Source organism: Nesterenkonia sp. F (assembly GCF_000220985.1).
GTDB lineage: Bacteria > Actinomycetota > Actinomycetes > Actinomycetales > Micrococcaceae > Nesterenkonia.
Genome location: NZ_AFRW01000116.1, coordinates 1 through 57671 on the forward strand (window position 1 = coordinate 1; position 57671 = coordinate 57671).

General features: G+C 71.7%; 45 protein-coding genes, 8 tRNA genes, 2 pseudogenes and 1 riboswitch. Of the genes and pseudogenes, 9 read left to right on the forward strand and 46 right to left on the reverse strand.

Translation table 11 applies throughout. The features are described 5' to 3' along the window. Both GU5_RS0109555 and GU5_RS0109560 read right to left on the reverse strand, forming a co-directional pair. The coding region (locus GU5_RS0109555) for a DAK2 domain-containing protein (protein ID WP_010525359.1) at window positions 1-484 on the reverse strand (484 nt) is incomplete at its 3' end. Between the two features lie 76 nt (window positions 485-560). Beyond that, window positions 561-1631: an LCP family protein gene (locus tag GU5_RS0109560; protein ID WP_010525360.1), complete on the reverse strand. Its 1071-nt coding sequence runs from the start codon at window positions 1629-1631 to the stop codon at window positions 561-563. Between the two features lie 216 nt (window positions 1632-1847). Between GU5_RS0109560 and GU5_RS15105 the strand changes: the two genes are divergently transcribed. Then, window positions 1848-2465 carry a DUF3515 family protein gene (locus GU5_RS15105; RefSeq protein ID WP_010525361.1) on the forward strand — a complete coding sequence of 206 codons (618 nt, stop codon included), beginning with the start codon at window positions 1848-1850 and terminating at the stop codon, window positions 2463-2465. A gap of 45 nt (window positions 2466-2510) precedes the next feature. Here the strand turns inward: GU5_RS15105 and GU5_RS0109570 are convergent, their stop codons facing one another. From GU5_RS0109570 to leuC, 6 genes are all read right to left on the reverse strand, one after another. Next, window positions 2511-3629 carry a D-alanine--D-alanine ligase family protein gene (locus tag GU5_RS0109570; RefSeq protein ID WP_050806659.1) on the reverse strand — a complete coding sequence of 373 codons (1119 nt, stop codon included), beginning with the start codon at window positions 3627-3629 and terminating at the stop codon, window positions 2511-2513. Between the two features lie 89 nt (window positions 3630-3718). Continuing rightward, window positions 3719-4786 carry an NAD(P)H-dependent glycerol-3-phosphate dehydrogenase gene (locus GU5_RS0109575; protein ID WP_010525363.1) on the reverse strand — a complete coding sequence of 356 codons (1068 nt, stop codon included), beginning with the start codon at window positions 4784-4786 and terminating at the stop codon, window positions 3719-3721. After that, window positions 4783-5700: a 1-acyl-sn-glycerol-3-phosphate acyltransferase gene (locus tag GU5_RS15110; RefSeq protein WP_010525364.1), complete on the reverse strand. Its 918-nt coding sequence runs from the start codon at window positions 5698-5700 to the stop codon at window positions 4783-4785. The genes GU5_RS0109575 and GU5_RS15110 overlap by 4 nt, the downstream gene beginning before the upstream one ends. Before the next feature lie 17 nt (window positions 5701-5717). After that, window positions 5718-7040, reverse strand: a complete 1323-nt coding sequence (gene murA, locus GU5_RS0109585) for a UDP-N-acetylglucosamine 1-carboxyvinyltransferase (protein WP_010525365.1) — start codon at window positions 7038-7040, stop codon at window positions 5718-5720. 121 nt (window positions 7041-7161) lie between these two features. After that, complete coding sequence (gene leuD, locus GU5_RS0109590; protein WP_010525366.1) at window positions 7162-7761, reverse strand: 3-isopropylmalate dehydratase small subunit; 600 nt, start codon at window positions 7759-7761, stop codon at window positions 7162-7164. A 55-nt stretch (window positions 7762-7816) separates the two neighbouring features. After that, window positions 7817-9253 carry a 3-isopropylmalate dehydratase large subunit gene (gene leuC / locus GU5_RS0109595; RefSeq protein WP_010525367.1) on the reverse strand — a complete coding sequence of 479 codons (1437 nt, stop codon included), beginning with the start codon at window positions 9251-9253 and terminating at the stop codon, window positions 7817-7819. A 333-nt stretch (window positions 9254-9586) separates the two neighbouring features. Here leuC and GU5_RS16000 point away from each other — a divergent pair. Together GU5_RS16000 and GU5_RS0109605 are read left to right on the forward strand one after the other, a co-directional pair. Beyond that, window positions 9587-10302: pseudogene (locus tag GU5_RS16000) on the forward strand (IclR family transcriptional regulator). A gap of 48 nt (window positions 10303-10350) precedes the next feature. After that, window positions 10351-11694, forward strand: coding sequence for a UDP-glucose/GDP-mannose dehydrogenase family protein (locus GU5_RS0109605; protein WP_192807259.1), 1344 nt, complete (start codon window positions 10351-10353; stop codon window positions 11692-11694). A gap of 61 nt (window positions 11695-11755) precedes the next feature. Here GU5_RS0109605 and thiL read toward each other — a convergent pair whose 3' ends face one another. From thiL to GU5_RS0109625, 4 genes are all read right to left on the reverse strand, one after another. Then, the gene (gene thiL / locus GU5_RS0109610) at window positions 11756-12898 is read right to left on the reverse strand and encodes a thiamine-phosphate kinase (protein ID WP_010525369.1); all 1143 of its coding nucleotides are present in this window, start codon (window positions 12896-12898) and stop codon (window positions 11756-11758) included. Window positions 12899-13168: 270 nt separating this feature from the next. After that, window positions 13169-13241, reverse strand: a tRNA-Glu gene (locus tag GU5_RS0109615). A gap of 172 nt (window positions 13242-13413) precedes the next feature. Continuing rightward, window positions 13414-13486, reverse strand: a tRNA-Glu gene (locus GU5_RS0109620). A gap of 56 nt (window positions 13487-13542) precedes the next feature. After that, window positions 13543-13614 (reverse strand) — tRNA-Gln (locus GU5_RS0109625). Window positions 13615-13908: 294 nt separating this feature from the next. Here GU5_RS0109625 and GU5_RS16800 point away from each other — a divergent pair. Together GU5_RS16800 and GU5_RS17785 are read left to right on the forward strand one after the other, a co-directional pair. Then, on the forward strand, window positions 13909-14718 hold the full coding sequence (locus GU5_RS16800) for a 3'-5' exonuclease (protein WP_010525370.1): 810 nt from the start codon (window positions 13909-13911) through the stop codon (window positions 14716-14718). 131 nt (window positions 14719-14849) lie between these two features. After that, window positions 14850-14984, forward strand: a complete 135-nt coding sequence (locus tag GU5_RS17785) for a hypothetical protein (RefSeq protein ID WP_255348844.1) — start codon at window positions 14850-14852, stop codon at window positions 14982-14984. A gap of 69 nt (window positions 14985-15053) precedes the next feature. Here the strand turns inward: GU5_RS17785 and gltX are convergent, their stop codons facing one another. The 10 genes from gltX to ilvD all read right to left on the reverse strand — a co-directional run bounded on the left by gltX (window position 15054) and on the right by ilvD (window position 29128). Then, complete coding sequence (gene gltX, locus GU5_RS0109630; RefSeq protein ID WP_010525371.1) at window positions 15054-16595, reverse strand: glutamate--tRNA ligase; 1542 nt, start codon at window positions 16593-16595, stop codon at window positions 15054-15056. Between the two features lie 125 nt (window positions 16596-16720). After that, window positions 16721-17494 carry a fumarylacetoacetate hydrolase family protein gene (locus tag GU5_RS0109635; RefSeq protein WP_010525372.1) on the reverse strand — a complete coding sequence of 258 codons (774 nt, stop codon included), beginning with the start codon at window positions 17492-17494 and terminating at the stop codon, window positions 16721-16723. Window positions 17495-17574: 80 nt separating this feature from the next. Next, window positions 17575-18657, reverse strand: coding sequence for a branched-chain amino acid aminotransferase (locus tag GU5_RS0109640; RefSeq protein ID WP_010525373.1), 1083 nt, complete (start codon window positions 18655-18657; stop codon window positions 17575-17577). A 72-nt stretch (window positions 18658-18729) separates the two neighbouring features. Continuing rightward, a complete protein-coding gene (locus GU5_RS0109645) occupies window positions 18730-19830 on the reverse strand; it encodes a 3-isopropylmalate dehydrogenase (protein ID WP_029514180.1) in 1101 nt (366 codons plus the stop codon). Between the two features lie 92 nt (window positions 19831-19922). Then, entirely contained in the window at window positions 19923-21527 is a 1605-nt protein-coding gene (gene metG, locus GU5_RS0109650; RefSeq protein WP_029514181.1) for a methionine--tRNA ligase, read from the reverse strand. A gap of 155 nt (window positions 21528-21682) precedes the next feature. Next, a complete protein-coding gene (gene serA / locus GU5_RS0109655; RefSeq protein WP_010525376.1) occupies window positions 21683-23284 on the reverse strand; it encodes a phosphoglycerate dehydrogenase in 1602 nt (533 codons plus the stop codon). A gap of 130 nt (window positions 23285-23414) precedes the next feature. Continuing rightward, window positions 23415-24440 (reverse strand): ketol-acid reductoisomerase, encoded by a 1026-nt coding sequence (gene ilvC / locus GU5_RS0109660; RefSeq protein WP_010525377.1) that lies wholly within the window; start codon window positions 24438-24440, stop codon window positions 23415-23417. Between the two features lie 105 nt (window positions 24441-24545). Then, complete coding sequence (gene ilvN / locus GU5_RS0109665) at window positions 24546-25070, reverse strand: acetolactate synthase small subunit (protein ID WP_010525378.1); 525 nt, start codon at window positions 25068-25070, stop codon at window positions 24546-24548. Between the two features lie 2 nt (window positions 25071-25072). Next, window positions 25073-26959 carry an acetolactate synthase large subunit gene (locus GU5_RS0109670; protein ID WP_029514182.1) on the reverse strand — a complete coding sequence of 629 codons (1887 nt, stop codon included), beginning with the start codon at window positions 26957-26959 and terminating at the stop codon, window positions 25073-25075. Between the two features lie 396 nt (window positions 26960-27355). After that, complete coding sequence (gene ilvD / locus GU5_RS0109675; protein ID WP_010525380.1) at window positions 27356-29128, reverse strand: dihydroxy-acid dehydratase; 1773 nt, start codon at window positions 29126-29128, stop codon at window positions 27356-27358. A gap of 477 nt (window positions 29129-29605) precedes the next feature. On the opposite strand from ilvD, the gene GU5_RS15120 reads away from it, so the two are divergent. Next, window positions 29606-30001 (forward strand): CHY zinc finger protein, encoded by a 396-nt coding sequence (locus GU5_RS15120; RefSeq protein WP_010525381.1) that lies wholly within the window; start codon window positions 29606-29608, stop codon window positions 29999-30001. 24 nt (window positions 30002-30025) lie between these two features. Here GU5_RS15120 and GU5_RS0109685 read toward each other — a convergent pair whose 3' ends face one another. Continuing rightward, window positions 30026-30661 carry an ANTAR domain-containing response regulator gene (locus GU5_RS0109685; protein ID WP_010525382.1) on the reverse strand — a complete coding sequence of 212 codons (636 nt, stop codon included), beginning with the start codon at window positions 30659-30661 and terminating at the stop codon, window positions 30026-30028. Window positions 30662-30864: 203 nt separating this feature from the next. Here GU5_RS0109685 and GU5_RS0109690 point away from each other — a divergent pair. Then, a tRNA-Leu gene (locus GU5_RS0109690) sits at window positions 30865-30945 on the forward strand. A gap of 85 nt (window positions 30946-31030) precedes the next feature. Here the strand turns inward: GU5_RS0109690 and GU5_RS0109695 are convergent. The 23 genes and pseudogenes from GU5_RS0109695 to GU5_RS0109805 form a co-directional block, all read right to left on the reverse strand. Beyond that, window positions 31031-31330, reverse strand: coding sequence for a hypothetical protein (locus GU5_RS0109695; protein WP_010525383.1), 300 nt, complete (start codon window positions 31328-31330; stop codon window positions 31031-31033). A 156-nt stretch (window positions 31331-31486) separates the two neighbouring features. Continuing rightward, a complete protein-coding gene (locus GU5_RS0109700; RefSeq protein ID WP_237704710.1) occupies window positions 31487-32641 on the reverse strand; it encodes an aromatic acid exporter family protein in 1155 nt (384 codons plus the stop codon). Between the two features lie 149 nt (window positions 32642-32790). Next, window positions 32791-34305, reverse strand: coding sequence for a pyruvate kinase (gene pyk, locus GU5_RS0109705; RefSeq protein WP_010525385.1), 1515 nt, complete (start codon window positions 34303-34305; stop codon window positions 32791-32793). A gap of 152 nt (window positions 34306-34457) precedes the next feature. Further along, window positions 34458-35925, reverse strand: a pseudogene (locus GU5_RS16005) (glutamate synthase subunit beta). Then, on the reverse strand, window positions 35918-40531 hold the full coding sequence (gltB, locus tag GU5_RS0109715; protein ID WP_010525388.1) for a glutamate synthase large subunit: 4614 nt from the start codon (window positions 40529-40531) through the stop codon (window positions 35918-35920). The pseudogene GU5_RS16005 and the gene gltB overlap by 8 nt, the downstream one beginning before the upstream one ends. A gap of 497 nt (window positions 40532-41028) precedes the next feature. Next, window positions 41029-42216 carry a prolipoprotein diacylglyceryl transferase gene (lgt, locus tag GU5_RS15130; protein WP_010525389.1) on the reverse strand — a complete coding sequence of 396 codons (1188 nt, stop codon included), beginning with the start codon at window positions 42214-42216 and terminating at the stop codon, window positions 41029-41031. A 227-nt stretch (window positions 42217-42443) separates the two neighbouring features. Further along, window positions 42444-43220 carry a tryptophan synthase subunit alpha gene (gene trpA / locus GU5_RS0109725; protein WP_010525390.1) on the reverse strand — a complete coding sequence of 259 codons (777 nt, stop codon included), beginning with the start codon at window positions 43218-43220 and terminating at the stop codon, window positions 42444-42446. Continuing rightward, window positions 43217-44539, reverse strand: coding sequence for a tryptophan synthase subunit beta (gene trpB / locus GU5_RS0109730; RefSeq protein WP_010525391.1), 1323 nt, complete (start codon window positions 44537-44539; stop codon window positions 43217-43219). The genes trpA and trpB overlap by 4 nt, the downstream gene beginning before the upstream one ends. Before the next feature lie 89 nt (window positions 44540-44628). Continuing rightward, entirely contained in the window at window positions 44629-45486 is an 858-nt protein-coding gene (gene trpC / locus GU5_RS0109735) for an indole-3-glycerol phosphate synthase TrpC (protein ID WP_010525392.1), read from the reverse strand. Between the two features lie 7 nt (window positions 45487-45493). Continuing rightward, window positions 45494-45826: an HGxxPAAW family protein gene (locus tag GU5_RS16405; protein ID WP_010525393.1), complete on the reverse strand. Its 333-nt coding sequence runs from the start codon at window positions 45824-45826 to the stop codon at window positions 45494-45496. 169 nt (window positions 45827-45995) lie between these two features. Further along, the gene (locus GU5_RS15140; protein ID WP_010525394.1) at window positions 45996-46748 is read right to left on the reverse strand and encodes a Trp biosynthesis-associated membrane protein; all 753 of its coding nucleotides are present in this window, start codon (window positions 46746-46748) and stop codon (window positions 45996-45998) included. Next, on the reverse strand, window positions 46745-48343 hold the full coding sequence (locus tag GU5_RS0109750) for an anthranilate synthase component I (protein WP_010525395.1): 1599 nt from the start codon (window positions 48341-48343) through the stop codon (window positions 46745-46747). The genes GU5_RS15140 and GU5_RS0109750 overlap by 4 nt, the downstream gene beginning before the upstream one ends. Further along, window positions 48330-48749, reverse strand: a complete 420-nt coding sequence (gene hisI, locus GU5_RS0109755) for a phosphoribosyl-AMP cyclohydrolase (protein WP_010525396.1) — start codon at window positions 48747-48749, stop codon at window positions 48330-48332. The genes GU5_RS0109750 and hisI overlap by 14 nt, the downstream gene beginning before the upstream one ends. Window positions 48750-48826: 77 nt before the next feature. Beyond that, on the reverse strand, window positions 48827-49597 hold the full coding sequence (gene hisF / locus GU5_RS0109760; protein WP_010525397.1) for an imidazole glycerol phosphate synthase subunit HisF: 771 nt from the start codon (window positions 49595-49597) through the stop codon (window positions 48827-48829). Between the two features lie 62 nt (window positions 49598-49659). Then, window positions 49660-50511, reverse strand: a complete 852-nt coding sequence (gene hisG / locus GU5_RS0109765; RefSeq protein ID WP_010525398.1) for an ATP phosphoribosyltransferase — start codon at window positions 50509-50511, stop codon at window positions 49660-49662. A gap of 78 nt (window positions 50512-50589) precedes the next feature. Further along, the gene (locus tag GU5_RS0109770; RefSeq protein WP_010525399.1) at window positions 50590-50853 is read right to left on the reverse strand and encodes a phosphoribosyl-ATP diphosphatase; all 264 of its coding nucleotides are present in this window, start codon (window positions 50851-50853) and stop codon (window positions 50590-50592) included. Window positions 50854-50953: 100 nt separating this feature from the next. Then, complete coding sequence (gene ribH, locus GU5_RS0109775; RefSeq protein ID WP_010525400.1) at window positions 50954-51448, reverse strand: 6,7-dimethyl-8-ribityllumazine synthase; 495 nt, start codon at window positions 51446-51448, stop codon at window positions 50954-50956. Next, window positions 51445-53553: a 3,4-dihydroxy-2-butanone-4-phosphate synthase gene (gene ribB, locus GU5_RS16805; RefSeq protein WP_010525401.1), complete on the reverse strand. Its 2109-nt coding sequence runs from the start codon at window positions 53551-53553 to the stop codon at window positions 51445-51447. The genes ribH and ribB overlap by 4 nt, the downstream gene beginning before the upstream one ends. 3 nt (window positions 53554-53556) lie before the next feature. Beyond that, a complete protein-coding gene (gene ribD / locus GU5_RS0109785; protein WP_010525402.1) occupies window positions 53557-54648 on the reverse strand; it encodes a bifunctional diaminohydroxyphosphoribosylaminopyrimidine deaminase/5-amino-6-(5-phosphoribosylamino)uracil reductase RibD in 1092 nt (363 codons plus the stop codon). Window positions 54649-54996: 348 nt separating this feature from the next. Further along, window positions 54997-55128, reverse strand: a riboswitch (FMN riboswitch). 81 nt (window positions 55129-55209) lie between these two features. Next, window positions 55210-55283, reverse strand: a tRNA-Gly gene (locus tag GU5_RS0109790). A gap of 26 nt (window positions 55284-55309) precedes the next feature. Further along, window positions 55310-55381 (reverse strand) — tRNA-Val (locus GU5_RS0109795). Window positions 55382-55425: 44 nt separating this feature from the next. Beyond that, window positions 55426-55496 (reverse strand) — tRNA-Cys (locus GU5_RS0109800). Window positions 55497-55688: 192 nt separating this feature from the next. Beyond that, window positions 55689-55762: transfer RNA gene (locus tag GU5_RS0109805), tRNA-Gly, on the reverse strand. 318 nt (window positions 55763-56080) lie between these two features. Between GU5_RS0109805 and GU5_RS15150 the strand changes: the two genes are divergently transcribed. Beyond that, window positions 56081-56986 carry a cytochrome gene (locus GU5_RS15150; protein ID WP_050806661.1) on the forward strand — a complete coding sequence of 302 codons (906 nt, stop codon included), beginning with the start codon at window positions 56081-56083 and terminating at the stop codon, window positions 56984-56986. 83 nt (window positions 56987-57069) lie between these two features. Beyond that, window positions 57070-57669: a peptide deformylase gene (gene def / locus GU5_RS0109815; RefSeq protein WP_010525404.1), complete on the forward strand. Its 600-nt coding sequence runs from the start codon at window positions 57070-57072 to the stop codon at window positions 57667-57669. Window positions 57670-57671: the final 2 nt, after the last annotated feature.

The window sequence follows — 57671 nt, forward strand, 5'->3', positions numbered from 1 at the left end:
GCTCGTCGGCGGCACCCTGCACGGCCGCGCGGCTGTCCGGCTCCTCGGCCTCGGCGGCCAGCCGCCGGGCCCGCGCGGCCAGAGCATCCACCACGGAGAGCATCGTGCCGGACACCGGCTCGGAGAGCGCGGACCAGGCGCGCAGCCCGCCGCGCTCCAGAGCATCGGCCAGACCGGCGGCGGTGAGCCGAGGGACGGCGTGCAGCGGCTCGGCGAATCCGGAGATCAGCACGGCCAGCAGCGTGCCGGAGTTGCCGTGCGCCTCGGACATCGCCCGCGTGCCGGCGACGGCGAGCAGCGCGCCCAGATCCTCCTGATCCTCCCGCTCGGCGGCCTCCTCCTCTACGGCCCGACGGCAGGCGCGCATCGTCGCCAGCATGTTCGTGCCGGTGTCGGAGTCCGGGATCGGAAACACGTTGAGCCCGTCCAGCCGATCACGTGCGGCCTCCAGCGACTCCTCGGAGAGGAGGAGCCAGCGATGCATGGCGGCGGGTCCTCGAACCTTCCCCTTCACAGCTCCCCCTCCCGGACAGGTGCGCGGCGTGCGTCGTCGACGGTGCTCAGAGGTCGTTCTCCTCGACGTACTCCTCGAGCGTGTCGTCGGCCAGCGCGTCGGAGATCTCGGCCATCGCCTGCTCGTCCTGCTGCCAGATCCACTGCCCGTCGGCGGAGCGGCCGTCCGGTCCCGTCGGCAGGGTGAACATCGTGATGTCGTCGGCCGCGCCGCGGATCTCCCAGCCGAGCGAGGCGACCGTCGAGGCGTCGAGGGACTCGTCGACCGTCAGATACGGGGTGAAGGTCTCGACCATGTCGCGCACGCGGCCGGGGTTGGCGAGGGTGCCGGCCTGCAGCGATTCGTCGACCACCGCCCGGATGAACGACTGCTGATTGCGCGCCCGCTGCAGATCCCCGTCGGGGAAGCTCTTGCGCTCCCGGACGAAGGCCAGCGCCTCGTCGGCGTCCATGTGCTGCGTGCCGGGGCGGAAGGTGCGTCCGCCCGTGGTGGTGAACGCCTCCGGGTAGGTGGAGTCGACCTCGACGCCGTCGAGAGTCTCGACCAGGCCGATGAACCCCTCCATGTCCACGGAGGCGACATGGTCGACGCGCACGTCGAAGAGCCCTTCGATGGTCTGGATGGTCAGCGAGACGCCGCCGAGCGCCAGCGGGGCGTTGATCTTGGCCTCGCCGTGCTCCCCGGGCACGTCGACCCACAGGTCGCGGGGGATCGACATCACCTGCACGCCGCTGCGGTCCGAGGGCACGTGGACCAGCATCATCGTGTCCGAGCGGCTCCCGGGGAACTGCCCGGTGCTCTGCTCGAGGTCGGTGCCGGCACGGTCGTCGGAGCCGAGCAGCAGGATGTTGATCGACTCGTCGTCCGAATCCTTCGCCGGTCGGTCGGACTCCTCCGGGAAGGTCTCTCCGGTCTCCGCGCCCTCGCCCTGCTCCCGGGCCTGCTGCTCGAAGGTCTGGACGTTCTCCTCGTAGCTGCTGCTCAACGAGTCCAGGTAGTACCAGGCCGTCGCGAGACCGCCCACCACCAGCACCAGCAGGCTGATCAGCACCACCGCGGTGATCCGACGACGGCGCCTCCGACGCGGTGCGGCGGCGGGCGCTGGGGTCTCGGACATGGATCCTCCTCGGAGACGGCGGCCCCGGGGCGGGTCCGCGGGGTCGCGCGGTCCGACGCCGGCGCCTGCGGACGAGCTCGTCCGGGCGATGCTGGTCAGCGGCGTCGACGGGTCGACAGACTGCACCCAGGATAGGACACGCGCGCGGTCTCGGCGGAAAACGGCACGTCACCTGCGAATGGGCGCACCGTCGGGAGGGTCCGATATCCTGGCCCCATGCTCTCAGCTCCCTCCGACCCGCCGGCCCCGCACCCCGTGTCCCGCACGCCCTCCCGGCGGCCGGATTCCGGTGGTCTCGGAGGAGGCCGCGGAGCCCGGAACGGCCGCGCCTCCGGACGGGCGCGCGGACGGTGGACGACTCTCGCCGCGCTCGGCGCCGCGGGGCTCGCGCTGACCGCCTGCGGGAGCATCGCCGACGTCGAGGCGGCGCCGCATGCCGCCGACCCGGACTGTGCCCCGGTGATGATCGCCCTGCCGGACAGCATCGGTGAGGCCGGACAGCGTGAGACCAATGCCCAGGCCACCGCCGTCTTCGGCGAGCCGAGCCGGGCCGTGGTCCGGTGCGGCGTGGAGCCGCCGGGGCCCAGCAGCGAGCACTGCGTCAGCGCCGACGGCGTCGACTGGCTGGCCGTCGAGGAGGACGGCGCCACCTGGCGGCTGATCAGCTATGGGCGCGAGCCCGCGGTGGAGGTGCTCATCGACACCGAGGAGATCTCCTCCTCCTCGGTGATGCTGGGGATGGCCCGTCCGACGAAGCGCATCGAGGCCGACGAGCGCTGCCCCTCGGTGGAGCAGTCGATCGAGGACGTCGAGGGGTCGGACTCCGCCGGCTGACCCTGTCCGTCGGCCCCGATCCGCCCCCGGGTCGGGCCCCCACGGTCAGCGCAGCCCGACGGGCCGCTGCCTCGCCAGCGTGATCAGCTCGGTGATCAGCTCTCGATAGTCCAGCCCGGTGGCCCGCCACATCTGCGGGTACATGCTGATCGGCGTGAAGCCGGGCATGGTGTTGATCTCGTTGATGGTCACGGATCCGTCCTCGGCGCAGAAGAAGTCCACCCGGGACAGCCCCTCCCCGTCCACGGCTTCGAAGGCGACCACCGCCTGGCGGCGCACCTCGGCCGAGACCTCCTCGGGCAGGTCGGCCGGGCAGCTCAGGTCCGCGGCCGCCGCGTCGGTGTACTTGGCGGTGAAGTCGTAGAACTGGTGGGACTCTCCGCCGTCGTGGACGACGATCTCGCCCGGCAGGGACGCCCGCGGGGCGGCGCCGTCGCGGCCGTCGAGCACGCCGCATTCGATCTCCCGTCCGTCGATGCCCTCCTCGACGATGATCTTCGGGTCGTGCTTCTGCGCGCCGGCGATCGCCGGGTCGAGCTGCTCCCACGCCTCGACCCGAGTGATGCCCATCGAGGAGCCGGCCCGGGCGGGCTTGACGAAGACCGGCAGCCGCAGCCCGCGGATGCGTTCCCGGGCGGCGTCGGGATCGGCGGCCCACTGCCGGGCGGTGACGGTCTCGTAGGGGCCGACCCGCAGGCCCGCCGCGGTGAAGGCCACCTTCATGAAGTGCTTGTCCATGCCCACGGCCGAGGCCAGCACCCCGGCGCCGACGTAGGGCACCCCGACCGTCTCGAGCAGCCCCTGCAGCGTCCCGTCCTCGCCGAAGGGCCCGTGCAGCAGCGGCAGCACCACGTCCACCGTCCCGAGCGACTCGGCGGAGCCGTCGGCGCCGATCTCGAGCAGCTCGGCTCCGCGTTCGGCGGAACCCGACGGCCCGGAATGCAGCTGCACCGTCGAGTCGGTCGGGACGACGCGCGGCAGCTCCGCGCCCGGGGCGAAGGCGTGGATCCGCGGGTCGACCGCCGGGCGGGTCCACTGGCCGGCGGCGGTCACGCCCACCGGCACGACGTCGAACTGCTCGTGGTCGACGGCCTCGAGCACGCCGGCGGCGGTCACGCAGCTCACCGCATGCTCGGAGGACTGGCCGCCGTAGAGCACCAGCACGCGCGGGCGCCGGGCCTCGGCGCGGGCGGTGCCGGAGGCGGCCGCCGGGTCGGGGACGGAGTGGGGGGACGGAGCGTCGGACACGTCGGTCACTTTCCTTCGGCTTTGAGGTCGCGTGCCAGCAGCAGCGGGGCGATGCGGTCGACGCTCAGCGTGCCGTCCAGCACGGCGACGACCGCCTCGGAGATGGGCATCTCCACCCCGTGGCGGCGAGCCAGGTCCACCACGGCGGACCCGGACTTCATGCCCTCGGCGGTCTGGGTGAGCTCGGCGACCGCCTCGTCGGCGGTCAGCCCGTCGCCGAGCAGCCGCCCTGCGGTGCGATTGCGCGAGAGCGGCGAGGCGCAGGTCGCCACCAGGTCGCCGAGGCCGGCGAGCCCGGAGAACGTCTCCAGCGTCCCGCCCAGGGCGTGGGCGAGCCGCGTGGTCTCGGCGAGCCCGCGGGTGATGACCGAGGCTTTGGAGTTGTCCCCCAGACCCTGCCCGTCGCAGATGCCGACCGCCAGGGCGATGACGTTCTTGACGATGCCGGCCAGCTCCACGCCGACCACGTCGGAGTTCGTGTACGGCCGGAAGTAGCCGTTGTTGATCAGCCCGGCGATGCGCTCGGCGACGGCATGGTCGGCGCAGGCCACCACGGAGGCCGTCGGCTCCTCGCGGGCGATCTCCATGGCCAGGTTCGGCCCGGAGACCACGGCGATCCGCTCGTCCGGCAGCGCCAGCTGCTCGGCGATGACCTCCGACATGCGCAGGTCGGTGCCGCGCTCCAGCCCCTTGATCAGCGAGACGACGACGGTCTCGGCGCCCAGACGACCGCGGACCTCGTCCAGCTGCGTGCGCAGCGACTGAGCCGGCAGCGCCAGCACGACGACGTCGGCGCCGGCGACGGCCTCGCCGACCTCGGCGGTGGCGGTGACCGTCTCCGGCAGCCCGATCTCGCCCAGATACCTGGTGTTCGTGTGCTGCTCGGCGATCTCGGCCGCGACCTCGGGGCGACGGGCCCAGAGGACGATCTCGGGCTCCTCGCCGCGGCAGGCGGCGGCGTCGGCGAGGACCTTGGCGAAGGTGCTCCCCCAGCTGCCGGCCCCCAGCACCGCGATCCGCTGCGCTCCGGCCCCGGAGGAGGACGCCTCGGAGGCGTCGGCGGGTGCCGTCATGAGTTCTGCTCTCCGCTCTGCCGGGTGTCGTTCTCCATGGGCGCCTCGCGGTCGGGCCGGATCCCTTCCTGCTCCTGCGCCTCATCCTGCCCCCGCGCCTCAGCCGGTCCGGAGCCCGCGGAGGCGGCCCCTCCCCCGGGCTGCCGCAGGTGCTGGTCGCGCGGGACGCGGCAGCGCAGCGCCCGGTCCCAGATGAGCTCCGGGGCCGGCTCGCCGCGCAGCTCGGCCACGCCGTCGCTGAGCGCCTGCTCGATGCGCATCGTGGCCTCGGCCAGGCTCCGGCGGGTCATCCGCCCGTCGCGCAGGTCCTGCAGCTCCACCGGGTGTCCGACGGAGAGCCGGTACCGGGCGCGCGGCAGCACGTGCGGCACCTTGCCGTAGGGCGCCAGGAAGTCCTGCACGCCCCAGTGCGTGATCGGCACCACCGGCGCGCCGGTGGTCAGCGCCAGCCGGGCGGCGCCGGTCCTCGCGCGCATCGGCCAGAGCTCGGGGTCCCGGGTCAGCGTCCCCTCCGGGTAGATGATGATCGCGCCGCCGGAGTCGATGACCTCGCGGGCGACCTCCAGGGACTTCTGCGCCTCACGCCGGTCGCGGATCACCGGGATCTGCTTCAGCCCGCGCAGCGCCGCGCCGACGACCGGCAGCCGGAACAGCGAATCCTTGGCCAGGAAATGCGGTGTGGTGCCGCTGGAGTAGATCGCGTGGGCCACCGCCAGCGGATCCACCTCGGTGACATGGTTGGCCACCACGATGAATCCGCCGTCGGGCAGGCGATCCATGTGCTGCCAGCGCTTCCCCATCAGCAGGTTCAGCGCCGGGCGCGCGACGGCGGCCGCGGCGCGGAAGCCCGGCGGGATGCGCCGGGCACGCGTCGGGGCTGGCCGTGCGGAGGAGGTGTCGTCAGCTGCGGTCACGTCGCCAGCCTACCGACTCAGCGCTCGGTGAGCTCGACGTCCGCGCCCAGGGCGTGGAGCTTGTCCATGAAGTGCTCGTAGCCACGGTTGATGATCTCGATGCCGGTCACCCGAGACGTGCCCGAGGCCGCCAGCGCGGCGATCAGATGGGAGAAGCCCCCGCGCAGGTCCGGCACGTCGATGTCGGCGCCCTTCAGCTCCGCGGGACCGGAGATCACCGCCGAGTGGAGGAAGTTCCGCTGGCCGAAGCGGCAGGGGTTCGAGCCCAGGCATTCCCGGTGCAGCTGGATCGAGGCCCCCATGCGCCTCAGGGCCTCGGTGAAGCCGAAGCGGTTCTCATAGACCGTCTCGTGGACGATGGAGACGCCGTGGGCCTGGGTCAGCGCCACCACCATCGGCTGCTGCCAGTCCGTCATGAAGCCGGGGTGCACGTCGGTCTCCAGCACCAGCGGCTCCAGCTGGCCGCCGGCGTGCCAGAAGCGGATGCCGTCGTCGTCGACCTCGAACTCGCCGCCGATCTTGCGGTAGGTGTTCAGGAACGCCGACAGATCCCGCTGGGCCGCCCCCTGGACATAGATGTCGCCGCGGGTGACCAGCGCCGCCGAGGCCCAGGAGGCCGACTCGATGCGATCCGGAATCGCCCGGTGCTTGTAGCCGCCGAGCCGCTCGACGCCCTCGATGCGGATCGTGCGGTCGGTGTTGACGGTGATGATCGCGCCCATCTGCTGCAGGATGGCGATCAGGTCATGGATCTCGGGCTCGACCGCGGCGTTCTTCAGCTCGGTGATGCCGTCTGCCAGCACAGCGGTCAGCAGCACCTGCTCCGTGGTGCCCACCGAGGGGTAGGGCAGCTCGAGCTTCGCACCCTTCAGCCCCTTCGGGGCGGTGATGTGGATGCCGGTGGCCTGCTTGTCCACCACGGCGCCGAAGGTCCGCAGCACCTCCAGGTGGTAGTCGATCGGCCGGTCCCCGATCCGGCAGCCGCCGAGGTCGGGGATGAACGCCTCGCCGTTGCGATGCATGAGCGGACCGCAGAACAGGATGGGGATGCGCGAGTCGCCGGCGTGGGCGTCGATCTCCGAGTGCTCGGCGGTGCGCATCTGGCGCGGATCCAGCGTCAGGTCGCCGGTCTCGACGTCGGCCTCGACCTTCACCCCGTGGATCGTCAGCAGGTTGGTGACGATCTCGACGTCCTTGATCTCCGGGACGTTGCGCAGCTGCGACGGCGAGCTGCCCAGCAGGGAGGCGACCATCGCCTTGGGGACGAGATTCTTCGCCCCGCGGACCCGGACGCTGCCCTGGAGGGGCTTTCCACCCTGGATGGTGAGCAGTTTGGTCATGGTGACTCGACGGTCCCTTCGTGGTGCACAGGTTCTCAGCCCTGCCACTGTAACCAACTCGGAACGGCCGCCCGCGCACATCCACGTGCGCCTTCGGCAACGATTCGGTGACGGAACGGCCTCAGGTGCGAGCGGGCAGCGTGGTGGGCTTGAACGCCGCGCGGGAGGCCTCGTAGTCGACGATGTCCTGCTCGGAGGTCAGCGTGAGAGAAATGTCATCATGCCCCTCCATCAGCCGCCACCGGGTGTAGTCGTCGATGGCGAAGGGAGCCTCGACGGCGCCGCAGCGGACCAGGCGGCTCTCCAGGTCGACCTCGACCTCGGTGCCGGGGACGGTCTCCAGCTCCTTCCAGAGGCGCTCGACCTCGGACTGCTCGACCTCCGCGGTGAGCAGGCCCTGCTTGCCGGAGTTGCCGCGGAAGATGTCGGCGAAGCGCGGGGCGATGACCACCCGGAAGCCATAGTCCTTCAGCGCCCAGACGGCGTGCTCGCGGGAGGAGCCGGTGCCGAAGTCGGGACCGGCCACCAGCACCGAGCCGGCCGAGTAGGCCGGCTGGTTCAGGACGAAGTCCGGATCCCTGCGCCAGGCGGAGAACAGCGCGTCCTCGAAGCCGGTGCGCGTGATCCGCTTCAGGTAGACGGCGGGGATGATCTGGTCGGTGTCGACGTTGGAGGCGCGCAGCGGCACGCCCACTCCGGTGTGGCGGATGATCGGTTCCATGGCGGGGTCTCCTGTATGTCCTGGTACGTGGCGGCGGGCCGTGCGACGAAGACGGTCAGGCCGGGTGCGCGGCCAGCACGTCGGAGGGGGCGGAGAGCGTGCCGCGGATCGCCGTGGCGGCCGCGACGACCGGCGAGACCAGATGGGTGCGCCCGCCCTTGCCCTGCCGCCCCTCGAAGTTCCGGTTCGACGTCGAGGCGCAGCGCTCGCCCTCCGCGAGCTGGTCGGGGTTCATCCCCAGGCACATCGAACAGCCGGCGAAGCGCCACTCCGCGCCGAAGTCCTTGAACACCTGGTCCAGCCCCTCGGCCTCGGCCTGGAGCCGGACCTTCTGCGAGCCCGGCACCACGATCATCCGCACGTCCGCGTCCTTCTCTCGGCCGCGGATCAGCTCCGCGGCCGCCCGCAGGTCCTCCATCCGGGAATTGGTGCATGAGCCGAGGAAGACCGTGTCCACGCGGATGTCGCGCATCGGGGTGCCCGGCTCGAGGTCCATGTAGCGCAGCGCCCGCTCCGCCGCGTCGCGGTCGCCGGAGTCGGAGAAGTCCTGCGGCGACGGCACCGACTCTCCCAGGCCGACGCCCTGCCCGGGATTGGTGCCCCAGGTGACGTGCGGCTCGAGCTCGTCGGCGTCGATGACGACCTCGGTGTCGAACTCCGCACCCTCGTCGGTGCGCAGCGAACGCCAGTACTCCACGGCGGCGTCCCAGTCGGCGCCCTGCGGCGCGTGAGGACGGCCCTCCACGTAGTCGAAGGTCGTCTCGTCCGGGGCGATCATGCCTGCGCGGGCGCCCGCCTCGATGGACATGTTGCAGATGGTCATCCGCGCGTCCATCGACAGCTGCTCGATCGCGCTGCCGCGGTACTCCAGCACGTAGCCCTGGCCGCCGCCGGTGCCGATCTTCGCGATGACCGCCAGGATGATGTCTTTGGAGCTCACCCCGGGCTTCAGCGTGCCCTCGACGGTGATCGCCATCGTCTTGAACGGGTTCAGCGGCAGCGTCTGGGTGGCCAGCACGTGCTCGACCTCGGAGGTGCCGATGCCCAGGGCCAGGGCCCCGAAGGCACCGTGGGTGGAGGTGTGGGAGTCGCCGCAGACCACGGTCATGCCGGGCTGGGTCAGTCCCAGCTGCGGACCGACGACGTGGACGATGCCCTGGTCGTCGTCGCCCAGCGAGTGCAGCCGTACGCCGAACTCCTCGGCATTGTCGCGCAGCGTGTCGACCTGCTTGCGCGAGACGGGGTCGGCGATCGGTTTGTCGATCTCCAGGGTGGGAGTGTTGTGGTCCTCGGTGGCGATGGTCAGGTCCGGGCGCCGGACCGGCCGCCCGGCCAGCCGCAGCCCCTCGAAGGCCTGCGGGGAGGTGACCTCGTGGACCAGGTGCAGGTCGATGTAGAGCAGGTCCGGTGAGCGCTGCCCGTCCTTCTCGACGCCGGGCGCGACGACGTGGTCGCGCCAGACCTTCTCGGCGAGGGTGAGCGGCCTGCTCATGGGAGCCTCCCTGGGGGTCGTCCTGCTGCGGTCCATATACCACTACAGAAGCACCTCCGCCAGTCGGACCTCCATACCGTGACGCCAGGTCTCACTATCTGAGACCTCGGCCGCGATGCGTCGTATCATGGGGCCATGTCCAGTCCTCGCGCCCCGAAGAATCAGCGGCCGGAGCACCCGGCCCGGGACGTCGCCCCCGGCGGCGCGGCCGGCGCCGCCTCCGGCTCCGACGCCGAACCCCCGACCGGCGTCGCGTCCCCGGTCCCCGTCGGCCCGGAACCGCCGCGGCCGCTGCACTCCCCCTCCGGCATCGGCGTCGTCGACAAGTCGGTGATGATCCTCGATGCGCTGGAGGCCGGCCCGGCCTCGCTCGCCCAGCTGGTGGAGTGCACCGGCCTGGCCCGGCCGACCGTCCACCGGCTGGCCAGCGCGCTCATCCACCACCGCTTCCTCTCCCGCGACGTGCGGGGCCGCTACGTCATCGGCTCGCGACTGGCCGAGCTGGCCTCCGCGCGGGGGACGACCGGCTGATCTCGGCGGCCGGACCGATCCTGCTGCGGCTGCGCGACGCCACCGGAGAGAGCTCGCAGCTCTACCGCCGCCAGGGCGACGCCCGCATCTGCGTGGCCTCGGCCGAGCGTCCCATCGGCCTGCGCGACTCCATACCGGTGGGCACCCAGCTGTCGATGAAGGCCGGCTCCGCCGCACAGGTGCTGCTGGCCTGGGAGGATCACGAGCGGCTCGTCGAGGGACTGCAGGGCGCCCGGTTCACCCCCACGGTGCTGGCGGGGGTCCGCCGGCGCGGCTGGGGCGAGTCGCTGGGCGAGCGCGAACCCGGCGTGGCCTCGGTCTCCGCGCCGGTGCGCGGCCCCTCCGGCCGGGTCATCGCCGCCGTGTCCATCTCCGGGCCCATCGAGCGGCTGACCCGCCAGCCGGGCCGCCAGCACGCCGAGGTGGTCGTCCAGGCCGCCCATCAGCTCACCGAGCTGGTGCGGCGCAACCCCGAGGCCGCCGAGCATGGTCTGGGCGAAGATGCCGGACGCGCCTGACGCGCCGGACGCCGGTCGAGTCTCGCCGTGGTCCCGGCGCGTCCTATGATGGGGCGCGTGATCAAGAACATCAGTGTCATCGGAACCGGTTACCTGGGCGCCACGCATGCCGCATGCATGGCCGAGCTCGGCTTCGACGTCCTCGGCGTCGACGTCGACCCGGAGAAGATCGAGGCCCTCTCGCGCGGCGACCTGCCCTTCCACGAGCCCGGACTGCCGGAGCTGATCCGCAAGCATGTGGACTCCGGACGGCTGCGCTTCACCACCGACATGGCCGGCGCCGGATCCTGGGCGGACGTGCACTTCATCGCCGTCGGCACTCCGCAGGTCGCCGGCGGCACGGCCGCGGACCTGACCGCCGTCGACGCCGCGACGGCCGCGCTGGCCCGCTCGATCACCAAGGACGCCCTGGTGGTCGGCAAGTCGACGGTGCCGGTGGGCACTGCGCGCCGGCTGCAGCGGCTGGCGGCCGAGGACGTCCCCGGCGACGTCGAGGTCTCGCTGGCCTGGAACCCGGAGTTCCTCCGCGAGGGATTCGCCGTGCAGGACACTCTGCGCCCGGACCGCCTGGTGATCGGCACCGACGCCGCGGCCGACGAGCAGGTGCTGCGCGAGGTCTACGCGGATGCCCTGACCCAGGACACCCCGTGGATCAGCACCGACTTCGAGACCGCCGAACTCGTCAAGGTCGCCGCCAACGCCTTCCTGGCGACGAAGATCTCCTTCATCAACGCCTTCTCCGAGGTCACCGAGGCCGTCGGCGGCGACATCCGGACGCTGGCCGACGCGATCGGCCACGACACCCGCATCGGTCGGAAGTTCCTCAACGCGGGCGTCGGCTTCGGCGGCGGCTGCCTGCCCAAGGACATCCGCGCGCTGCAGACCCGGGTCTCGGAGCTCGGCCTGGACCACTCGATGACCTTCCTCAACGAGGTCGACCAGATCAACCTGCGCCGGCGCGAGCGGGTGGTGACCCTCGCCGAACAGATGCTCGGCGGGCTGCCCGGCACGCGGATCGCGGTGCTGGGGGTGACCTTCAAGCCGCTCTCCGACGACGTGCGCGACTCCCCCGGCCTGGACGTGGCCAACCGGCTCTACACCGCCGGCGCGGACGTCCTCGTCTATGACCCGGAGGGCAACGAGAACGCCGCGAAGCGCTTCCCGCGGCTGGGCTACGTGGACTCGCTGCGCGAGGCCGCCGAGCAGGTCGACCTGGTGGTGCTGACCACCGAGTGGAACGAGTTCAAGGCCCTGACCCCGTCGGACCTCGACGAGGTCGTGGCCGTCCGGCGGCTGCTCGACGCGCGCAACGTGCTCTCCGCCGAGCAGTGGCAGACCGCCGGCTGGCAGTTCGCCCAGCTGGGCCGCTACTACGACGGCGCCCCCGAGTGACGCATCCCTCACGATGATCCGGCGGTGACCCTGGGGTGAGTCTCCGCCGACCCCGGCGGCGTCAGCCGCCCAGCGAGTCCCACCCCGTCGACTCCACGGAGCCCCCGGCGTCCACGCCGGGGGCTCCGTCGTGCGCGCGCACCGTACCGATCCGGCGGAATCCCTCGGGCAGATCGGCGACGGCGCCGAACGTCGCCAGCAGGGCGTAGTCCTCGCCGCCGGAGAGCACCCACGCCCGCGGGTCCGGGCGGGCCCCCGGCGCGCGGCGGCGCAGCGTCTCGGCGGCTCGGCGGAGCGGCTCGATCTCCTCCTCCAGCGCGGCCTCGTCGAGGTCGAGAGCGACGTCGGAGGCCGCGGCGAGGCGTCCGGCGTCGCGCAGCAGCCCGTCGGAGACGTCCAGCCCCGCCGAGGCGCCGGCACGCACCGCCGCGGGCCCCAGGGTCAGATCAGGGCCCGGGGCCGCCTGGGCGGCCGCACAGGCGGCCAGCAGGGCCTCCTGCGGGCTCTGTCCCCGCATCGGCCGCGCGTCGGCAGCGACGACTCCGGCCTCGATCAGCGCCAGACCCGCCGCCGCACGACCCAGCGGCCCGCCGATCGCCAGGACGTCGCCGGGACGAGCACCGTCGCGGCGCAGCGGCCGGGCGGCGGCCTCCGGCTCCGGATGCCAAGGCTCCCCGACGGCGGTGATGGTCACCGCCAGGCCGGGCCCGGAGCCCAGGTCTCCCCCGGCGACGACGCAGCGTGCCGCGCCCGGTGCGCGGCAGGCCGCCGTCAGGCCCTCGGCGAGGGCGGACACCGCGGCGAGCGGCAGCTCGGCCGGCAGCGTGCAGCTGACCAGCAGGGCCAGCGGTTCGGCCCCCATGGCATTGAGGTCGGAGAGGTTCTGCGCGGCGGCCTTCTGCCCGACGGCGCGGCCCGCCGCAACGGGGTCGGGCCACCAGGAGAGCCGGAAGTCCTGCCCCTCGGCCATGGTGTCGGTGCTCAGCACCGCCTCAGTGGAGGCCAGGCGCAGCACGGCGGCGTCGTCGCCGGGCGGCAGGGCCAGCCCCGGAGCCCGGGCCTCCTCCGCGTTGTGCGCGTCGATCACCGCCCGCACGGCCGCCAGGACACGGTCCTCCCCGACGTCGCCCACGGTGGGGCCGACGGCCTCCGACGTGTCGGCGGCGAGCTCAGCACGGGCGTGGATCTGTCGCGGTTCTGCCATGCGTGCCATCCTGCCACGTCGATTCGGAGCTCCGGTCCTGCCGGCCTGCCGATCGTCGGGGATCCGGCAGCAGCATCGAGGCTCCCGCCCCAGCCGGGCCGGGACCTGCCGCCCGGACCGCACCGGAGCCCCGCGCCCGCTCGGAATGGCCTGCGCGTCACTGACGCGTCCGGGCCATACACACATTTCGGCCGCTAACCCCCGGCGGGCGCGGTCATCCACGCATGGCGAAGGCCCCCGATCCACGAGAGATCGGGGGCCTTCCAGCAGTGACCCCAGCGGGATTCGAACCCGCGTTACCGGCGTGAGAGGCCGGCGTACTAGGCCGCTATACGATGGGGCCGTATATGATTTTCCCCTCATCAGAAGGCTTTTTCATCCTCACAGAATTTTCCGGGAGAATCCAGTGAGGAGAGGGTGCCGACGGTCTCCCGACGGATGACGCCCGACGATCCGGACGCCTGCTCATGGCGACGGCCCTCGCACTGTGATCAGCACGAGGGCCGCGTGAGCGGTGACCCCAGCGGGATTCGAACCCGCGTTACCGGCGTGAGAGGCCGGCGTACTAGGCCGCTATACGATGGGGCCCTCTCCATATGTCGGGCCCCCGTCTCCGAGGGCCCTCGACCCCCGAGGGGATCTCGCTGGGCTACTAGGACTCGAACCTAGAACGACGGTACCAGAAACCGCTGTGTTGCCGATTACACCATAGCCCATCGGCCGCTGCTCCTCGTCCAGTCATCCGGCCGTCTCCGACCGGCGTTCCGAACGCCGTGCAACGGACAACTACTCTACACGACCCCCTGCTCGATGTACAAAATCGAGAGCGTCCCCCAGCACGTTGACCTTCGTCACACTGCCCGTCCCCGATTCTCAGATTCCTGCAGCAGGATTCACCCCGCCCCTGATCCCGGCGATCCGCAGCGGAACTCGGCATATGTCACCCGTCACGCGTATCGTCGAGACCGCCGTCGACGAGAGGGGATGCACGTATCAGGGATACATTCTCCGTGATCGACACGGAGACCGCCGGGTTCGATGCGAGGGGCCAGGACCGCATCGCCGAGATCGCGATCGTCACCGTGGCCGGAACTGGAGAGATCCTCGATCGGTGGAAGACGCTCATCGATCCGCGACGAGACCTCGGCAAGACGTCCCTCCACGGGATTCGAGCGGCCGAGACGCTGGACGCCCCGCTGTTCGCGGATCTCGCCGAAGAGGTCGCCTGGAGGCTCTCCGGCACGGTCCCCGTGGCGCACAATCTCGACTTCGACGCACGGTTCCTCGATGCCGAACTCGACCGGGCCGGCATCTCCCCGCCCACGTCATTCCGAGAGTCCGGATTGTGCACCATGCGGATGGCCCACGAATTCCTCCCGGGAGCGGGACGTCGCCTGGGAGGAGCACCTCCGCGCCGCCGAACGGTCGGCTTGGCACGCCGACGAGCCGACAGCACGGCGCGCACCGGTCCCGCGCGACCAGCCGGCCGAGTCCGCACATTTCCTCGAGAAGGTGCTCCTCCGAGTCCCGGAGTACACCGGACCGTCGGAACACGAGCAGTACCTGGCCCTGCTCGACCGGGCTCTCCTCGACCGCCGCCTGTCCCGCCACGAGACGTCGGCACTGGTCGCCCTCGCCGACGAGCTGGGGATCTCACGGACCACAGTCGGCGAACTCCACAGCATGTACTTCGAGCAGCTCGTCGACGCGGCCTGGGCCGACGGCGTGGTGACCGACGCCGAATGGGAGGACGTCCAGACCATCGGTCGACTTCTCGACGTGCCCGAACCTCAGGTGTCCGATGCCCTCGTGCCTCGTGAGGCGACGGGTGCCGCCTCGTCGTCGCTCGCCCTGGAACCTGGGCCGAGGTCGTGCTCACCGGAGACACGAGCCGTCCGCGTCCGACGATCGAGGAGGCGCTCAGCTCGGCCGGCTGACGCCCCATCGTGCCGTGACGAAACAGGTTCAGCTCCTCGGCGCGGCAGATCCCGACACGGTCTCCGGAAAAGCGCGCAAGGCGCGGGACTATGGCATCCCCGTCGTCGGAGAGGACCACCTCTGGAGCACGGTGCTCCCGGAGCAGTGAGGGGCGCCCGGCTTCGGGGTCCGTCCGCGCGGACGGACCCCGAAGCGCCGTGCTCCTGGCAAGAAGCTGTCAGCCCTCCTGCCGGGCGACCAGCTCGCGACGGAAGCGGGCCAGCCGGGCCAGCGAGGAGGCCCGGCCGAGCAGCTCCATCGACTCGAAGAGCGGCGGAGAGACCTTGCGCCCGGAGACCGCAGATCGCACCGCGCCGAAGGCCTTGCGCGGCTTGAACCCCAGCCCGTCGACCAGAGCCTCGCGCAGCCCGGCCTCGATGCGCTCGGTCGTCCAGGCGGCGTCGTCGAGCTCCTCCAGGGCCGCGACGGCGGCGTCCACGGTGGCCGACGCGTCCTCGCCGAGCCCGCTGAAAGCCTTGGACTCGATCTCCAGCTGCTCGTCGTCGACGAAGAGGAAGGCCATCATGTCCGCCCCCTCGGCGAGCAGCGCGATGCGCTCCTGCACCAGCGGGGCGGCGCCGTCGAGGATCGCCGCCTGCCGTGCGGTGAGCTCCTCGCCGACCAGGCCCTGGGCCTGCAGATGCGGCAGCAGCCGGTCGCGGAAGTCCTGCGGGTCCAGCCGGCGGATGTGGGTGCCGTTGATCGCCTCGGCCTTCTTGGTGTCGAAGCGTGCCGGGTTGCCCAGCACGTCGGCGACGTCGAAGTGCTCGACGAGCTGGTCGACGGTGAAGACGTCCTCGTCGGACGACAGCGACCAGCCCAGCAGCGCCAGGTAGTTCAGCAGGCCCTCGCGGATGAAGCCGCGGTCGCGATGGTGGAAGACGTTCGACTCCGGGTCGCGCTTGGAGAGCTTCTTGTTCCCCTCCCCCATGACGTAGGGCAGATGCGCGAAGGCCGGCATGTGGTCGGCGACGCCGATCGCGTGCAGCGCCCGGTAGAGGGCGATCTGCCGCGGCGTCGAGGAGAGCAGGTCCTCGCCGCGCAGCACGTGGGTGATGCCCATCAAGGCGTCGTCCAGCGGATTGACCAGGGTGTAGAGCGGTCGGCCGTCGGCGCGGGCGACGACGAAGTCCGGCGTGGAGCCGGCGGCGAAGGTGATCTCGCCGCGCACCAGGTCGGTGAAGGTGAGGTCCTCGTCGGGCATCCGCAGCCGCAGCACGGGCTGCCGGCCCTCGGCGCGGAAGGCCGCCTTCTCCTCCTCGCTGAGATGCCGGTCGTGATTGTCATAGCCGAGCTTCGGATCCCGGCCGGCCGCGCGGTGGCGCTCCTCGACCTCCTCCGGCGTGGAGTAGGCCTCGTAGACATGGCCGGAGGCCTTCAGCCGCTCGAGCACGTCGGCATAGATCTCACCCCGCTCGGACTGCCGGTACGGGCCGTGCTCGCCGCCGACTTCGACGCCCTCGTCCCAGTCCAGACCCAGCCAGCGCAGCGCCTCGAGGAGCTGCGCGTAGGACTCCTCGGAGTCGCGGGCCGCATCGGTGTCCTCGATGCGGAACACCAGCGTCCCGCCGGTGTGGCGGGCATAGGCCCAGTTGAACAGGGCGGTGCGGATGAGCCCGACGTGCGGGGCTCCCGTCGGCGACGGGCAGAACCGCACGCGCACGGGTGCGGCGGGGTCGACGGCGGGGATCTCGGTGCCGGAGGCGGCGGGGGTGCTCATAGCGGTGTGATGGCTCCTGATCGGTGCGGGAGGTGGGAGGGCGCGGCGCCGGCCGGCGCCGACTGACGTCGGCCGGCGTCGGCGCCGGCGGGCACGACGGCGCGCGGCCGTCCGCGCCGCCGAGGTCAGCGTCGGAAGTGGTTGACCAGCGTGCCGAGGCCCTCGACCTCGGCCTCGAAGCGGTCGCCGTCCGAGACGGTGCCGACGCCGGCAGGCGTGCCGGTGAGGATGACGTCGCCGGGCAGCAGGGTGAAGGCCTGCGAGATCTGGGAGATGAGCTCGGGCACGCCGAAGATCATCTCGGAGGTCCGGCCCCGCTGGACGACCTCGCCGTTCAGCCGGCCGGTGATCTCCAGGTCCTCGACGTCGAGGTCGGTCTCCACCCAGGGGCCGAGCGGCGTCGAGCCGTCGAAGCCCTTGGCGCGGGCCCACTGGCCGTCGGTGCGCTGGGCGTCGCGGGCGGTGATGTCGTTGGCGACGGTGTAGCCGAAGATCACCTCGTCGACGCGCTCGAGCGGCACGTCCTTGCAGATCCGGCCGATGACGACGGCCAGCTCGGCCTCATAGCTGACCTCCTCGGAGAAGGAGGGCAGGGTGATCGGCTCGTTCGGTCCGGACACGGCGGTGTTGGGCACCAGGAACAGCAGCGGCGAGACCGGCGGCTCTCCCCCCATCTCGGCGACGTGGTCGGCGTAGTTGCGGCCGACTCCGACCACCTTGCTGCGGGGGATGATCGGGGCGACGAGCCGGACGTCGTCGATGGAATGGGTGGTTCCGGTCTGCTGGACGGATCCGTAGAACGGATCGCCGGTCAGCTCGGTGATGGTCTCCTCGCCGGGATCGCCGGTGACGATGCCGTAGGCGGGCTCAGCCTCAGTGACGAAACGTGCAATGCGCATGCCCGCCAGTCTACTCACCGCACCCCCGGGCGCGCCGCCGCGGCGGAGCGCCCGGGGGGCGGCCGGACCTGTCCGGCGGCTCAGGCCAGTCGGTGCATCCAGCCGTGGCGGTCCGCCACCGCGCCGGTCTGGATGCCCAGCAGCTCCTCGCGGATGCTCGCGGTGATCTCACCGGTGCCCGGCGAGGCGATGATCGTCTCGCCGTCGACGAGCTCGCCGATCGGGGTGATGACGGCCGCAGTTCCGCAGGCGAAGGCCTCGATGATCGTGCCGTCCTCGATCCCGCGGGCCCACTCGTCGAGGGTGACGCGCCGCTCCTCGACCGCCAGGCCGCGATCCTGCGCCAGCTGGATGACCGAGTCGCGGGTCACACCCTCGAGGATCGTGCCGGTCAGCTGCGGAGTGATCAGCCGGTCGTCGGAGGTGACCAGGAAGACGTTCATGCCGCCGAGCTCCTCGACGGCGTTCTCGTGCAGCGGGTCCAGGAAGAGCACCTGGTCGCAGCCGTGCTCGGCGGCCTGGGCCTGCGCCGCCAGCGAGCCGGCGTAGTTGCCCCCGGTCTTCGCCGCGCCGGTCCCGCCGGGAGCCGACCGGGTGAAGTCCCGGGAGACCCAGATGCGCACCGGCTTGAGCTCGCCGCCGAAGTAGTTGCCCGCCGGCGAGGCGATCACCCGGTACGAGACCTCGCGCGCCGGGCGGACGCCGAGGAAGGCCTCGGTGGCGACCATGAAGGGGCGCAGGTACAGCGCCGCGCCCTCACCGTCCGGCACCCAGGCCGCGTCCACGGCGAGCAGCTGCTCCAGCGACTCGACGAAGACCTCCTCGTCCAACTGGGGCAGCGCCATCCGGCGGGCCGAGCGGTTCATCCGCGCGGCGTTGGCCCGTGGGCGGAAGGTGTGCACGCCGCCGTCGGCGTGCCGGTAGGCCTTCATACCCTCGAAGACCTCCTGGGCGTAGTGCAGCACCGAGGCGGCCGGATCCAGCGTGATCGGGCCGTAGGCCTCCACACGGGCATCGTGCCAGGAGCCGCCGTGGCCGTCGTCGGTCCAGTCGATGACCGCCGTGTGGTCGCTGAAGTGCACGCCGAAGCCCGGATCGGCCAGGATCTCGCGACGCCGATCCTGCGGGACGGGGTGCGGGTTCTCAGTGACGTCGAACTGCATTCAGGACTGCCTTCCACTCGGCGGGTGCATCGGGCCCATACTCTACCGCCGCACGCGCCCGCTCTCGACCGGTCAGCCGGCGAGCACGCGCTGGAGCAGCGCCTCGCCGCGGGCTGCGGTGGTCAGCGCCCTGGAGGCCTCCGGATCGCGGGCCCACTCGGCGATCTGCGCGTCGACGGCGGCCTGGATGCGGGCGGCCGACCCCTCGTGGCCGAGATGCTGCAGCATCAGCGCCGCCGAGAGGACCGCCGCCGTGGGGTCGGCGATCTGTGTGCCGGCGATGTCCGGGGCCGAGCCGTGGACCGGCTCGAACATCGACGGCGCAGTGCCCTCGGCGTTGATCGACCCCGAGGCGGCCAGTCCGATGCCGCCGCTGATGGCGCCGGCGAGGTCGGTGAGGATGTCGCCGAACAGGTTGTCGGTGACGATCACGTCGAAGCGCGCCGGGTCCTGGACCATGTGGATGGTCGCGGCGTCGACGTGCATGTACTCCCAGCTCACGTCCGGGTGCCCGACGGCGGCCTCCTCCACGGCCCGGCGCCAGAGGTCGCCGGCGCGGGTGAGCACGTTGTGCTTGTGCACCAGGGTCAGCTTCCCGCGGCGCGAGGCCGCGCGGGCGAAGGCGTCGGCGACGACGCGCCGGACCCCGTGGGCGGTGTTCAGCGAGACTTCGGTGGCGATCTCCTGGGCGGTGCCGCGGCGGATGGTGCCGCCGTTGCCCACATAGGGGCCCTCGGTGCCCTCGCGGACGACCACGAAGTCGATCTGCGGGCCCGACTGCTCGCCGACGCCGCGCAGCGGCGAAGTCACCCCCGGGTACGAGCGCGAGGGGCGCAGGTTGATCGCGTGGTCCAGGCTGAAGCGCAGCTTCAGCAGCAGCTCCCGCTCGATCAGCCCCGAGGGGACGCGGTCATCCTGCGGGTCGGCGCCGACGGCTCCGAAGAGGATCGCATCATGCCTGCGAAGCCTCTCGAGCGTGTCATCCTCGAGCGTCTCGCCGCTCTCCAGCCAGTGGGCGGCGCCCAGCGGGTACTCGGTGCAGCGCAGCTCGACGCCCTCGGAATCCAGCACCGTCTCCAGCACGCGCCGTGCTTCCGTGATGACCTCCGGTCCGATCCCGTCCCCGGGAATGACCGCGATGTCCAGAGTCGTCCGCGCAAAGATGTCAGCCATGTCGCCCACAGTAGGGCCCTGCCGTCGCGACGGCGAGAGGACGCCGACGGCTCTCACCATCTGAGACCGCGGCGGCCCGACCGTCGGGCGCCTCAGCCCTCGTGACGCGGGAAGATCGGCTGCGGCTTCTCCAGCGGGGTGCCCGGCCGCAGCTGCTCGTCGAAGGCGACGAAGCCCCGCGGCCCCTCCCCCGAGGCCGTGGTGCGGCCGGCGTCGCCGTCCGCCTCCACGCCCAGGGCGTCGAGCAGCCGGGTCGCCGACTCCGGCATCACCGGCTGGGCCAGCAGCGCGACCCGCCGGACGATCTCGGCGGTCACGTACAGCACCGTCGCCATCCGCTCCGGATCCGAGGTCTTCAGCTTCCAGGGCTGTTCGTCGGCGAAGTAGGCGTTGGCCTCGCCGAGCACGAACCAGGTCCGCTCCAGCGCACGATGGAAGTCCTGGACCTCGTAGGCCGCGCGGTTGATCTCCAGCAGCTCCTCGGCCCGGGCGAGGATCGTCCAGTCGGCCTCGGTGAGCTCGCCGGGCTCGGGCACGGCGCCGTCGCAGTTCTTCACGATCATCGACAGCGACCGCTGGGCCAGATTGCCCAGGTTGTTCGCCAGGTCCGAGTTCTTCCGCCCGACGACGGCCTCGTGGGAGTACGAGCCGTCCTGGCCGAAGGGGAACTCGCGCAGCAGGAAGAAGCGCACCGCGTCCAGGCCGTACTCCTCGACCCACTCGCGCGGGGCGACGACGTTGCCCACCGACTTCGACATCTTCTCCCCGGCGTTGTGCAGGAAGCCGTGGATCATCACGCGCTTCGGCAGTGGCAGGCCCGCGCTCATCAGGAAGGCCGGCCAGAAGATGCAGTGGAACCGCGAGATGTCCTTGCCGATGATGTGCAGGTCGGCCGGCCAGTAGGCCTGATAGTCCGCCGACTCGACGTCCGGGAAGCCGGCGCCGGTCAGGTAGTTGGTCAGCGCGTCGACCCACACGTACATCACGTGGTTCTTCGACGTCTCCGCCGCGGTGAGGTCCTCGGGCACCGGCACGCCCCAGTCGAAGGTGGTCCGCGAGATCGACAGGTCCTCCAGGCCGGACTCGACGAAGCGGATGACCTCGTTGAAGCGGCTGGCCGGCGCGGCGAACTCCGGGTGGTCCCGATAGAGCGCCAGCAGCTTCTCCTGATAGGCGGAGAGCCGGAAGAAGTAGCTCTCCTCCTCGGTCCAGGTGACTTCGGTGCCGGTCTCGGAGGCCCGGCGGACGCCGTCGTCGCCGATCTCGGTCTCGTCCTCGGCGAAGTAGCGCTCGTCGCGCACCGAGTACCAGCCGGCGTAGTCGGCCAGGTAGATGTCGCCGTTCTCCACCATGCGCCGCCAGATGGCCTGGGAGGCCTCGTAATGGTCGGAGTCGGTGGTGCGGATGAACCGGTCGTAGGAGACGTCGAGGACCTCGTCGTCGACCTCGCGGATGGCCTGCGCATTGCGCGCGGCCAACTCCAGCGGGGTGATCCCCTCGGCCTCCGCGGTCTGCTGGACCTTCTGGCCGTGCTCGTCGGTGCCGGTCAGGAACCGCACGTCGTAGCCGTCCAGCCGCTTGAACCGGGCCATCACGTCGGCGGAGATGTACTCGTAGGCGTGGCCGATGTGCGGCTCACCGTTGGGATAGGTGATCGCCGTGGTCAGGTAGTAGGGGGAACGCTGCACAGAAGTCACATCGAGAATCTACCGCACCGGCGTCGCCCGCGCCGAGCCGGTGACGTCGCCGCGGCCGCAGACACGACGACGCCGGCCGCCGATCCCTGCGGGGTCCGGCGGCCGGCGTCGTGCGGCGGGGCGGTTGGGTCAGGATCGGTCCGGCTCGGACCGGCTCAGCCACGCTCCTCGAGGTCGACCTCGGCGGCCAGCGCCGCGCCGACCTCGTCGGCGATCTCGTCCAGCACGCCGGCCGGCAGCGCGGCGTCGACGGCCAGCACCGCCAGCGCCCGCTCCTCCTTGGTGCTCTGCGAGACCTGCATTCCGCCGATGTTCAGCCCGTGCTGGCCGAGGATCCGTCCCAGCGCGCCGACGACGCCGGGGCGGTCGGCGTACTCGAAGATCACCAGGTGCTCGGTCAGCGGGATCTCCAGGTCGTAGCCGTTGATCCCGATGATCTTCTCGACCTGCTTCGGCCCGGTCAGCGTGCCGCGGACCTCGAACTGCGCCCCGGAGGAGGTCGCTCCGCGCACGGTGAGCGCGTTGCGATAGTCCTCGACGTCGGGCGTGGTGGTCAGCCGAGTCGCGATCCCACGCTGCTCGGCGAGCACCGGAGCGTTGACGTAGGAGACCTGCTCGGAGACGACGTCGGTGAACAGGCCCTTCAGAGCGGCCAGCTGCAACGCGTCGACGTTGAGCTCGGCGATCTCGCCGGCGGCCTCGGTCTCCACATCGGTGAAGGCGTCGGAGCCGACGGCGGTGAGCACCCGGCCGAGCTTCTCGATCAGCGGGATGCCGGGGCGGACGAGCTCATCGATCGCGCCGCCGGCGACGTTGACCGCGTCGGGCACCAGCTCGCCGGCCAGAGCCAGGCGCACCGATTTCGCGACCGAGACGCCGGCCTTCTCCTGGGCCTCGGCGGTGGAGGCGCCCAGATGCGGGGTGACCACGACGTTCTCCCGGGAGAAGAACGGCAGGTGGGTGGACGGCTCGGAGGCGAAGACGTCGATCGCCGCCCCGCCGATGCTGCCGGCCTGCAGGGCCTGCTCCAGGGCGTCCTCGTCGACCAGGCCGCCGCGGGCGACGTTGACGACGTAGGCCGAGTCCTTCATCCGGTCGAAGGCCGTCGCGCCCAGCATCCCGAGCGTCTCCGGGGTCTTGGGCATGTGGATGGTGACCACGTCCGCCCGTTCATAGAGCTCCTCGAGGCTGAGCAGCTGCGCGCCGATCTGGTGCGCGCGGGCGGAGGTGACATAGGGGTCGTAGGCGACGATCTCCATGCCGAAGGCCTTCATGCGCTCGGCGACCAGCCCGCCGATGCGGCCCAGGCCGATGACCCCGAGGACCTTGTCCTGCAGCTCCAGGCCGGCGTACTTCGAGCGCTTCCACTCCCCCGCCTTCAGCGCCGCCGTCGCCGGCGGGATGTTCCGCGCCAGCCCCAGGATGTGGGCGCAGGTCAGCTCGGCGGCGGAGACGATGTTCGACGTCGGCGCGTTGACCACCATCACGCCGGCCTCGGTGGCGGCCTTGATGTCGACGTTGTCCAGACCGACGCCGGCGCGGGCGACGACCTTCAGCCGGGGCGCGTGGGAGAGGACCTCGGCGTCGACGGTGGTGGCCGAGCGGACCATGAGGGCATGGGCGTCGGCGAGGTCGGCGGCGAGCCGGTCACGGTCGGTGCCGTCCGACTGGCGGATCTCGAAGTCGGGCCCGAGGGCATCGACGGTGGCGGGCGAGAGTTCCTCGGCGAGGACGACGACGGGGCGGTTGCTGCTCACAGTGTCCTTCTTCTCGGTGGTGGGTGGATCGAGTCCGATCGACGGTGCGGAGCTCAGCGAGGCGGGGCCGGGCCGCGGACGACCCGACCCCGCTCACTCTACTGCCTCCTGCGTGCCGCTCGACGACGGGTCAGCGGGAGGCGGTGCCCTCGGTGTAGTCGTCGTCCTCCGGAATCCAGGAGAACAGCTTGCGCAGCTGGCGACCGGTGGACTCGATCGGGTGAGACTCGTTCTTCCGCCGCAGCTCGGCGAACTCCGGCGCGCCGGCGCGCTGGTCGTCCATGAACCGCTTGGCGAAGCTGCCGTCCTGGATCTCGGCCAGCACCGTCTTCATGTTCTCCTTGACCTCCGGGGAGATCACCCGGGGACCGGAGACGTAGTCGCCGAACTCCGCGGTGTCGGAGATGGACCAGCGCTGCTTGGTCAGTCCGCCCTCGACCATCAGGTCGACGATGAGCTTCAGCTCGTGGAGCACCTCGAAGTAGGCGATCTCCGGCTGGTAGCCGGCCTCGGTCAGCGTCTCGAAGCCGTACTGGACCAGCTGCGAGGCGCCGCCGCAGAGCACCGCCTGCTCGCCGAAGAGGTCCGACTCGGTCTCTTCGGTGAAGGTGGTCTCGATGACGCCGGCGCGGGTGCCGCCGATGCCCTTGGCGTAGGCCAGGGCGACGTCCTTGGCCTTCCCGGACGGGTTCTGCTCGACGGCGATCAGCGCCGGCACGCCGCGGCCGGCCTCGTACTCGCGGCGCACCACGTGGCCCGGCCCCTTCGGGGCGACCATGGCGACGTCGACGTCGGCGGCCGGCTGGATGTAGCCGAAACGGATGTTGAAGCCGTGGGAGAACAGCAGCACGTCGCCGGCCGTCAGGTGCGGGGCGATCTCGGCGGCGTAGACGTCGGCCTGGTGCTGGTCCGGGACCAGCAGCATCACGACGTCGGCCTCCGCGGCCGCCTCGGCCACAGGCGCGACGGTCAGGCCCTGCTCCTCGGCCTTGGCCTTCGAGGAGGAGCCCTCCTTGAGGCCGACGCGGACGTCGACGCCGGAGTCGCGCAGCGACAGCGCGTGGGCGTGACCCTGGGAGCCGTATCCGATCACGGCCACCTTCCGGTCGGACAGCACGGCGAGGTCGGCGTCGTCGTCGTAGTACAGGTCAGTCACTTCGAGGTCTCCTTGCGGATCGGGTGTGGGAGGGGGTCGTGCGGGTAGGACGGGCGGGGACGCGCCGGGGTCCGCAGCGGGTGCTCGCGGACTCCGGCCGCCCCGTCACGGCTTCAGCGCCCGGTCGGTCATGGACTTCGCGCCTCGGCTGATCGCGAGCGTCCCGGACCGGACGATCTCGCGGATGCCGTAGGGCTCGAGCACGTCCAGCAGGGCGTTGAGCTTGTCGGGCGCCCCGGTGGCCTCGACGGTGAGCGAGTCGACCGAGACGTCGACGATCTTGGCGCGGAACAGGTCCACCGCCTGGGTCACCTGCAGCCGGGTCGGCGAATCGGCCCTGACCTTGATCAGCAGGTGATCGCGCTGCACCGAGGTCTCCGGCGCCAGCTCGATGATCTTGATGACGTTGATGAGCTTGTTCAGCTGCTTGGTGATCTGCTCCAGCAGCACCTCGTCGGCGCGGACGACCACGGTGATCCGGGAGAGACCGGCGATCTCCGAGGGCCCGACGGCCAGCGAGTCGATGTTGAAGGCGCGTCGGGAGAACAGCCCGGAGACTTTGGAGAGCACTCCGGGCACGTCCTCGACGAGCACGGACAGGGTGCGGCGTTCGGCCGTCTCGACGTTCATGGTCACTCCTCCTCGTCCCAGTCCGGGGTCAGGTCGCGGGCGACCTGGATGTCGCTGTTGGACACCCCGGCCGGCACCATGGGCCAGACCATGGAGTCGCGGCTGACCCGGAAGTCGACGACGACGGGCCGGTCGGTGATGGCCATGGCCTCGGCGATCGTCGCGTCCAGGTCCTCCTCGCGCTCGCAGCGCAGCCCCGCGCAGCCGTAGGCCTCGGCGAGCTTCACGAAGTCCGGGATCGGCACGACCTGGTCGCCGTGGCGGTCCATGGCCGTGTTCAGGTCGGTGTTGGAATAGCGCGACTCGTAGAACAGCGTCTGCCACTGCCGCACCATGCCCAGCGAGGAGTTGTTGATCACCGCCACCTTGATCGGGATGCCGTTGATCGCGCAGGTGGCCAGCTCCTGGTTGGTCATCTGGAAGCAGCCGTCGCCGTCGATCGCCCAGACCACGCGGTCCGGCTGGCCGACCTGCGCCCCCATCGCGGCGGGCACCGAGTAGCCCATGGTGCCCAGTCCGCCGGAGTTCAGCCACTGCCGGGGCCGTTCGAAGCCGATGAACTGCGAAGCCCACATCTGGTGCTGGCCGACGCCGGCGACGTAGACCGCCTCCGGTCCGGCGGCCTCGCCGATGCGCCGGATGACCTGCTGCGGAGCGGTCATGCCGTCCTCCGGCTCGGTCCAGCCCAGCGGGTAGGTGGTGCGCATCCGATCCAGCTGGCGCCACCAGCTCTCCAGCTCCGGACGACCCTCCCGCTCGAAGACCTCGGCCACCGCCGCGGTCAGCTCCGGGACGATCTCCTTCAGCGACCCGACGATCGGCACGTCGGCCAGCCGGTTCTTCGAGATCTCGGCCGGGTCGACGTCGGCGTGGATGACCTTCGCGTCCGGGGCGAAGGAGTCCAGCGCCCCGGTGACGCGGTCGTCGAAGCGGGCGCCGAGCGTGATCAGCAGGTCCGCCCGCTGCAGCGCGGCGACGGCGGCCACGGTGCCGTGCATGCCCGGCATCCCCAGGTTCTGCTCGTGCGAGTCCGGGAAGGCGCCGCGGGCCATCAGCGTCGTCGCCACCGGAGCGCCGGCGGCCTCGGCCAGCGCGCGGAACTCCTCGGAGGCCTCGGCCTTGACGATGCCCCCGCCGAGGTAGAAGACCGGACGGCGGGCCTGCTGGATGAGCTTGGCGGCCTCGCGGACCTGCTTGGCGTGCCCGCGGGTGACCGGCCGATAGCCCGTCAGTCCGATCTCGGGCGGCCAGGAGAAGGTCGTCCTCGCCGCCTGGGCCGACTTGGTGATGTCCACCAGCACCGGCCCCGGCCTCCCCGAGGAGGCCAGGTGGAAGGCCTCGGCCATCACCTGCGGGATGGTGTCGGCGTCGGTGACCAGGAAGGAATGCTTGGTGATCGGCGCGGAGATGCCGACGATGTCGGCCTCCTGAAAGGCGTCGGTGCCGATCACCGAGGCGTTGACCTGCCCGGTGATCGCGACCATCGGCACCGAGTCCATATGCGCGTCGGCCAGCGCGGTGACCAGGTTCGTCGCACCGGGTCCGGAGGTGGCCAGGCAGACGCCGACCTGCCCGGTGACCATCGCGTAGCCCTGCGCGGCATGGCCGGCGCCCTGCTCGTGGCGGACCAGCACATGATTGATCGTCGACGAGTCCATCAGCGGGTCGTAGGTGGGCAGGATCGCGCCGCCCGGGAGGCCGAACACATCGGTCACCCCGAGCGCCTCGAGGCTGCGGATGATGGACTCCGAGCCGGTCACCTCCACCGGGTCCACGGGCAGGCCCGGGCCGTAGAGGCGGTGATCGGCGGTCGTGGTGTGGCTGGTCCGGCTCCGCTCGGGGCTCGACGCCGGCGGAGCCGCTGGGCTCGTCGCAGCTGTTCTGCTCATCAGTGTGTTCCTGTATCCGGTCGGCAGGGGCTGCGCCCCCGGATGGATGCTGGCAAATGACCCCGGAGATGAGAAGACCCCGGCGAGGAAGCGTCCCTGCGGGGGCTCTCTCTGCCGGGGTTCAGCGTCATGCGTCAGCTCGAGTGCGACCGTCCGCCCGCTCGACGCCGAGCAGGGTTCCGGCCGCCCTGAGGAACGTGGATCGTCACGCTTCCCCCGGCGGGAGGACGGGAGCTACTCGTAGCATCTGGCGCATGCCCCCAATGCTTCCCCGGCGTGGTGGACGAGTCAACAGACGAGTCGACCGTCTCACCATCTGGACTGCCCGTCGGACGCCCCCTCGAGGGCGCACCTCCCGGGCGCCGAGCCCCGGGCCTCCGCCCGGGACGCGGGCGGTCAGCCGCAGTAGGCGCCCTCGGCCGCCGAACGGACCAGCTTGGCGTACTTGCCCAGCACGCCCGTGGTCGTCGTCGGGTCCAGGGGCTCCCAGCCCTCGGCGCGTCGGGAGAGGTCCTCTTCGTCGACCAGAAGATCGATGGTACGCCCGGCGATGTCCACCCGGATCCGGTCCCCGTCGACGATATGGGCGATGGGCCCGCCGTCCACCGCCTCCGGGGCGATGTGGCCGATGCACAGCCCGGTGGTGCCGCCGGAGAAGCGGCCGTCGGTGATCAGCAGCACGTCCTTGCCCAGGCCCGCCCCCTTGATCGCGCCGGTGATGGCCAGCATCTCGCGCATGCCGGGGCCGCCCTTGGGGCCCTCGTAGCGGATGACGACGACGTCGCCCGCGGTGATGGTGCCGGCGGCCAGCGCGTCCAGCGCGGCCTGCTCCCGCTCGAAGACCCGCGCAGTGCCGTCGAAGACCTCGGCGTCGAAGCCTGCGGACTTCACCACGGCGCCCTCCGGGGCCAGCGAACCGCGCAGCACGGCGATGCCGCCGTTGTGGTGCATCGGGTCCTGCAGCGAGCGGATGATCGAGCCGTCGAGGTCCGGCGGGTCGATCTCCGCGAGGTTCTCGGCCACCGTGCGGCCGGTGACGGTCAGCGCGTCGCCGTGCAGCAGCCCGGCGTCGAGCAGCGCGCGCATGACCACCGGCACGCCGCCGACGCGGTCGACGTCGGCCATCACGTACTGGCCGAAGGGCTTGAGGTCGCCGAGATGAGGGATCCGATCGCCGATCCGGTTGAAGTCCTCCAGCGCCAGGTCGACTCCGGCCTCGCGGGCGATGGCCAGCAGGTGCAGCACCGCATTGGTGGAGCCGCCGAAGGCCATGGTGACCGCGATGGCGTTCTCGAAGGCCTGCTTGGTGAGGATGTCACGAGTGGTGATCCCCTGTCGGAGCAGCTCGACGACGGCCTCGCCGGCCCGGTGGGCGAAGACGTCGCGACGGCGGTCGGCCGACGGCGGCGCGGCCGAGCCGGGCAGCGAGAGGCCGAGGGCCTCGCCGATGGCGGCCATCGTGTTGGCGGTGTACATGCCTCCGCAGGCCCCTTCGCCGGGGCAGATGGCGCGCTCGATGACTCCGAGGTCCTCTTCGCTGATGGTTCCGCGGGCGCAGGCGCCGACCCCCTCGAAGGCGTCGATGAGGGTGACCTCCTTCTCGCTGCCGTCGGAGAACCGCGCGGTGCCCGGCATGATCGAGCCGGCGTAGAGGAAGACGCTGGAGAGGTCCAGGCGCGCGGCGGCCATCATCATCCCGGGCAGCGACTTGTCGCAGCCGGCCAGCAGGATGGAGCCGTCCAGCCGCTCGGCCTCCATGACCGTCTCCACGGAGTCGGCGATCACCTCGCGGGAGACCAGCGAGTAGTGCATCCCCTCATGCCCCATGGAGATCCCGTCGGAGACCGAGATGGTGCCGAACTCCAGCGGATAGCCGCCGCCGGCGTGCACGCCCTCCTTGGAGGCGCGGGCCAGTCGGTCCAGCGAGAGGTTGCACGGCGTGATCTCGTTCCACGAGCTGGCGATGCCGATCTGCGCCTTGCCGAAGTCCTGGTCGCCCATTCCGACGGCGCGGAGCATGCCGCGCGACGGTGCGCTGGTGTAGCCGTCGGTGACCTGCCAGCTGCGCGGCTTCTCCGGGATGCTCGGCCCGGTGACCGGCGCGGGCGGGGTGTGGGGCGCCTCCTCGGCGGCGCTCCGTGCTGGATCCTCTGGGGTGCTGTGTGCCATGCTGCGATTCTATGCCCAGGTCGGGGCGGTACGACCACAGCCCCGCCGCCGTCTCAGCATGCAGGACGCTCCGGAAGAGCGTCACAGCACAGCGCTGCGAGACGACGACGGGGCTGCGCCTCCCCTCGACGGCGGCGCCCCGCTCCGAGGAGCGACCGGGAGCGACCTGGGGCCCCGCCGCATCCGGCGCGCCGCACCACCAGCGCCCCGGCATCCGTCGGCCGGCCGGGCCGGCCACGACTCCCCACCCTGTGAGGTGCATCGCTTTATCGTGACACTACCCGGTGGAGGGATCGTTCACAAGAGCACGAACGATAGGTGTCGGCGGTCTGTGGTGGTGCGGGCCTCCGATTGACGACCGGGCCGGACCTTCCGAAGGTCGCGGCCGGGCGGACATCGTGCCGCCGGGCCACCGGGCCGCCCGGCCGCCCGGCCGCCGGACATGCCCCGCCGAGGCATCCCGCTACAGTGGAGGCCATGGCCCGAGCCGATCCCCGCATCGATCCGCCGCACGGCCGGCCGGCCGATCCGCACGATGCGCCCCGACGCCCTGCCGTGGGCGGCGCCGTCGTCGATGCGCAGACGCGCTGCGCGCACTATGCCGACGCGCTGGACGTGGTGGCGATCCGCTTCCGCTGCTGCGACCGGTGGTACCCCTGCCTGCACTGCCACGCCGAGGCCGAGGAGCACGCGCCCCTCCCCTGGCCCCGCGCCGAGCACGACGCGTCGGCGCTGCTCTGCGGAGTCTGCGGCGTGCGGCTGACGATCCGCGCCTATCTCGAGGCCGACGCTGACCGACCGGCCTGCCCCTCCTGCGGCGCGCGGTTCAATCCCGGGTGCCGGAGGCACCACCCGGTGTACTTCGAGACCTGAGCCTCTCTCCCGCCGGCGGAGGGCTCAGCCCATCTGGTCGACGACGGTCTCGGCGACCTCGCGCATGCTCAGCCGGCGGTCCATGGAGGTCTTCTGGATCCAGCGGAAGGCCTCGGGCTCGCTGAGCCCCATCTTGGTCGTCAGCAGCGACTTCGCCCGGTCGACCAGCTTGCGGGTCTCGAACTTGTCGTTGAGCGAGGCGACCTCCTGCTCCAGGGCGCGGATCTCGTCGAAGCGCGCGACGGCGACCTCGATGGCCGGGATGAGGTCGTTCTCGGTGAAGGGCTTGACCACATAGGCCATCGCCCCGGCCTCGCGGGCGCTCTCGACGAGATCCCGCTGGGAGAAGGCGGTGAGCATGACCACCGGAGCGATCTGCTCCTCGGCGATCGTCGTCGCGGCGGTGATGCCGTCCATGACCGGCATCTTCACATCCATGACCACCAGATCCGGGTCGTGCTCGCGGGCCAGCTCGACGGCCTGCTCGCCGTCGTCGGCCTGCGCGACGACCTCGTACCCCGCTCCGCTGAGGATCTCGACGATGTCCAGGCGGATGAGCGTCTCGTCCTCGGCGACGAGGACGCGGCGCGTCGGGGCCTCGGCGTCGGACGCTGCGTCGGATGCGGCCTCGGCGGATGCGGAGTTCTGCTCTTCGGTCACCGTTCTCCTTCGGATGGGGACTCATCTGCTGGTGCGGGGCCGCCCATGCCGCCGATCCCGGCGGCGCGGCCGAATTGTCGCCCCCAGCGTATCGCCCGGTATGCTGATCGGGCACCTCGAGTCCGTCGGTTCCCACCAGCACGACCAGTGACGACGTCTCCGCCTCCGGCGGATGACGACGACCTGGACTCGAGCGGCCACCAGCCCGAATGGCGGAATCGGTAGACGCGCCGCACTCAAAATGCGGTACCACTGGTGTGCGGGTTCGAGTCCCGCTTCGGGCACCGGAATCACGCGGATCGACGGTCAGACGTCGGCGAGGGCGGCATCCCGACGACGAACCGGCCCCGGTCGCCGCGCGGGGTCACGTCAGCGCGTGGTGGGACGTCGTTTCACCTCGCGGGTCACCGCCTCCACGACGTCCATCCAGTCGTTCCGGCCTCGGTACCTGCCCAGCAGATACCAGCCGGCCCGGTGGTGTTCATACCCCTCGATCCAGAGGCACAGCTGCCCCAGGATCTCCGGCACGTGGTCCTCGTGGATGTAGCCGCAGTAGGCCCAGTCATTGAGGATCGGCACGAGTTCGCTGGGCCGCAGCGTCTCGCCTGAACCAGGGGTGTAGTCGAGCTGCTGCGAGATCTCGTGCCGTTCCGCCTCATAGTCCGACATGACAATCCCCCGTCACCGTGCGCCGCGCGCCCCGAGCGTGGCCCCCGGACGTCATCGTCCGGGACGTCCGAGCGTACCGGCATCATCGGTGCAGAGTCAGGGATTCTCGACCGCGCCGGGACCAGAAGATCCCGGGGACTTCGTGGACGGGACTGCTCAGGAGTCGGCCTCACGCGCCTGTCGTGCCGACGTGACATCGTCGACGATGACGACGATGTGGCGCAGACTGGTGAGCAGCGACCCGTAGATCGGCCACAGGTCAGCGTCCAGATGCCCGTCCTCTGCCATCTCAGTGGACAGTGACGTCAGCGCGTCGTGCAGCGGCTCCACTTCGGCATCGGGGTCGGCGATCGCCCGGCCCGCCTGGTCGACGATCCCGACCCATCGGTCTCGGAAACGGGCATCCCAGGCTTCTTCGAAGCCTGCGGCCTCGCGCAGGGTGCGGATCAGGCTGCGCAGGTGTGAGACACCTTCGTCGGCTCGGTCCAGGATCTCTTCGGAGCTGGCACGGTCAGCAGCCGAGTTCGACCGGCGGCGCCTCCTGACCCCCAGGAGGCCCCCCTGTCTGCGCGGGTTCATGCGCCGGGACTCCCGGGCGAAGCGCACGATCGCCCAGGCTGATCGCAGCTCGTCGCGGATGGAGTCCGACTCGGCGAACCAGGCGTCGGCGCGCTCGATGCCCCAGGAGTCCGACAGGTCGTCGGCCATGCTGATCAGCACTCCGCCGATCCGTCGGTTGATGCTGTCGATGTACCTGCCGGCCTGCCGGTCACGCAGAGGCGGAAGCACGAGCAGATTGACCACGATCCCTGTACCCACCCCGACACCGACCTGCAGAATGCGCTCGTCGAGCAGCGGGGCCTGCTCGTCGAACCCGCTGCTCAGGACGAAGATCGCCGTCGTCGCGATCGCCACGCCTTCCTCGCGGATCCACGAGAGGCGGGAGGCGGCGAGTCCGACGACGAGTGCCAGGGCGAAGGTCCAGAGGTGGACGCCGAGGTAGTACCCGATCACGAAGGAGAGAGCGACGCCGATGGTGGAGGCCGCCGTCGTCTGCACCCCGCGGGACAACGAGCGGTGCACCGTGGCGTGCACGGTGAGCAGGGCGGTCCACGGGGCCAGGAACGGCATCGACGACCCCAGGACGGTCAACGAGATCCACCAGGCCGCCGTCCCGGCGACTGTGGCTTTGACGATCTGCAGCACGTCGGTGAGGAACTCCCGACGGCGGACCACGTCCTTGGCCCAGTTCGCCGCTCGCCGCCTGCGCGATGACGGCCCGGGCGCGGAGTCTGTTCGTGGATTGGTCACGCGGTGAGCATAGGGACCGTGTCGCGCGAAGTCGAGAGCCGGCCCCGGGCAGCACCGCCGCCGGAGCGAGGGCCCGGACAGGACGACGCCCCGCGCCCTGTCGAGGGCGCGGGGCGTCGTAGGACGGCGAACCGGGGCGGATCAGCCGATCAGAGCGCGCTGGACGCGCTCTTCGCCGGCCAGGGGCCGACCGGCTCCTTGTTCGGCGGTGCGATGTCGCCGCGCTGCAGAGTGGCCAGGTCCGCGCTGTCGGGGATGTCGCCGATGCGGTGGACCTTGACCATGTTGGTGGTGCCGGCCTGACCGGGAGGCGAGCCGGCGGCGATGACCACGAGGTCGTCGGGCTTCGCGATGCCCTCCTCCAGCAGGAGCTTGTCCACCTGAGCGGTCATCTTGTCGGTGTGCGAGGCGAACTCCACCCAGCGGGGCTGCACGCCCCACGACAGGCACAGGATGTTGTGCGTGTGCTCGACATGGGTGAAGGCGAAGATCGGCTGGACCGGGCGGAGCCGGGAGAGCCGCCGCGCCGAGTCGCCCGACCGGGTGAAGGTGGCCAGGTAGTCGATGTCCAGCTGCTCGGCCATCTCCGCGGCCGCGCGGGTGATCGCCCCGCCCCGGGTCCGCGGCAGCGTGCCCAGCGGGGGGATGCGGCTCAGCCCCTTGCGCTCGGTGGCGGAGATGATGCTGGACATCGTCTCCACCGTGCGCACCGGGTACTGTCCGACCGACGTCTCGCCGGAGAGCATGACCGCGTCGGCGCCGTCGAGCACCGCATTGGCGCAGTCGGAGGCCTCCGCACGGGTCGGCCGCGGGTTGTCGACCATCGACTCGAGCACCTGAGTGGCCACGATGACCGGCTTCGCCCAGCGGCGGGCCAGCTCGATGGCGCGCTTCTGCACCAGCGGGACCTCCTCCAGCGGGAGCTCCACGCCCAGGTCGCCGCGGGCGACCATGATCGCGTCGAAGGCGTCGACGACGTCCTGCAGCGCGTCGACCGCCTGGGGCTTCTCCACCTTGGCGATGACGGGCACGCGGCGGCCCTCCTCGTCCATGATGCGGTGGACCGCCTCGATGTCGGAGGCGTCACGGACGAAGGACAGCGCGATCATGTCGAAGCCGGTGCGCAGCGCCCAGCGCAGGTCGTCCTCGTCCTTCTCGCTCAGCGCGGGGACGGAGACGGCGACGCCGGGCAGGTTGATGCCCTTGTTGTTGGACACCGGACCGGCCACCGTCACCTCGGTGATCACCTCGGTCTCGGTCACCTCGACGGCGCGCAGCGAGACCTTGCCGTCGTCGATGAGCAGCGTGTCGCCGGGCTCCACATCGCCGGGCAGGCCCTTGAACGTGGTCGAGCAGCGCTCCTTGGTGCCCTCGACGTCCTCGGTGGTGATGGTGAAGCGGTCGCCGACGGCGAGCTCGTGGCCGCCCTCGACGAAGCGGCCCAGACGGATCTTCGGTCCCTGCAGATCGGCGAAGAGCGCGACGGCGCGGCGCAGGTCCTTGGAGACCTCGCGGACGGTGTTGTAGGTCTGCTCGTGGACGCTGTAGTCCCCGTGGCTCATGTTCACCCGGGCCACGTCCACGCCGGCCTCGACGAGCCGACGCGTGGTCTCATATCCCTCGGTGGCCGGCCCGAAGGTCGCGACGATCTTGGCGTGTCTCATGCCTCACCCTTAGTCGTTGGCGGTCATTGCTCTGCTCGATGGCTGGCACGACACTGGGCCAGTGGAAGCATGCGTCGCTGACGTCGCTGACGTCCGACGCGTCACGCTCCGAGCCTATCTCACTTGATTCCGGCGGCGGACCGGCCCGGCGCTCAGGCCGAGAGCGAGATCCCGTGGTCGGAGGGCTTGACCGGTGCCGGCAGGCGGGACTCGCCCTCGAGGTAGGAGTCCACCTCCTTGGCGACGGCGCGCCCCTCGGCGATCGCCCAGACCACCAGCGAGGCCCCGCGGCCGGCGTCGCCGACCGAGAAGACGCCGTCGACGTCGGTCATGTAGTCCTCGCCGCGGTCCAGCGCCCCGCGCCGGTCGAAGCCGGTGCCCAGCTGCTCGGACAGCGTGTCCTGCTCCGGACCGGTGAAGCCCAGCGCCAGCAGCACCAGATCGGCCGGGATCTCGTGCTCGGTGCCGTCCATGGGCGTCCGCGAGCCGTCCTCGTTGTACTGGGTCTCGGCCACCTTCAACGCCCGCACTCGGCCTTCCTCGTCGCCGAGGAACTCCACCGTCGAGGCGAGATAGCGTCGCTCGCCGCCCTCCTCGTCGGCCGAGGTGATCTCGAAGATCTTGGGATCCACCGGCCACGGCTGGTTCTCCGGGCGCTCCTGCGGCGGCTGGGCGCCGATGGCCAGCGTCGTCACCGAGGCCGCGCCGTGGCGGTGGGCGGTGCCGATGCAGTCGGCGCCGGTGTCGCCGCCGCCGAGCACGATCACATGCTTGCCCTCGGCGTGGAGCTGGTCCTCGACCGCATCGCCGGCGGTGGCCTTGTTCGACTGGACCAGGTACTCCATGGCGAAATGCACCCCGTCCAGGCCGCGGCCCGGGATCGGCAGGTCGCGCGGGACCATGGCTCCGGTCGCGACCACGACGGCGTCGTAGCTCTCGCGCAGCGAATCCCAGGAGATGTCCTCGCCGATCGCCGTCGAGGGGTAGAAGCGGGTGCCCTCGGCCTCCATCTGCTCGATGCGGAAGTCGACGTGCTGCTTCTCCATCTTGAAGTCCGGGATGCCGTAGCGCAGCAGACCGCCGAGACGGTCGTCGCGCTCGTAGACGGCGACGGTGTGCCCGGCGCGGGTGAGCTGCTGGGCCGCGGCCATCCCGGCCGGGCCGGAGCCGACGACGGCGACGGTCTTGCCGGTCAGCCGCTGCGGCATCACCGGCTCCACCCAGCCCTGATCGATCGCCTCGTCGGCGATGGAGACCTCGGACTGCTTGATGGTGACCGCCGGCTGGTTGACTCCCCAGCACGCAGGAGGTCTCGCAGGGCGCCGGGCAGACGCGACCGGTGAACTCCGGGAAGTTGTTGGTCATGTGCAGCCGGGCGGAGGCCTCCTCCATCTGGTCCCGATGGATGAGGTCGTTCCACTCCGGGATCAGGTTCCCCAGCGGGCAGCCGGTGTGGCAGAACGGGATGCCGCAGTCCATGCAGCGGCCCGCCTGGGTCTGGACCGTGTCCTTGTCCTGGCGCTCATAGACCTCGTGGAAGTCCATGATGCGCACGGGCACGGGGCGCGAGGGCCGGTCCCGGCGCTCACGGTGCTTCAGGAATCCGCGGGGATCAGCCACGGGTCACCTCCAGAATCTTCTGCCACGTCTCGTCCCCGTCGGGGTCGAGGCCCTCGTCGAGCGCCTCGGAGCGAGCCCGCAGCACGGCGTCGTAGTTGCGCGGCATCACCTTGGTGATCCGCGAGAAGGTCGTCTCGACCTCGTCGAGCAGGTGACGGGCCAGCTCGGAGCCGGTCTCCTCGAGGTGGCGGCGCAGCAGATCCAGGATGATCTGCCGGTCCTCCTCGTCCGGCTCCTCGAGCATCAGGTCGTCGTTGGCCCGGGCCTGCGAGTTCATCAGCTTCGGGTCGAAGTCCAGCACGTAGGCGGTGCCGCCGGACATGCCGGCTCCGAAGTTGCGTCCCGTGGGTCCGAGGATCAGCGCCTGGCCGCCGGTCATGTACTCGCAGCCGTGGTCGCCGATGCCCTCGACGACGGCGGTCGCCCCGGAGTTGCGCACCAGGAAGCGTTCGCCGACCTGGCCGCGCAGCAGGATCTCGCCCGAGGTCGCGCCGTAGCCGATCACGTTGCCGGCGATCACGTTGTCCTCGGCCCGCAGCGGCGCCTCGGGGTCCGGGTGGACCACCAGGCGTCCGCCCGAGAGGCCCTTGCCCACATAGTCGTTGGCGTCGCCGGAGAGCCGCAGCGTCACGCCGTGCGGAAGGAAGGCGCCCAGCGACTGCCCGGCCTCGCCGCGCAGATCGACCTCGACGGTGTCGGGGTCCAGCGTCTTCAGCCCCAGCGCCTTGGTGATCTCGTGGCCGAGCATCGTGCCCACCGAGCGGTCGGTGTTGATCACCTTCCGCTCCAGCCGCACGTGCCGTCCGTGGCGGATCGCCGGCTGGGCCTGCTCGATCAGCGCGACGTCGAAGTGCTTCTCCAGCTCGTGGTCCTGCCCGCCGGTGCGGCGCAGCATCGCCTCGGTCGCCGGGTCCTGCGCATCGTAGCCGCCGAGCACCGAATCCAGGTTCAGCCCGTCGGTCTTCCAGTGGCGCTTGGCCTGGTCGAAGTCCAGCGACTCGATGTGCCCGACGGCCTCGTCGAGGCTGCGGAAGCCGAGCTCGGCGAGGTGCTCGCGGACCTCCTGGGCGACGAACTCGAAGAAGTTCACCACGTGGTCGGCCTGGCCGGTGAAGCGCGAGCGCAGCTCGGGGTTCTGCGTCGCCACGCCGACCGGGCAGGTGTCCAGGTGGCACACGCGCATCATCACGCAGCCGGAGACCACCAGCGGGGCAGTCGCGAAGCCGTACTCCTCGGCGCCCAGCAGCGCGGCGATGACCACGTCGCGGCCGGTCTTCATCTGTCCGTCGACCTGCACGGTCACCCGCTCGCGCAGGCCGTTGAGCATCAGCGTCTGCTGCGCCTCGGCCAGACCGAGCTCCCAGGGGGCTCCGGCGTGCTTCAGCGAGTTCAGCGGCGAGGCGCCGGTTCCGCCGTCGTGCCCGGAGATGAGCACGACGTCGGCCTTGGCCTTGGTGACGCCGGCGGCCACCGTGCCCACGCCGTTGAGCGCGACCAGCTTCACGTGGACCCGGGCACCGGTGTTGGCGCGCTTGAGGTCGTAGATCAGCTGGGCGAGGTCCTCGATGGAGTAGATGTCGTGGTGCGGCGGCGGCGACACCAGCGAGACGCCGGGCGTGGAGTGCCGGGTCTCGGCCACCCACGGGTAGACCTTCTTGCCCATCAGCTGACCGCCCTCGCCGGGCTTGGCCCCCTGGGCCATCTTGATCTGCAGGTCGTCGGCGTGGGTGAGGTACTGGCTGGTCACGCCGAAGCGGCCCGAGGCGATCTGCTTGATCGCCGAGCGCCGCTCGGGGTCGGCCAGGCGCGCGGGGTGCTCGCCGCCCTCGCCGGTGTTCGACCGGCCCTTCAGCCGGTTCATCGCGATCGCCAGCGTCTCGTGGGCCTCCTGCGAGATCGAGCCGTAGCTCATCGCGCCGGTGTTGAACCGCTTCACGATCTCGCTGACCGGCTCGACCTCGGAGATCGGGATCGAGGAGCGGGTGCCCTTGAGCTTGATGAGTCCGCGCAGAGTCATCAGCGACTCGGACTGGTCGTCGATCTGGCGGGTGTACTGCTTGAAGATGTCGTAGCGGCGCCGGGCGGTGGAGTGCTGCAGCTTGAACACCGTCTGCGGGTTGAACAGGTGCGGCGGGCCCTCCCGGCGCCACTGGTACTCGCCGCCGACCTCCAGCTCGTCGCCGCGCCCGAGGTCGTTGCCGTCGGACGGGTACGCGTGGGCGTGCCGGGCCATCGTCTCGGCGGAGATGACCTCCAGCCCCGCGCCGCCCATCGGCGAGTGGGTGCCGGAGAAGTACTGGTCGACGACATGCTGGGCCAGCCCGACCGCCTCGAAGGTCTGCGCGCCGCAGTACGAGGCCACTGTCGAGATGCCCATCTTGGACATGATCTTCAGCACGCCCTTGCCCAGCGCGGTGAGCAGGTTGTGCACCGCCTGTCCCTCGTCGACGCCGGTGATGTCGCCGCGGCGGACCATGTCCTCGGCCGACTCCATGGCCAGGTAGGGGTTCACCGCCGCCGCACCGTAGCCGATCAGGCAGGCGACGTGGTGGACTTCGCGGACGTCGCCGGCCTCGACGATCAGCGAGGCCCGCGTCCGGTTCGCCGACTTCAGCAGGTGGTGGTGGATCGCCGAGAGCAGCAGCATCGACGGGATCGGAGCCCACTGGGCGTTGGAGTCCCGGTCGGAGATGACGATGTAGCTCACCCCGCGGTTGACCGCCGCCGAGACGTTCTCGCAGAGGTCGCGGATGCGCTGGCGGAAGTCCTCCTCGGTGTTGCCCACCCGGTAGAGCCCGCGCACCTTCATCGCGATCTTCCGGCCGTCGTCGTCGCGGATGTTGGCGATCTTGGCCAGCTGGTCGTTGTCGATGACCGGGAAGTCCAGCGCCACCTGCTTGGTGGTCACGTGCTCGGTGCTCAGCAGGTTGCCGTTGGGGCCGATGTGGTGGCCCAGCGAGGTGACCAGCTCCTCGCGGATGGCGTCCAGCGGCGGATTCGTGACCTGGGCGAAGCCCTGCACGAAGTAGTCGAAGAGCAGCCGCGGACGGTCGGCGAGCACCGCGATCGGCGTGTCCGTGCCCATCGCGCCCAGCGGCTCGGCGCCGTTGGACGCCATCGGGCCGACCAGGATCTTCAGCTCCTCATGCGTGTAGCCGAAGGTCTGCTGGCGGCGACGCACCGAGTCTGAGGGGTGACGGACGTGGAGCCGCTCGGGCAGGTCCTGCAGCCCGATCAGGTTCTGGTCCACCCACTCCTGCCACGGCGCGGCGGAGGCGAACTCGGACTTGACCTCCTCGTCCTCGATGATCCGCCCCTCGGCGGTGTCGAGCAGGAACATCATGCCCGGGGCCACGCGGCCCTTGCGCACGATCGAGGAGGGCTCGAGATCGACGACGCCGACCTCGGAGGACATCACGACCAGACCGTCGTCGGTGACCCAGTAGCGCGCCGGACGCAGACCGTTGCGGTCCAGCACCGCGCCGACCTGGACGCCGTCGGTGAAGGCCACCGCCGCCGGACCGTCCCAGGCCTCCATGAGCATGGAGTGGTAGCGGTAGAAGGCCCGCAGCGCCGGGTCCATGGTGTCGTGGTTCTCCCAGGCCTCCGGGACCATCATGCGCATCGCCTGCGACAGCGGCCGGCCGGAGAGCATCAGCAGCTCGGCCGCCTCGTCGAAGGAGGCGGAGTCGGAGGCGCCCGGGGTGCAGATCGGGAACAGCTGCTCCGGGTCCTCCCCCAGCAGCTCGGAGGACATCACCGACTGTCGCGCCCGCATCCAGTTGCGGTTGCCCTTGACGGTGTTGATCTCGCCGTTGTGCGCGATGTTGCGCAGCGGCTGGGCCAGCGGCCAGGAGGGGAAGGTGTTCGTCGAGAACCGCGAATGGACGATGCCCAGCGTGGTCTTGAACCGCGGATCGGAGAGGTCCGGGTAGAAGGGCTCGAGCTGAGCAGTGGTCAGCATGCCTTTGTAGGTGATCGTCTTCGACGACAGCGACGGGAAGTAGGCGCCCAGGCGGTTCTGGCTGCGCTTGCGCAGCCGCCAGGCCCGCTGATCCAGCGTCCCCTCGGCGTCGGCGGACTCGTCGAGCGCCAGGAAGAGCTGCTCGAAGACGGGCATGGCTTCACGGGCCAGCTCGCCGATCATCGAGTCGTCGATCGGCAGCTGGCGCCAGCCGAGCACGGTCAGTCCCTGCTCGCCGGCGAGCTCCTCGATGCCGACGACCATCTGCTCGCGCTCCTCGGCGGACTGCGGGAGGAAGGCGATGCCGACGGCGTAGTCCCCGGCGGCGGGCAGGTCGAAGTCCACCACGGCGCGGAGGAACTCGTCGGGGACCTGCGTGAGCAGGCCCGCGCCGTCGCCGGTGCCGACGTCGCCGCCGACCGCGCCGCGGTGCTCGAGGTTGCGCAGCGCGCGCAGCGCGTGGTCGACGATGTCGTGGCCGGGCTCGCCGCGCAGGGTGGCGACGGCGGCCATGCCGCAGTTCTCGTGCTCGTTGTCGGGAGAATAGAGCCCCGTCTGCTCAGGGCGGGTCGAGAACCGGCTGAACGGGCTCACCACCTGCCCCGGGCTCGACTGCTCCTCGGCAGTCGCGGGGACATGCATCTCCGAGGGTCCTCGGGTGGACATGACGGTGTTCCTTCCTCCGCATGCGGACGATTCATGGGAGGGGACATCATCGGCCCCTGTCACAGCTGGAGGGCGGCGCCGCCGTGATGACGGTCGGCTCGGCCCGCGGATCGCCCGGGCGCCCTCGTCTCGCGTCTCATGCAGTCTCGGGCCCGGGGTCCCGCCGGCTCCGCCGTGCAGGCGGCCGGCCGGTCCCCGGACAGGCTGTCGGTGCGTCCTGAGGCACCGGTGCTCCGGCTCCGGGCTCCGGCTCCGACGTCGCAGTCCGACGCCGCACCCGGGACGACGTGCGGTCCCGGGCGCCGGACCCGGCCCGCGGCGACGCCCCGGCGCCGGATGTGGAGCGCCGGTCGCGCCCGGCATCGATGGTGCGGCTGTCCGGGCACGACGGTGTCGCCTGGGTCTCAGGTGATCAGATTCATCTTGTGCGTCACAGGACGCAGAAGCAAATCACATCTCATGATGTGGACCGCTCATCGGCGCTCATCAGCGGCTTCGGAGGGGTCCTCTCCTGCGCTCCCGGCGGTCGGGTCGGCCGTCCCGGCCTCCTGGGCCGCGGCGTCCTCCTCGGTCGTCCCAGCATCTGGACCGTGCGAGGTCTCATCATCCGGACTCTGGTCCGCGACGGTGCTCTCGGCGGCATCGTGGTCGACGTCCTGGTCGGCGTCCTGGTCGGCGTCCTGGTCGACATCGGGGTCGATGTCCTGGGCGCGTCCCACGGTACGGGTCCCGTGGCCGACGCGGTAGACCTGGAGCTCCTCGGCGAGGGCCTCGGCGGTGCGCGGGCGGCGCAGGAAGAGCACCACGAGCATGACGAGGGCCACCAGGAAGGTGAACAGCGCGGCCCACATGTTCAGCCGCCACTCCTGCCCGAAGAGGCTGATCCACTGGGTCGACTTGCCCAGCTCGTCGATGCGCAGGCTCTCGATCCAGAAGCGGCCCAACGTGTAGTAGGCCACGTAGGTCCAGGCCACCAGGCCCTGCTTGAAGCGGAACTTCTTGTGCAGCAGCACCAGCACCACGACGCCGGCCAGGCTCCAGAGGCTCTCGTAGAGGAAGGTCGGGTGGAACAGCGTGGACTCCGAGAGGTGCTGGACCTGCGGGACCCGGTGCTCGGCGTCGACCTCCAGGCCCCACGGCAGGCTGGTCGGGGCGCCGTAGAGCTCCTGGTTGAACCAGTTGCCCCAGCGGCCGATCGCCTGCCCCAGCAGCACGCCGGGGACGATCGCGTCGGCGAATCCGGCGAACTTGATGCCGTAGCGTCGGCAGGCGATCCAGATGCCGACCGCACCCAGGACGATGGCTCCCCAGATGCCCAGTCCGCCGAGCCAGACCTGCGGGATCAGCGTCAGGTCGCCGGTGCCGTCGAAGTTCGGGCCGAAATAGGCGTCCGGCGAGGAGAACACGTGATAGAGCCGGCCGCCGACGATGCCCAGCAGCACCGCCCACAGCGTGGCGTCCATGACGTTGTCGACCGATCCCCCGCGCGACTTCCACAGCCGGGAGCTGAGCAGGATGGCGGCGATGATGCCCACCACGATGCACAGGGCGTAATAGTTCAGGGTCAACGGGCCGAACAGGTCGAGACCGCTGGAGGGCGGAGCCGGGAATCCTGCACGCAGGTCCCCGGCAGGGGCGGCCGCCGCAACGGTGGGAGTCATGGGCAGAAGGTCCTCTCGGATCTGTGCACGGTCAGGCGCGCCGCCGACCGGCCGGCTCCCGGACGGGAGCCGGCCGGGGCCGACGGCGCGACGTCGGTGGCGAGTCTACGTCGTGAGTCTGGACACGCGGCGCACGTCGACCGGAGCGTGGCCCGGCCGGTGCGACCGAGTCGGACCGGTCCGGACGGAGCCGCCGCGTGCCGCGTCGGATGCCGCGTGGCCGATGCTCAGCCGCGGCCGGAGAGCTCGGCGGCCTTCGCCGCGACCGCCTCCGGCCCGCCGTCGCGCAGCGCGGCGACCAGGGCGGTGCCGACGATGACGCCGTCGGCGTAGGCGCCGATCTCCTCCACATGGGCTCGGGTGGAGACGCCGAGTCCGACGCAGACGCGCTCGGCGCCGGCCTCGTGGGCGGCGGACACCACGCGCTCCGCGGCGTCCGACACCTCGGTGCGCGCCCCGGTGACGCCCATCAGCGACACTCCGTAGACGAAGCCGCGGGAGGACTCGGCGATCCGCCGCATCCGCTCCGGCGTCGACGTCGGGGCGGCCAGGAAGACCCGGTCGAGGTCATGGGCGTCGGCGGCGGCGATCCAGGCCTCGGCCTCATCCGGCGTGAGGTCCGGGGTGATCGCTCCGGCTCCGCCGGCCTCGGCCAGTCGGCGCGCGAAGACCGCCGGTCCCATCCGATCGATGAGGTTCCAGTAGGTCATCACCAGCACCGCGGCGTCGGTGGCCGCGGAGACGGCGGCGACGATCTCGAACACCTCGTCCATGCGGAACCCGCGGGCGAGCACCTCGGTGGTGGCCTGCTGGATGACCGGGCCGTCCATCACCGGGTCGGAGTACGGGATGCCGATCTCGAGGACGTCGGCGCCGTTCTCCGCCAGCGCGATCGCCGCGGCGATGGAGGCCTCCTTGTCCGGGTAGCCGGCCGGGAGATAGCCGATGAAGGCCGAACGCCCCTCGGCGCGGGCGGCCTCGACGGCGTCTGCGGTGATGCTCATGCCTGGACTCCTGTCTCGTCGCCCTGCTCGTCCTCGTCGAGCCGCTCCTGCCGCTCCTGCCGCTCCTGCCGCTCCTGCTGCTCGTCGAGCAGGTCGAACCACTCGGCGGCGGTGCCGACGTCCTTGTCCCCGCGGCCGGAGAGGCTGACGACGATGATCCTCTCCGCGGCGGCCTCGGGATCCTCCGCCGTCCAGGCGGCCGAGAGCCGGGCCGCGCCGGCGAGCGCGTGGGCCGACTCGATCGCCGGGATGATGCCCTCGGTGCGGCACAGCGTCTCGAAGGCGGTCATGCACTCGGCGTCGGTGACCGGCTCGTAGACTGCCCGGCCGCTGTCGGCCAGATGCGCGTGCTCCGGCCCCACCGAGGGGTAGTCCAGCCCGGCCGAGATGGAGTGCGAGTCCAGAGTCTGTCCGTCCTCGTCCTGCATCAGGTAGGAGCGGGCGCCGTGCAGCACCCCCGAGCGGCCGAGCGTGATCGCCGCGGCGTGCCGACCGGTCTCCACGCCGTCGCCGCCGGCCTCGTAGCCGTGCAGGGCGACCTCGGCGTCGTCGAGGAAGGCATGGAAGATGCCCATCGCGTTGGAGCCGCCGCCCACGCAGGCGGCCACCGCATCGGGCAGCCGGCCCTCCTGCGCCAGCATCTGCTCGCGGGCCTCCTCGCCGATGACCTGGTGGAACCAGCGGACCATGGACGGGAACGGGTGCGGGCCGGTCACGGTGCCGAGCAGGTAATGGGTGTTCTCCACCGTGGCGACCCAGTCACGCAGCGCCTCGTTGATCGCGTCCTTCAGCGTCTTGGCTCCGTGCTCGACGGGGACCACCTCGGCGCCGAGCAGCCGCATCCGGGCGACGTTGAGCGCCTGCCGGCGGGTGTCCTCGGCCCCCATGTAGATCATGCACTCCATGCCCATCAGCGCCGCGGCGGTCGCCGTGGCCACCCCGTGCTGGCCGGCGCCCGTCTCGGCGATCAGCCGGGTCTTGCCCATCCGGCGGGCCAGCAGCGCCTGACCCAGGACGTTGTTGATCTTGTGGCTGCCGGTGTGGTTCAGGTCTTCGCGCTTGAGCAGGATGCGCGCCGCGCCCTGCTCGGCGGCGAAGCGCGGGACTTCAGCCAGCAGCGAGGGACGACCGGTGTAGTCGCGGCAGAGGCGCTGGTACTCGGCGACGAACTCCTCGTCCTCGCGGGCCTCGCCGAAGGTCTGCTCGACCTCGTCGAGGGCGGCGATCAGCGACTCGGGCATCCATCGACCCCCGTAGGGGCCGTAGTAGGGGCCCTCGGCGCCCCGGTGGGAGGAGCCGGCGGCTGCGGAGTCGGTCATGGGAGTCTCCTTCTCGACGAGAGGTGGTCGGCGACCCGTCCGGTCGCCTCGGGCGCCGTGAGGACGCCGGCGGGACGTGGCGGGGGGGGTTAGGCCCGCGAGGCGGCGCGGAAGCGGCCCAGCGCGGCGCGCGGGTCGCCCTCGCGGACCAGCGCCTCGCCGACGAGGACCGCATCGGCGCCGTCGCGGGCGTAGTCGGCGACCACGCCGGGGCCGTCGACGCCGGACTCGGCGACCCGCACGACGTCGGCGGGGAGGTGCCCGGCCATCGTGGCGTAGTGGGCGACGTCGACGTCCAGCGTCTTCAGGTTCCGCACGTTGATCCCGACGATCCGCGCGCCGACGGCGGCGGCACGCTCGATCTCCTCGGCGGTGTGCGCCTCGACGAGGGCCTCCATGCCGAGTTCGCGGGTCAGCGCGAGGTAGTCGCGCAGCCGGGCGTCGTCCAGGGCGGCGACGATCAGCAGCACCAGGTCCGCCCCGTGGGCGCGGGCCTCATGGAACTGGTACTCGTCGACCATGAAGTCCTTGCGCAGCACCGGCACGTCGACGGCGGCGCGCACCGCGTCGAGATCGGCCAGCGAGCCGCCGAAGCGACGCGGCTCGGTGAGCACGCTCACCGCCGAGGCCCCGCCGGCGGCGTAGGCCGCGGCCAGCTCGGCCGGGTCGGGGATCTCCGCCAGGGCGCCCTTGGACGGCGAGGAGCGCTTGACCTCGGCGATGATCCGAACCCCGTCGGCGTCGGCACGGCCGTCCGCCAGGGCGGCGCGGGCGTCGCGGGCCGGGGCCTCCTGCTGGGCCCGGCGGGCCCGGGCGACGATCTCCTCCAGCGGCACCTCGGCACGCCGCGTCGCGAGATCCTCGCGGACGCCGGCGATGATCTGATCGAGCACCGTGCCGGAGGTCCCGTCGGCGGCGACGCCGGAGCTGGTCCCAGGCTGCTCCACTGTCACCTCAGCGTCCGGAGCGGGCGGGGTCGCGCCGCAGCACGGACGAGCTGTCGATCTCCACGCCGTGGCCGGCCTTCTTCAGCACCGCGCCGAGGATGAGCGCCAGCGGCACGCAGGCGGCGGCGACCCACACGAGCGCCCACAGCTGGACGACGAAGCCGATGCCGCCGAGCACCGAGCCGATGATCAGCGTGATGCTCAGCGTCCAGGCCGCCGGAGTGGAGCCGTGGCCGATGTGGTCGTCGTGGATGAAGGAGTCGTCCGGCCGCTCGACGGCGTGCTCGGCGGCGCGGCGCGTGGTGGCCTCGGCCGGCCGCTGCGTGGTGGTGGTGCTCATCGCTGTCCTCTCTGCTGCGCGGCGCACGGGCGCCGCGGACTGCCGTTGAAGTCTCCGTCGTCCATTCTGCCACGCCCGCAGGGCCCCGCGGGCGCGGGCGTCACGGCCCGGACCGGGCGACCGCCGGGGCGATGGAGGCTCAGCGGGTCCGGGCGCCGCTCGGCCCCGCTCAACGCCGATCCGTCGGGTCATCTCCCCGGGAGAGCCCGTCCCACAGGTCGAAGGGATCGTCGTCGTCACCCTCGACGTCCTCGAGGCCCTCGACACCGTCCCCGTCGCGATCCTGCTCGCGGCCCGGCTCCGGCACACCCGATTCCGCGGCGTGCTCGAGGCCCCCGGCCGATCCCCCGGCCGGATACACGGCCGGATCCGCGGCGTCCGACTCCGCCGACGAGGACTCCGCGGCGGTCTCATACCGGCGAGTCTCCGGCCAGCCGCGGGATCCCAGCAGCAGCGCGGCCGGGCCGAGCAGCAGCACCGCCCCGGCGGCGGCCAGCCAGATCGCCGGCCGCAGCGCGTACTCGGCGGCGGCCTCGGTGGTGCCGGTCATGTCGCCCAGCTGCGTCTGCGCCGCCCCGGCGGGGTCGGCGACGACGGATCCCACCATGACCAGGGTGACCGCCGCGGCCGCCAGCAGCAGCACGGCGATGACCAGCCGCCCGAGGCGACGGGCGATGCTCACCGCCGCGCCGCCGGCGAGGGCCACCAGGCCCATGGCCGTGACCGTCTGCGCGGCGTCGGAGCCGGCGACGTCGACGGAGGAGGACACGCTGGTCGGCCCCAGCCCCGTCGCGGTGATCCAGGGCTGGGCGGTGGCGACGAGGATCAGGGCTCCGGAGAGCAGCGCGCCCAGCACCACGGCGCGGCGGCCGGGACGGCGGCCGGACCCGGCGCTCGTCGACGGTCTCGTCGTCCCGCTCACCGTGGCTCCGACCCATCGTCGGCGACGTCGTGCAGCCGATCGGCGGCCAGCACCGCACGCAGCGGGGCGGCGGCCTTGCTCACCGTCTCCCGTCGCTCGGCGTCGTCGTCGGAGTCGGCCACGATCCCGCCGCCGGCCTGGACATGGGCGACGCCGTCCTTCAGCAGCGCCGAGCGGATGGCGATCGCCGCGTCCATCCGGCCGGAGAGGTCGAAGTACCCGACGACGCCGCCGTAGACCCCGCGGCGGGTCGGTTCCCACGCGTCGAGCAGCTGCAGCGCCCGCGGCTTCGGCGCCCCCGAGAGCGTGCCGGCCGGGAACGTCGCGGCCAGCACGTCCAGCGGGGCCACCCCCTCGGCGACGCGACCCTGGACGTGGGAGGTCATGTGCATCACATGGCTGAAATGCTCCACCCTCATGAACTGGGTGACCTCGACGGAGCCGGGTTCGCAGACTTTGGCGAGGTCGTTGCGCGAGAGGTCCACCAGCATCAGGTGCTCGGCACGCTCCTTCTCGTCGGCCAGCAGGTCCTCGGCCAGCTCCTGGTCCGCCCGCGGCGTCTCGCCGCGCGGCCGGGTGCCGGCGATGGGATGGGTGACCACAGTGCCCTCCTCGAGGGTGACCAGCGCCTCCGGCGAGGCGCCGACGACCTGATACGGCTCTCCGTCGGGGGTCTGATGGTGCAGCAGGTACATGTAGGGACTCGGGTTGAGCAGCCGCAGCATGCGGTAGACCGTCAGCGGGTCGACGTCGGTGTCGACGTCGAAGCGGCGCGAGACCACGATCTGGAAGACCTCGCCGTCGACGATGGCCTGTTTGGCCTTCGTCAGCGTGTCCAGGTACTCGCGCTCGTCCCAGGCGTGGCGCACCCGCGCGTCGAGGTCGCGCTCGACCTGTGCGGCCCAGCCGGCCTCGGCGCTGCTCACCCCGGAGAGCGCGGGATCGCCGGCCGGCGTCGACAGCTCGGCGCGCATCCGGCGCAGCCGGGCGACGGCGTCCTCGTAGGCGGCCTGCGCTCCGGTGTCGCGGCCGTCCTGGTTGATCGCGTTGGCCACCAGGGTGACGGTCCCGTCGCGGTTGTCATGGACGACCAGATCGCTGACCAGGTGCATCGCCATCTCCGGCACCTGGAGGTCGTCGGCGGGCGGGTGCGGCAGCCGCTCCCAGTGCCGGACGACGTCCCAGCCGATGTAGCCGACCATCCCTGAGGTCAGATGGGGCAGCTGGGCGGTGCGGGCCCGACCGTCGTCGCCGGCGAGGAACTCCAGCGTCGCGCGCAGCACCTCGGCGGTGGTGCCGTCGCGCGGGGTGCCCGCCGGCGGCTCGCCGATCCAGTGGGCGGCGCCGTCGCGCTCGGACAGCGTGGCGCGGGAAGAGACGCCGACGAAGGAATGCCGCGACCAGGCGGCACCCGGGGCGGCGGACTCCATGAGGAAGGTCCCCGGCCGCCCGTCGGCCAGCGTGCGGTAGATGCTCAGCGGCGTGTGCCCGTCGGCGAGCAGCCGCATGGTCACCGGGATCACCCGGTGCCGGGAGGCCAGGTCGGCGAACTCCTCGGGACTCGGCGAGACGGTGCCCAGCTCAGGCGTCCCCATCGATGCGGCCCTCCTCCCCCGTGCGCGCCGCCTCGGCGGCGTCGGCGGTCTCGAGCGCATCGAGGTCCACGGCGCGGTCGGTGAAGCAGCTGGTCGTGCCGGTGTGGCAGGCCGGACCGGTCTGCTCGACGCGCAGCAGCACCGTGTCGCCGTCGCAGTCCAGCGCGACGCCGACGACCTGCTGCGTGTGCCCCGAGCTCGCGCCCTTGCGCCAGAGCTCGCCCCGCGAGCGCGACCAGTACGTGCCCTGGCGGGTGGACAGCGTCGTCGCCAGGGCGGCGTCGTTCATCCAGGCCATCATCAGCACCTCCCCGGTGGCGACGTCCTGGGCGATCGCCGGCACCAGGCCGTCGGCGTCGAAGCGGACGCGGTCGCGGACGGCGGCGGGAAGCGGGGTCGAGCTCATCGGGATCTCCTGGGCGGATGGACGGGACGATGATGGACGGGACGATGGCAGGGCGAGGACCCGGCGTCGACGGCGGGTCAGCGCACCGGATGCCCGGCGGCGGCCACGGCCTCCTTGACCCGGGCGAGCATGTCGTCGGGGCCGAAGTGGAACAGCGAGGCGGCCAGCACGGCATCGGCGCCGGCGTCGACGGCCTCCGGGAAGTCCTCGGGCCTCCCGGCGCCGCCCGAGGCGATCAGCGGCACCCGGGTGGCCGACCGGACGGTCCGGATCATCTCGACGTCGAAGCCGTCGCGGGTGCCGTCGGCGTCGATGGAGTTCAGCAGGATCTCGCCGACCCCGCGCCCGGCCGCCTCGCGGCACCACGCGACCGCGTCGAGGCCGGTGCCGCGTCGTCCGCCGTGGGTGGTGACCTCGAAGCCGGAGCCGATCGCCGGATCCTCGGTGCGCCGGGCGTCGAGCGAGAGCACCAGGACCTGGGAGCCGAAGCGGGCGGCGATCTCGTCGATGACCTCCGGCCGGTCCACCGCCGCGGTGTTGATCGAGGCCTTGTCCGCTCCGCAGCGCAGCAGCCGGGCCACGTCCTCGGCGCTGCGGACGCCCCCGCCGACGGTCAGCGGGATGAAGACCTCCTCGGCGGTGCGGGTGACCACGTCGTAGGTCGTGCTGCGGTCCGAGGACGAGGCGGTGACGTCCAGGAAGGTCAGTTCGTCGGCGCCGGCGGCGTCATAGCGGCGGGCCAGCTCCACCGGGTCGCCGGCGTCGCGCAGCTCGGCGAAGTTCACGCCCTTCACCACCCGGCCGGCGTCCACGTCGAGGCAGGGGATGATCCTGACCGCCAATGACATGCTGTGCTCCTCCTGTGCTCGATCGGACCGGGACGGGACGGGGTGGCTGGGCGACGACGCGCTCAGACGCGGCAGGCGTGGATGGAGGAGACCAGGATCGCCCGGGCTCCGAGCTCGTAGAGCTCGTCCATCAGCTGGTTCGTGCGTCCGCTGGGCACCATCGAGCGCACGGCCACCCAGTCCTCGTCGGCCAGCGGGGAGACCGTCGGCGACTCCAGCCCAGGAGTGATCGCGGCGGCCTGGTCGAGCAGCTCGCGGCGGATGTCATAGTCCATCATCACGTAGCGCCGGGCGACGAGCACGCCCTGGATCCGCCGGATGAGCCGGTCGATGCCGACGGGACGCTCGCCGTGGCGGGAGATCAGGATGGCCTCCGAGCGCATGATCGGCTCGCCGAACATCTCCATGCCGGCGGCCTTGAGCGTGTTGCCGGTCTCGACGACGTCGGCGATGGCGTCGGCGACGTCGAGGCGGACCGCAGTCTCCACGGCCCCGTCGAGGTGGACGACTTCGACGTCCTCGATGCCCTGGGTGGTGAACCAGTGGGCCAGAAGCCCGTCATAGCTGGTGGCCACCCGCCTGCCGGCCAGCTCCTCGGCGGAGCTGAAGCTGCCCTGCGGAGCCGCCAGCCGGAAGGTGGACTGGCCGAAGCCCAGGCCCAGGATCTCCTCGGCGCCGTGGTCGACGCGTGCGTCCTGGAAGAGGTCGCGGCCGGTGATCCCGATGTCGAGAGTTCCGGAGCCGACGTAGACGGCGATGTCGCGAGGACGGAGGTAGAAGAACTCGACGCCGTTCTCCTCGTCGACCATCACGAGGTCGCGCTTGTCACGGCGCTGGACGTATCCGGCTTCGGAGAGCATGGCCATGGCGGCCTCGGAGAGCGCGCCCTTGTTCGGTACGGCAACACGCAGCATGGATCAGATGGTCCCTCGGGTCAGTATGCGGATCAGGAGCGGTTCAGCGGGCGACGAGCGGCGAGACGCGCCGCCGCCTCAGAGATGGCGGTAGACGTCCTCGGGGCTGATGCCGCGGGCGAGCATCATCACCTGCAGGTGATAGAGGAGCTGGGACATCTCCTCGGCGGCGGCCTCGTCGGACTCGTGCTCGGCGGCCATCCAGACTTCGGCGGCCTCCTCGACGATCTTCTTGCCGATGCTATGGACGCCGGCGTCGAGGGCGGCGACGGTGCCGGATCCCTCGGGTCGGGAGGCGGCCTTCTCGGCGAGTTCGGCATACAGCTGGTCGAAGGTCTTCACCGTCCCAGGGTATGCCGTCGGCGCCCGTCGCCGCGATTCGCCCGCCCGCGACGACGTCACGGAGCATCCGACGGATCATCCGACGGAGCCTCCGCGGGCCTCAGTCGAGCGCGTCGAGCACCGCCCGGGTCGCCACGGCGGCATGCGCGGCCTCGAAGCCCTTGTCCTCCGTCGACCCCTCCAGGCCGGCGCGGTCGAGGGCCTGCTGGTCGTCGTCGACGGTGAGCACGCCGAAGCCCATCGGGGTCGAGGTGCGCAGCGAGGCCTCGGTGAGCCCGTCGGTGGCGGCCTGGCAGACGTAGTCGAAATGCGGGGTGCCGCCGCGGACCACCACGCCGAGGGCCACCACCGCGTCATGGGTCTCGGCGGCGCGGGCTGCGATCAGCGGCAGCTCGAAGCTGCCCGGGGCACGGAGCAGCGTGACGTCGTCGACGCCGATCTGCTCCAGGAAGCGGTGTGCGCCGCCGATCAGGCCGTCCATCACGCGGGCGTGCCAGCGGGAGGCCACCACGGCCACGCGCAGGCCGCGCCCGGCCCGGGCGCGCAGCTGCTGCAGCTCGTCGGCGTCGATCTCGGGGGTTCCGGTGCTGCTCATCGTTCTCCTTGCTCGTTCAGCGGTCGGGTCTCCTCGGCCGGCTCGCCGCGGCCGTCGACGTCGTCGAGGGCGGGCTCCTGCTCCGACGCCTCGCCCAGGCCCAGGCGGTCACCGAGGTGGTCCATCAGGTGATGCATGCGGTCGCGCTTGGTGCGCAGGTACCGGCGGTTCTCGTCGTGGACCTCGCCCTCGGAGGGGACCTGGTCGACGTCGAGTCCGGCCTCCTGCAGCGCGGCGACCTTCTCCGGATTGTTCGTCAGCAGACGCACCCGCGTCAGCCCGCAGCTGTGCAGGATGGCCGCCGCCCCGGTGTAGTCGCGCAGCTCGGCGGCCAGGCCGAGCATCTCGTTGGCCTCGACGGTGTCCGCGCCCTCCTCCTGGAGCCTATAGGCGCGCAGCTTGTTGGCCAGTCCGATGCCGCGGCCCTCGTGGCCGCGCAGGTAGAGCAGATGGCCGCCGTCGCGCTGGATGGACTCCAGCGCCGAGGCCAGCTGCGTGCCGCAGTCGCAGCGGTGCGAGCCCAGCACGTCGCCGGTGATGCATTCGGAGTGCAGGCGGATCAGCGGAGCCTCGGCCGACGCGTCCGCGGCGGGGCCTGACGCCCCGGCGGCGGGATGCTCGGCCGGCGCCTGGGAGCGGGCGGAGATGAGCAGGTGCTCATGGCCGGTGTCGTGCTCGGCCCAGACCTGGGCGGCGAAGATGCCGTGGTCGGTGGGCAGCGTGACCACCGGCCCGGGGGTCACCAGGGCGCGGGCCTGCTCGGAGGGACGGTCCCAGCTCGCCCGCGCCGCATCGCGCACGGTGGAGGGGTCCACCGTGCCGCCGCGGTAGTCGACCAGGTCCGCGATGGAGATCAGCGCCAGCCCGTGGGCGTCGGCGAACTCGCGCAGCGCCGGCACGCGCATCATCCGCCCGTCGTCGTGGACGAGCTCGGCGATCACCCCGACCTGCGAGATCCCGGCCAGCCGACAGAGGTCGACGGCGGCCTCGGTGTGCCCGGACCGGCCGAGCACGCCCTCGGCGTGGGCGACGAGCGGGAAGACATGGCCGGGGCGGGTCAGGTCGGCGGCGCCGGCGCCGCTGTCGGCCAGCATCTGCAGCGTGCGCGCCCGGTCGGCGGCGCTGATGCCGGTGCTCACCCCCTCGGCGGCGTCGACGCTGACGGTGTAGGCGGTGCCCTTGGGATCCTCGTTCTCGGCCACCATCGGCGGCAGGTCCAGATGGGCGGCGCGCTCGGCCGTCATCGGCGCGCAGACCACCCCGGAGCTGTGCCGGACGGTGAAGGCCATCAGCTCCTCGTCGGCGAGGGCCGCCGGCAGGATCAGGTCGCCCTCGTTCTCGCGGTCGGCGTCGTCGACGACGACGACCGGCCGCCCCTGGGCGAGCTGGTTCAGCGCGACCTCCACCGGATCCAGCACCGGGGCCGGCGTCGTCGGCGCCGGGACGGCGGGCACCGCCGCCGCGGGATCCTCCGCGGCGAGAGCGGGAGCGGCGGACTCGCCGGAGAAGCGCAGCATGCGGCGGGCGTACTTGGCCAGCACGTCGACCTCGAGGTTCACCGCATCGCCGACCTGGCGGCGACCCAGCGTGGTCTCGGCCAGTGTGGTCGGGATGAGCCCGACCTCGAACCAGGCCGGCGCCTCCCCGGCCTCGGAGACCGCGGTGACGGTCAGCGAGACGCCGTCGACGGCGATCGAGCCCTTCTCCGCGAGATAGGGCGCCAGCTCCGCGGGCACCGCGAAGCGGTGACGACCGTCGTGGACGTCGCGGGCGAGCAGCTCGCCCAGCCCGTCCACATGGCCCTGGACCACGTGTCCGTCCAGTCGGGCGCCGGAGGGCACGCAGCGCTCCAGGTTCACCCGGTCCCCGACGGCGCGCCGGCCCAGCGTGGTGCGCCGCAGCGTCTCCTGGATGAGGTCGACGGCGAGGTGCTCGCCGTCGACCGAGGTGGCGCTGACGCAGACGCCGTCGACGGCGATCGAGCCGCCCAGCGGCAGGTCTTCGACATGGCCCGGGGCGGCGACGGTGAGCCGCTCGACCCCGCGGGCGGGATCGGGGCGGCGCTCCACGACGGTGCCGAGTCCGGTGATGATTCCGGTGAACATCTCTCAGCTGCTCCTGTTCGCTGGGGTGGATGACGACGGGGGGTCGGGGGCCAGGTGGACGCAGACGTCGTCCTCCATCAGCGTCACGGGCCCGTCCTCGGCGGAGTCCGGCCGGAAGCGCGGCGCCTCGGACAGCGTGGAGACCCCGATGGCTCCGACGCTGCTGGGGCCCTCCCCGAGCAGCACCGGTGCGTGGTAGGCGAAGATCTCGTCGACCAGGTCGGCGGCGAAGAAGGCCGAGAGCACCCGGGATCCGCCCTCGACGAGCACATGGCGGACGGGGCGCCCGTCGAGCTGCGCGGCGGCCAGGCGGCGCAGCGCCTCGAGCGGATCGTGGGTGGGCAGCTGCAGCCACCCCTCCCCCTCGGGACGTCCGCCGCGCAGCCGCGCATCCTCCGGCACCGGGCGACGCCCCATGACCACACGCAGCGGCTGCGCCGCCAGCGGCTCGCCGGACGCGTCGCGGGCGGTGAGCCGGGGGTCGTCGACGGCGACGGTGCTGCTGCCGACCAGGATCGCGTCGATGCGGGAGCGGATCCGGTGGGTGTGGCTCCGCGAGGCCGCCGAGGTGATCCACTGGCTGGTGCCGTCGGCGGCGGCGATGCGCCCGTCCAGACTCTGCGCCAGGTGCACGGTGACGAAGGGACGTCCCTGCTGCCGGGCGAGGTTCCATCGATGGTTCAGCCGACGACACGCCGCGGCCAGCACTCCGGAGACGACCTCCACGCCGGCCGCGGCGAGCTCGGCGGCTCCCCCGCCGGCGTCGGCGGTCGGATCGGCGGCGCCGTGGACGACGCGCGGGACGCCGGCGGCCAGGATCGCCTCCACGCACGGGGGCTGGCGGCCGTGGTGCCGACAGGGCTCGAGGGTGCAGTAGAGCGTCGTGGTGGTCAGATCGACGTCGGGCCGCTCGGCGGCGGCCCGGGCGAGCGCGTCGCGCTCCGCGTGCAGGTGCCCGGCGCCGCGGTGGTGGCCGACGGCGACCACCTCGCCGGAATCGTCGACGAGCACTGCTCCGACCAGCGGATTCACTCCGCGCACGCCGCGGTCGGCGGCCTGCAGCGCGGCCGCCATGTGCTTCTCGTGCTCAGTCATCGCCGCCCTCTCCGCACGCGGTCCGGCGACGACGTCGCACGGCCCGCTCCTCGCGGGGCAACAGCGCGACGGGCCGAGACATGCCCGGTCCGGTCCCCGGCGCCGACGGGTCGGGCCGCCGCAGGGCGGCTTTCCGGCGGTGCCGGGCGACGGCGCCGGACGACGAGGGACGAAGAGCCCGAGGGGCGCAGCGGGATCGGAGAGCGCGGAGAGCGCGGAGCATGCATGGGCGTCGTGTCCTCCCCGGTCCGGCGGATCTCGTGGATGCCAGGAGCTCCGGGACGACGGCGCCTGCGCGGCGGAGGGCGGCGCCGGCCCGCGGAGAGACCCGGGACGCGTCCGACCCCCAGCGTGCTTCTCCCCTCCAGACTCTGACTGTCGGCACCGGAATTCCACCGGTTCAGCCGCGGACGTCGGGGACGACCGCGGGTCGCGGGCTGTGACCGCCGGTTCGGACTTCCACCGATCCCGGAGCACGTGGTGTGTCGAGGTCCAGTCTGCCACAGGCATGAGAGAGGCCCGGAATCCTGTCGGATTCCGGGCCTCTCGGTGATGCTCCAGAGCGGATGACGAGATTCGAACTCGCGACCCTCACCATGGCAAGGTGATGCTCTAGCCAGCTGAGCTACATCCGCACGGATGATCAGTATAGACCATCCAGTGCGCGATACTGGGTTCGAACCAGTGACCTCTTCCGTGTCAAGGAAGCGCGCTACCGCTGCGCCAATCGCGCCTGTTCAGTTGTCGGCCGGCTGCGGACAGCTCGACCGTCGTGCGAGGTGGGGACGGGATTCGAACCCGCGTTGACGGCTTTGCAGGCCGCTGCCTCGCCACTCGGCCACCCCACCGTACCCGATCAGCTCCTCGCTCGCATCCCGGAGGATCCTGCGAGGCCTGCTCGACGTCCAGCGGCCGGGCCGGAGCCCGCACGCCGTCTGCAGTGCCCCTCCGCCGCCGGACGGATCCGGGCGGCGAAGAGCGAACCGCAGCATGCGACGGCCTCGGAGGACCGATTCCGCCGCATGGCATGCAGCTCGTCGAGCGGATGACGAGATTCGAACTCGCGACCCTCACCATGGCAAGGTGATGCTCTAGCCAGCTGAGCTACATCCGCCTGTCGTCTGCGTCGGTTCCGCGGGAACCCCTCGTCAGGCGACCCTGACAGTGTCTCACACTCTCGTGGTCGCCGTCCCGGAGCGGGGCGGCCCGTCGTCACCTCTGCGTTCCGACGACATGAAACTCTAGTGGAGTCCGACCCGCCGCGTCCAATCGAGGGCAGGTGACCCCCGTCACGCGCAGCGGAAGCCCTCCGTTCATCCCCGTCACGGCGGGCGAGGACGCCGCCGCACGACCCGCCGCCGACCGCCTGCGCCCCGTCGCCGCACGCCGGGCGGACGCGCTCCGCGACGGTCATGGCAGACTGGTCGGCGACATGACACAGCCCAGCCTCGCCCACGCCACCGACTTCGGCCGGATGTACTCGCGCTCGACGACCTCGGTCCCCGAGGTCCCCTCGATCACCACGGTGATCGGCCAGGAGCACAAGGACCTCACCGGCTGGGCAGGCCATATGGCCGCCACCGAGCTCATCGCCGACGACCGGCTCCCCGACGCGGTGGGCTCGACGACGAAGCTGCGCTCCCTGGCGCGCCGGGCCTCCTCGGCCGCCGCACGTTTCCGTGACGACGCCGCAGCGCGGGGCGATCGCGTCCATCACTACGCCGAGCAGGTCGCTCTGCGTGCCCTGGACGCCGAGCACGAGGCCGAGGCCGCCCGCGAGGTGCTGCGCACCCACGATGAGCTGGCCTTCGCCGAACAGTTCGACCACTGGTGGCAGACCTTCGCCGTGAAGCCGCTGGCCGCGGAGGTCACCGTCTGGAACCACACTCTGGGATACGCCGGGACGCTGGACCTGGTCGCCGAGATCGGCGGCCGCACCTGCATCATCGACTTCAAGACCAAAGGCCTGACGCGGAAGGGCCGCGCCAAACCGCTCAGCGAGTCGGTGGTGATGCAGCTGGTCGCAGGCATGCAGGCCGAGGAGATGCTCGTCGACGCGGACGCCGGCCGATGGACGCCGTGGCCGCACGGCGCCGATTCCCCGGTGCTGCTGGGCGTGGCCCTGTCCGCCCGCGAAGTGGTGCCCGTCCAGGCCAACCCCGAGGTGCTGAAGTCTCACTGGCACAAGTTCTGGGCGCTGCGCCAGGTCTGGGAGCATATGCGCCGCGCCAGCGAGGCCGGCCCCGCGCTGCGCCCGATCGGCCCGCCGCCGGCACCCGCGTCGGAGGTCACGCCGGCGCGCGCGCCGGACGACACCGCGACCCCGTCGACGGCGTAGCGCGCAGCGTCCCCCGGCCCCGCCCGCGCTCCACGTGGCCGACGCACGACCTCCGCAGTCCCTCGCACAGTAGGATCGACACCATGGCAGTTCTCCCCCTCCGCATGATCGGCGACCCGGTGCTGCGCACGCCGGCCCGCGAGGTCGGCGTCGTCGACGACTCGGTGCGCCGGCTGATCGAGGACATGCTCACCACGATGGACGCCGTCGGCGGGATCGGCCTCGCCGCGCCGCAGGTCGGCGTGGGACTGCGGATCTTCACCTACGACGTCGCCGGCTCCCGCGGCGCCGTCGTCGACCCGACGGTGGAGACCTCCGGCTCGCCGGAGTTCACCCCGCACGACTCCGCGGCCGGCCCGGCCACAGGGACGAACCTCGTCCGCGAAGGCTGTCTGTCCATCGCCGACGTGCACGGACCCGTGGGACGTCCGCAGCGGGCCCGGCTGACCGGGCTGGCCCCCGACGGCGGGCGCGTCGACGTCGAGGCCTCGGGACTGCTCGCCGTCTGCTTCCAGCACGAGGCCGACCATCTCGACGGCCGGCTCTTCGTGGATCGGCTGGTCGGCGAGGAGAAGCGTGCCGCGCTGCGCACGCTGCGGCAGACCCCGCAGGACGCCGACTCCTCCCCCGCCGCACGCCGCGCCCCGAGCGCGGGAGGGAGCTTCTTCGCCGCGGGCCGCTGACC

Excerpts from the sequence above, each read along its gene's own strand:
- GU5_RS0109560 (WP_010525360.1), bottom strand. The coding sequence starts at position 1,631 with ATGTCCGAGACCCCAGCGCCCGCCGCCGCACCGCGTCGGAGGCGCCGT.
- GU5_RS15105 (WP_010525361.1), top strand. The coding sequence starts at position 1,848 with ATGCTCTCAGCTCCCTCCGACCCGCCGGCCCCGCACCCCGTGTCCCGC.
- GU5_RS0109575 (WP_010525363.1), bottom strand. The coding sequence starts at position 4,786 with ATGACGGCACCCGCCGACGCCTCCGAGGCGTCCTCCTCCGGGGCCGGA.
- murA (WP_010525365.1), bottom strand. The coding sequence starts at position 7,040 with ATGACCAAACTGCTCACCATCCAGGGTGGAAAGCCCCTCCAGGGCAGC.
- leuD (WP_010525366.1), bottom strand. The coding sequence starts at position 7,761 with ATGGAACCGATCATCCGCCACACCGGAGTGGGCGTGCCGCTGCGCGCC.
- leuC (WP_010525367.1), bottom strand. The coding sequence starts at position 9,253 with ATGAGCAGGCCGCTCACCCTCGCCGAGAAGGTCTGGCGCGACCACGTC.
- GU5_RS0109605 (WP_192807259.1), top strand. The coding sequence starts at position 10,351 with ATGGGGCGCGTGATCAAGAACATCAGTGTCATCGGAACCGGTTACCTG.
- thiL (WP_010525369.1), bottom strand. The coding sequence starts at position 12,898 with ATGGCAGAACCGCGACAGATCCACGCCCGTGCTGAGCTCGCCGCCGAC.
- gltX (WP_010525371.1), bottom strand. The coding sequence starts at position 16,595 with ATGAGCACCCCCGCCGCCTCCGGCACCGAGATCCCCGCCGTCGACCCC.
- GU5_RS0109635 (WP_010525372.1), bottom strand. The coding sequence starts at position 17,494 with ATGCGCATTGCACGTTTCGTCACTGAGGCTGAGCCCGCCTACGGCATC.
- GU5_RS0109640 (WP_010525373.1), bottom strand. The coding sequence starts at position 18,657 with ATGCAGTTCGACGTCACTGAGAACCCGCACCCCGTCCCGCAGGATCGG.
- GU5_RS0109645 (WP_029514180.1), bottom strand. The coding sequence starts at position 19,830 with ATGGCTGACATCTTTGCGCGGACGACTCTGGACATCGCGGTCATTCCC.
- ilvN (WP_010525378.1), bottom strand. The coding sequence starts at position 25,070 with ATGAACGTCGAGACGGCCGAACGCCGCACCCTGTCCGTGCTCGTCGAG.
- GU5_RS0109670 (WP_029514182.1), bottom strand. The coding sequence starts at position 26,959 with ATGAGCAGAACAGCTGCGACGAGCCCAGCGGCTCCGCCGGCGTCGAGC.
- ilvD (WP_010525380.1), bottom strand. The coding sequence starts at position 29,128 with ATGGCACACAGCACCCCAGAGGATCCAGCACGGAGCGCCGCCGAGGAG.
- GU5_RS15120 (WP_010525381.1), top strand. The coding sequence starts at position 29,606 with ATGGCCCGAGCCGATCCCCGCATCGATCCGCCGCACGGCCGGCCGGCC.
- GU5_RS0109695 (WP_010525383.1), bottom strand. The coding sequence starts at position 31,330 with ATGTCGGACTATGAGGCGGAACGGCACGAGATCTCGCAGCAGCTCGAC.
- pyk (WP_010525385.1), bottom strand. The coding sequence starts at position 34,305 with ATGAGACACGCCAAGATCGTCGCGACCTTCGGGCCGGCCACCGAGGGA.
- gltB (WP_010525388.1), bottom strand. The coding sequence starts at position 40,531 with ATGCATGTCCCCGCGACTGCCGAGGAGCAGTCGAGCCCGGGGCAGGTG.
- lgt (WP_010525389.1), bottom strand. The coding sequence starts at position 42,216 with ATGACTCCCACCGTTGCGGCGGCCGCCCCTGCCGGGGACCTGCGTGCA.
- trpA (WP_010525390.1), bottom strand. The coding sequence starts at position 43,220 with ATGAGCATCACCGCAGACGCCGTCGAGGCCGCCCGCGCCGAGGGGCGT.
- trpB (WP_010525391.1), bottom strand. The coding sequence starts at position 44,539 with ATGACCGACTCCGCAGCCGCCGGCTCCTCCCACCGGGGCGCCGAGGGC.
- GU5_RS16405 (WP_010525393.1), bottom strand. The coding sequence starts at position 45,826 with ATGAGCACCACCACCACGCAGCGGCCGGCCGAGGCCACCACGCGCCGC.
- GU5_RS0109750 (WP_010525395.1), bottom strand. The coding sequence starts at position 48,343 with ATGGGGACGCCTGAGCTGGGCACCGTCTCGCCGAGTCCCGAGGAGTTC.
- hisI (WP_010525396.1), bottom strand. The coding sequence starts at position 48,749 with ATGAGCTCGACCCCGCTTCCCGCCGCCGTCCGCGACCGCGTCCGCTTC.
- hisF (WP_010525397.1), bottom strand. The coding sequence starts at position 49,597 with ATGTCATTGGCGGTCAGGATCATCCCCTGCCTCGACGTGGACGCCGGC.
- hisG (WP_010525398.1), bottom strand. The coding sequence starts at position 50,511 with ATGCTGCGTGTTGCCGTACCGAACAAGGGCGCGCTCTCCGAGGCCGCC.
- ribH (WP_010525400.1), bottom strand. The coding sequence starts at position 51,448 with ATGAGCAGCACCGGAACCCCCGAGATCGACGCCGACGAGCTGCAGCAG.
- ribB (WP_010525401.1), bottom strand. The coding sequence starts at position 53,553 with ATGTTCACCGGAATCATCACCGGACTCGGCACCGTCGTGGAGCGCCGC.
- ribD (WP_010525402.1), bottom strand. The coding sequence starts at position 54,648 with ATGACTGAGCACGAGAAGCACATGGCGGCCGCGCTGCAGGCCGCCGAC.
- GU5_RS15150 (WP_050806661.1), top strand. The coding sequence starts at position 56,081 with ATGACACAGCCCAGCCTCGCCCACGCCACCGACTTCGGCCGGATGTAC.
- def (WP_010525404.1), top strand. The coding sequence starts at position 57,070 with ATGGCAGTTCTCCCCCTCCGCATGATCGGCGACCCGGTGCTGCGCACG.